Genomic DNA, 57548 nt, shown 5'->3' with positions numbered 1-57548 from the left:
GAGCAAGCTCCCTCGCCACAAGGATATGTGTTCAACCTTGCGATTTGGCTCTTCGGGTCTTGAAGAACTCACTCAGCACCGTGCTGCACTCCTCAGCCAGCACCCCGCCCTCGAACAGCACCCGATGGTTCAAGAACCCCTGGCTGAAAAACTGCCCCTGACTCTGCACGATTCCGGCCTTGGGCTCCAATGCGCCGTAGACGACCCGGGCGATGCGTGAATGCACGATCAGCCCGGCGCACATGCTGCACGGCTCCAACGTGACATAAAGGGTGCTACCCGGCAGGCGATAGTTGCTCGCCGCCTGGGCGGCGGCACGGATGGCGACCATTTCGGCATGGGCGCTGGGGTCGTGGCCGCTGATCGGGCAGTTGAAACCACGCCCGATGATTTCGCCATCCTGCACCAACACCGCGCCCACCGGCACTTCGCCCAAGGCGGCGCCCTGTGCGGCGAGGGCCAGGGCTTCGCGCATGAAATCCTGGTCACGGCTACGATCAATGATCTTGGCGGGACGAATCTGGCGCATCACGCCACCTCGATGGCGGCCATCAGGCCGGTTTCCATGTGGTCGATCACATGGCAGTGGAACATCCATACGCCCGGATTATCTGCCACCAACGCCACCTGCGCCCGCTCGTTCTTGCCCAGCAGGTAGGTGTCGGTGAAGTACGGGATGACCTTGTGCCGGTTCGACGCGATCACTTTGAAGCTCATGCCGTGCAGGTGGATCGGATGTTGGTACTGAGTCATGTTCTTCAATTCAAAAATGTAACTCTGGCCTTTTTTCAGCGTGGCGATCGGCCGGTCGGAACAGGTCTTGTCAGTGATGTCCCAGGCCTTGCCGTTGATCTGCCACAGGCTCGGCGGCTTGCCATTGTCGACATTGACCGACACCGAACCGACCCATTCGAAATTGAAGTTGAGCTTCTCGGCATTGGCCAGGTCCGGCTCAGCCACCGGGTTGGGCGGCAATGCCGGCGGCCATGGGGTCGGCGCCTCATTGTTTGGCACCGAACGCAGGGTCCCCAAGCGCACCGGGCCATTGCGCAGCGACAATTCTTCACCGGCCGGCGGGGCCTTGATCGCCAGGCAAATGCGCATGCCTGGCCCCAGCCAGTATTCCTTGCCCAGCGGACGCGGCTCGATGGGGTTGCCATCCAACGCATAGATCTGCGCCTCTACGCCTGGAATGTTGATGCGATAGGTAAGCGTGTTGTCGAGGTTGAGCAAACGCACCCGGGTAATCTGCCCTGCCGGCAGATCGATTACCGCCTGCGGCACGCCGTTGATGGTCGACAACCGTCCAGCCGTACCACCACGCGCAGCCTCGCGGGGAATGCTGAATTCGACGAACTGGCCCTGCTCGTCCACGTGCCAGCTCTTGAGGCTCAGGGTCTGTTCGTATTTGAAACCGGTGGGCTCGCGCTCTTCGACGATCAGCGGCCCCACCAGCCCGCGCCCGAGTTCTTCACTGCTATTGACGTGGGGGTGGTACCAATAGCTGCCGGCGTCCGGCACGCGGAATTTGTAGTCGAAGTACTCACCCGGCAGCACCGGCAGTTGCGAGACATAAGGTACGCCGTCCATCTCCAGCGGCAAACGGATACCGTGCCAGTGAATGGTCGTCGCGACCGGCAAATGGTTGATAAAGCGAACCCGCAACCACTCGCCCTGACGCACCCGCAACTCCGTCCCCGGTGCCGAGGGGCCAAACGCCCAGGCCTGGGTCTTGTGCCCGGCCACCAGCTCCACGTCCAAAGGCGCCGCGATCAGCTCGTAGTCGTGACCGGCCTCGGCATCGGCCATTTTCCCCAGCCAGTACCGCGACGCGCCTCCCGCCCCCACACCAACGACAACAAGACCGGCCAGGCCACCGAGTATTTGGCGACGGGTGAAAGACATGAACGCAACTACCTCTGGATCTGCGACGGACCGGTGGGCCCGCAAAAGGCGAATACGATACACCTGCAATTGAGAAATATTAAGTGAAGGATTGTCGCTGTACCGTACCGAGCCTCTAATCGAGCTCGTTCAGCCAGGTAATCGTCCATATTGACGCAGGCCCAAGCAAAGCCCCCCAAACGCAGTCACTCCACCAGAGCTTCCAACTCTTTAACCATGCCAGGTAACCGTCGGCCCTCTTTCGCAACGTTGACCTGCAAGGCCACCCGGGCCACATCCAGCACGCTCTCGGCAAGCGAATAGCTGCCCTTGGCCTGGAGCCAGCTCAGAACATCCGCCAAATGCCAAATGGATGTACTCCCCTCATGCACGGGTGTCGGGAAGCTGCCTGGATGAGCCAACATCAATTTGCGCATGTTCTGCCGAGATACGCCTACGATCTCCGCTACGTCGGTCAGCCCGACCCAATCAGGCGCAACCTCGATCAATTTAGCCGACGGCACCGCGCGCTGGACATCGGCCAGAGCGCTAAGCACGGCCTTGAGCGCATCAGGCGCATCGCGAGTGAACTCAAGCGCCATCCGCCCCGGCTGCCCGATACCGACCAGGGCATCGTCGCAGCCCGCTTCACCCAGCCGCTCGACCAGTTCATCCATGGCACAGCCGTCATCAACAAGCTGATATTTCAAGGTAAAGATATATTCCATCGTTCTATTCCTCAGCATCCTGATCCGCATCGCGCTGATTGCGATGCGTCGAGCAATTCTCCACGACGCGTCTCAACGCTCGCGCGTGGTTGCCTGGGTTCTTCGGCGTGCTCCATATCGACGTGATGCAGAACTCACCGCAGCGGCATTCCACGTCTTTGAACGGGCAATAAAACCGCCCCCAAGCGTGGCTGCCGCCGACTTCTACGCGCCAGCCCTGCCCTTCGGCATGCCTTAACGCTTCCTCAATCTCTTTTTTCGGGTGCGTTGGACGAGTCATCCGTGGTCTCCAGTATTCGCATGATCAGCCAGGTTGTCAAATGACAACCTGACTCTTTCTTTCAAACGACGCTCTGCCCAGCGGGATCACGTTTGCCCGGCCGGAGCATGGACACAGGGGGCACGAGGCGCATTACTTGACACGCGACAGCGTTTCGCGAGGCGTGCCGGCGAAATTCCCGCGGGGCTTCGCCGTCCGATGATAAGCATTTCTCGGTGCCCGTTGAGGCAAGGAATCGTAGCGAAAGGTGACCGAACCGCCAGGCGACATTCCCTAACAGGGAGCGAAGGACAAACGTGGGCAAGCCAGGGACAACGATAGGAAATTTGGCATGGATGGGCACAAACAGCTTGGAATCGCCTCTACCCCTGTGGCGAGGGAGCTTGCTCCCGCTGGGCAGCGCAGCAGCCCCAAACCCTCATCGCGGCGTGTCGGGTTGCTCCTACCCGCTTGGATTGGGGGCGCTTCGCACCCCAGCGGGAGTAAGCTCCCTCGCCACGGTTTTGGGTTTGGCGGGCAATGACGCGAGCCTTTCAAGTCTCATCACGTCAGTGACAAAGTGCTGATCCAGCAATAGAAGGATCTGGAAGCCGACCGCGTGCTGGCGCGGACCGACTACAAGGAGGTGCCGAACCCCCAAATGCCAAAAGCCCGCAATCAAGTGGACTTCAGGATGTTTCTCGCTCCAGGGTGCCGGTCAGTGCCGGACGCCCATCACTCCCACTCTATTATAAACTACCAGCTAGAGCCCCATATTTTAGGCACCTAAAAATCCAGACTTCATTTAATACCATGAAAAATGCCATGACTATGACTTTTCAATTCTGTTGGTACAAGCATTCCGCTAAAGCCCTAACAATGCGCCCGCGATTGGCCAAGTGAAACGAAGCCCGTACGAAATTCAACTCAATATTTCATCCCACACGCCCAAGAAAGTAGAGCCACCAACTCGCCACAACCATGGCTGCTAGATAAGAAATATGAATCCATCAATTATTACTCTAAGGCTTACAAGCAAAGCTAACAAAGTAAGGAGTTACCACAAAGGCAACACCAATCAAACCTACTGCTAAAAAGGACAGCCTGAAGCACTTCCCGTATGTCCATACAGACTCACTCCCAAGACCAGCAGCATTGTTTTTTTCCTTAGTAAATATAGACACTTCTGAAGAAAGCCCGACACCCTCCAAATAGCACAACGTCGCTTCCGCATGCTTTATTATAAAAGACACCCGCTGATCAAGCTTCCAGAATATAAAAGCCACCAAACTTAAAAAACAACCTAAAAGTGAAACCAGAGCTGAAAACTTTCCACCCTGCTGCAAGCCAACTCCTATCCCTGCTGCAACAAGACCAGCGATCGCCAAAAAGAAATTGAAGACTGTCATTCGCTGTTGCGCATGCAGTTCAAAATACTTCCAAGCGTGCTCCATCGAGCGCTCAAACTTTACAGCATCATCCATATCCATATCCACCTTCTCAATTAAACCGTCTCTAAATCAAGTATCAGAACATACTACTTGATAGTTAAAAGCAACTCAGAAACAGTTTGCAATACTAATATCATTTTGGCATTATGGCAAGAAAAACCGCTTTTGTGCCAAAAAGGATCACAGCATGAAAATGAGAAAAACGACGAACACAAACTTAGTCGATGTCCAAAATCTTGTTCGAGGAGCTCTTGCAAAACTTAAAGAGCCCAGCACACCAGAACGAGCACGTGATGCAGGAAAACAGGCTCAATACTGTCAAAAACAAATTAACAAAGCCATATCAATGGCCAAAGCTAAGCTCAGTCAAAATTTACTCAACGAGTTTTTTGAATGGCTGGCTCTACAATTGGGTGCCACGGGAGCGGTTCAGTCGTCTCTCGGAGTCGAACTTAGTTCAATAGGTATATTCCCTGCAGAGATTGACTCCCTCGATCTTGCTTCAGAAATAGATACTGCGCTTTCTAAAATAGCGCGTTTTGCGGAAAAATTAGAAGCGTTCGCTGATGTAGCCTGTAAAATTTCATCCGCCATACGGGACTCAGACTGGGTAAATGCTGCTACCTACCTAGAAGACTTTGAGAGCACGGAAGGCGTGTCTTACTGGTCGCTGGAGACGGGCCTTGCTTTGCTCCAAAAGACAGATGGCCTAGAGCCTATGAAAACTCGAAGCGCAGAGCTCTCAGTATCAGCGTATGGCTTGACTAGATTTTATCTATATTTTTTTGGCGTACGTAATGAACCTGCTCAAAATTCAGCTCGCTATCGATCCAATACAACTAGAAGAGTTGATGACGCAGACCTGAGCGAAGCACTTAGAGTTTATTCAAAATATAGACTCCACGGAAATCTGGGTTCATCCGACCAAGACATGAGACTAATTCTTGCCGCTGAGCAATTCACCACTCCTATTGATCTTTTATTTACGCTAATAAAAGCATGTAAAAAAATACTTTGCAATCAGAAGAATTACACGCTAGCAGTACGCAACAGGGCCGCCGGAGCACTAGACGCGCTAAGTCCAATATTATGCAGGCTTAACATTTCACCTGCAGGCGACGAAAACTCAGAAAAGATTAATTCTAAAACTGCTGAACATGCAAAATCCGCAATACAAATTTCCTTCGGTGCCGAGCCAGCAACACCTCTTTCTTTATTTGATGATATATTTGCACGCGGACTAGCCTCACAAATATCATCGCAAAACAATGACCTACACGCTGAGGAACTAGCAAAATTCTGCATGAATTACAGCTGGATATCCGAATGCATCGAAGTAGGAGATTTAGTGTCGCTTCCGACACTCCCCAAAATATTTGAAAGCTGTATATCACCTATATCATCGCCTCCCTCCACAATGTCGTTCGCACTTCAGCGCGAAGCCAAGTATTTAATGCAGAATCACGATAAACTTGGAGCGAAACTTCAACAAATTTATGATGCACTGTACACAGACGTCAAGCCAGAAATTTCGAGAATTCACAATCGTCTTATACAGGATTGTGTCGGCGTTATAGCAAGTAACCGCTATTTCGCTAGTGGGGATCATGCTACAGCCGTTGAAATTTGCGCCAAGTTGGGAATATATAACCCCAAGATAATTACAGCACTCCCAATAGTCGATATGTATTACGGCTACAAATGGTCGACCGTTAAAAGGAGTGGCGAACTTCTACACGTCGCGATTACACTCGACCACTTGTTAAAAATCGTAGACGAGCGCACATACAAAACTTACAAAAGATATGCAATTGAAGATCTGATGAAAGCTTATAGCTGTAAAACAATCATCGATCTGCCACAACGCCTGCTAGAGTCAGATCACTCTATCGAACTAATCGCCCATCTGTGTGCAAGCACTTGCAACCTGGTAACAATCGAGCTATTACCTGGCATGACAAGCTCCAAGAAGTCGAGACAGACTAGGAGCGATCTACTCAAAGCATTGGCAAAGCTGAAACCGCCAATGGAAGAACTATATATCCAAGAAGCCATTCATATTGAAGATAGCCTTCACGTTGATGACGGGCTAGAAGTGCTTGATGACAGTAAAGTTTATGTAGACGAGCAGTCAATTATGAATGCGCTTAGCGCCGAAGTCTCCGCAGACTTCCAGCGCTATAAAAAACTAGTTGAGAGCGGGGTCGGCGAATCCGAAGATCTTCAAGAGGTTATAAAAAGTTTTCGCTCGCCATCTGCCAAAAATTTTCAAGTCCCAAAGAATGAGGCAGATGATCTTTTAGGGGAACTAGTAGGTTCTATAAGAGAGAAATTTTTGTGGCACCCAGTTTCCGGCCTAGATGTATTAATCGGAAGGCGCATAAGGCACGGTACAATTGCAAGCGAACTACGCGGTGTACTTGAGCCTGTGGAGCTAATATGCCAACGCCCAAAGCCAGGAGCAGACTATCAGCTCTCTGCTAGACTGGACGCATTAGCCGCAAAGCTTGACCCAAAAAGAAGAAAGATCCTGAAAGCAGCTTTTTCGCGCTTTTCGGAATCGATCGACTCTGTAATTGGCGTCCTGCGCGATGAATACTTTTATGTAAAATCCAAAAACAAGCCTCGGGGAGTATTCGATTTAGTTATTCCCACCTCATTTCTAATGCTACTCCGAGCTGTTGCGCAAGCATGCAGCTCCGCCGACCAGTTCCTTAAAGAATGCATCGGAATGTTTTGGTACGATATAACCGGGAGATGCGAGATAGCACGTCCCGCCATCGATAATGAAATCAAAAAAAATCTCCAATCGGCCTTTTCAAAACTAACCAATGAGCTCAGAAGCAATGGCATTGACGATGTAGAACTATTATCTAGTATTGTCCACCAGTCGGAGGAGCTACATCGTAGGGCCTCAGTTATTGCAAGCTGGATCAGAGTCCCCAACGTAGAGCTAGATGAAAGTTACACACTAAAATATATAGTAGATGTAGCAGTAGCCTTTGTGAGTGGTCAACATACCAAATTCAATCCAAAAATTGATGCAAGCGTACCAGAGGACCTATTTTTAGACCTTCATGGATTCTCTATTATACAAGATGCGCTTTACCTGGCATTGGTTAACATATACGAGCACTCAGGCGTAAAAACGGGTAACCAAGTATCAATCAAAGTCGACCTTGATACTTCGAACTCACTTCTTCACTTTACCATTACTAATGACATTGCCGAAAACACAATCACACCAGAAAAAGAGGCCAAACTAAACTCACTGAGACAAGATATTAAAAAGCGAGCTTACGGCGAAAGAGCTAAGCAGAATCGAGATTCTGGAATCAGTAAGCTTGCGACGATAGTAATGCAGTACAAGGATACCAACATATCTTTTGACTTCGAGGGAAAAAATTTATTTCGCTTGGAGTTTCAGCTTCTATACTTAGGTAGCCCACCCTCTCGGGCCGCAGAGCCTGCATCTCGCGAAGCTTCGAAGATAATCGAGGTAGAACATAGTGCCTAACTTCAATGTTTTGATAGTAGAGGACAGTGAATCCAAGCTTACTAGCATACAAGGGGTCGTGGAGCGAATAATTCCAGATGTCACACTTCGCAAAGCATATTCGGTTAGATCTGCGATAGATGCACTGGAAGAATATGTACCCGATTTCATAATTGCTGATATGTCTTTACCCACGTATGACATCGAATCGAGAGAACGTGGTGGTACTCCTAGACCTTTTGGAGGTATTGAGGTCTTCGAGACTCTTGAACGCTATGAAATGGGGATTCCCACTCTAGTAGTGACATCATATCCAGTATTCAGCGAGGGCTCGAAAAGCTTGGGGCTAACGGAGCTATCAAAACAGTTGAAAAAGGACTTCCCCAATAACTTTTTAGACACCGTGTATTTCGATTCAGCATTCTCTGACTGGGAGCTTCGCATCGAATCTAATCTAAGATCAATTTTAGAGAAAAAAAATGCCTCTTGACATCCTTTTGTTAGAAGACGATCCCGCAAAAAAAGGAAAGCTCCTTGCCCTGCTCAAAGACAAGGGGCTATTTGGGCGTCTGGACGTTGCTATTTGCACGAGCCAAGCGCTAGGGTTAATTGAAGATCGCCCCCGCTATGATTTGTTAATAGCAGACGTGGTCGTGCCCGGCGAATTAGGTGATCAAAAGGACGAGAGAAATTGTATAGATTTTTTCAACAGCATTGACGACATCATACCTGCGGAAAAAAGACCGCTTTATTCTCTACCTATAAGTGCTGCTACGGACCTAACCGATGCAGCACATGATTTTTTCAGCTGTAGGCCTTGGGGCATCCTTCCCTATTCGGAGAACGATGAGGACTGCCTAAATGCATTACACCGTATAGCCGTTTGGATTCTAAACGACAAAACGCAGCGCGAGCAACGCAACACCTGCGATGTTTTTATAATAACGGCACTTCCTCATCCTGAGTACAGTGCCATTGAAAACCTTGAATTAGATTGGGGCCCCTTTGAACCGCTGGACCGTACACACCTAATACGCTATGCATCCCTGAGCGTTGCGGGGAATATTATAAAAATCGGGGCAGCTTTTTGTGCGAGAATGGGCGCCGTTGCAGCTTCAACGTTGACTACTAAAGCATCATTGATTCTTAATCCTAAGATTGTGATTATGGCTGGCATCTGCGCCGGAATTGCAAGTAAAGCCGGGATAGGTGATGTGGTTGCGGCAGAAGTATCGTGGGACTGGCAGAGCGGTAAATACATAGACAAAAATGGTGAAGAAGCATTTGAATCTTCCCCTCACCACCTCAACATAGATGATGAATTAAGAAACAAGCTATTTATGTTGAAGAGAGACGAGCCTTTTTGGAAATCTTTTTCCGACCATGCTAAAGAGCAAAAAATGCAGCTTCCAAAGCTCGTATTAGGACCCATGGCTACAGGCTCATCTGTACTTGCAGATATCCGAGTATCGGAGCGGATACGCACAATCCAACATCGTAATGTTACAGGGCTAGACATGGAAACTTATGGGGTTTATGCCGCCGTTTCATCAACCCTAACACGTGCAGACTTCATTTCATTGAAATCAGTTTGCGATAATGGCGACAAGAAAAAAGATGATCAGTATCAACAATACGCAGCTACAATCTCTGCGAAAGCTGTAGAGCAATTTATTCACCACTACTTTCGGGAATAAATCGGTACATCTTGAACGCCTAATGGTGGCGAGAAAGGGTAGACTTTCGGACCACCTTCATGGCCTTGACTAAACAAGCATCTCCTCAACTGCAGACGTAGATGGGAAGAACTGGATGCAACGATTTACGGAGGTTAGGTGTGCTAGTTCTACTCGTGCGCTCCAAACGCGAGGGTTAGCTGTTGTAACAAAATAGCCAGCTCTGCTGGGTTGCCTTCTCGTAGCACGTCGGCAAGTAGTTCAGCCGCATATGCTGGGTCAGCACGCAGCTGCTCGGACATTGCTTCACTGTGCGGTCGATCTTTCATCTGGTCCCCCCTATCGCCCTGTGACCTGCGAGCTCAAGCCCACCAATAGCACACCTTGCGCAATTGAGCGACGACATCGATTCACGACCAGCAGCCCCCCTTTTTTCCGGCCCTTGCTTCTGAAGAAAAACGGCCGCCTAGTTATTTTTGCGTCCACACTCAACGCGTCATGGCGGTCTCTTACAAATCCGGAACTATACAGGCCATCTTAGACATCACAATACAAACCACCTAAATTACACAGAGCGGTTATTACATGGAAAGTGCTACAGAACTCAACGCAAATTCAGGCTACACAGCAGCGATAGAAGACTTGAAAAGGAGAGCCAAGCGATCTAGGACAGCAAGACTCTATATAGCTTTGGGCTTGTTAATTTTAATGAGCCTTGCAGTGGCGGCTGTGTTTAGCTCGAGTCAAACCAAGACATATTCACTCCGAGAACTTGGCGAGAAAATCTCTTTTAACAAAGTGCGTGATCCTGGATTATTTTTACGCAAATCCAACGATCTTCTCGAGAAAATTTATCCTGACAGCATCATTAACATGGGAAGGCGGATGGATGGCGAAGACGTCAAGGAAGAAAATTTTACAATGGATGAGCGCACCGCCTACATGAGCGAGCTTGAGCAACTGGTGAATTTCTATGAGCGCACCCAGACAGCGTATTCGAAACAGCCATTCGTACAAGAAACACCGGAATGGACAAGCTCCGTATCGTCTATGGCCTTTACATTTGGTGCTATAGCTGTTTCAATTCTATTATTCCAGACAGCAGTTTCCTTTATAAGATATTACTCACAGCTAGCGGAGCTTTATGACTCGCAAGCTAGCGCGCTGTTGGCTGCAAATAACGACCCAGAAAAATTTGTAAAATACTCAGAGATGCTCTCCCCATCAGTCGTTAGTTTCGGAAAGCCTCCTGTGAGTGTTTATGAGCGAGCATTTGAAGCAATAGCGTCAATTAGAGGAAAATAGACGAAGTAAAGACTGAACACAGAAGTCAGAAGAACCCGCCTCTGGCGGGTTCCTTTTGCTACTCATTTGTTTGACGAGGTTTCTTAAGCGTCCATTCATCAACCATATCAGCCAATCCTGCAACATCGCACGGCGCTGGTCGCGATATTCAGCCTTGTTGTAAACGGCTCGCACGCCCCTCTGTTCGTGCGCCAAACACTTCTCGATCCAGTCAGAGTTGTAACCCGCCTCAAACAACAGCGTGCTAGCCGTGCGGCGTTCGTGGGGGCCGAATTTTCCTAGCGGCACCCCCTTCTTTTGAGCAAGACGATAGGCCAGCGTCAGTACCTGGTTGATCCTGGCTGCACTCATTGGCAAATCGGAGTCGTAGCGTGACGGCAGAACGTACTCCGAACCTCCGGCCAAAGTTTTCAATGCGATGAAGAAATCCAAAGCTTGCCGGGATAGAAACACCAGATGGGGACTTCGGCGCTTCATCCGTTCTTTGGGAATTGTCCATAGCGCTTCACTGAAGTTGATCTCACTCCAAGTCGCGTTAGTCAGCTCGCTCTTGCGCACCATCGTCAGCAGGAGGAGTTTGGCCGCTGCGCGGACCGAAGTCGCGGTACCGATCCTATCCATGTACTGGTACATCAGGGCGATTTCATCAGGCGTCAACGCCCGGTCGCGTGGCTCGAATTTAGCGATGCTGGCAGACCTTACTAGATCCGCGGGGTTTTCAACCTTCTGACCACGCTCAATGGCCCAACGAAAGACCTGCAGCGATTTCACGCGAATGGACGGCGGTTGCAGGCGCACCTCGCTCCACTATCGCGTCAGTTAGTGCTCGCAGGTCCTCATGAGTGATTTCAGCCAGCTTCTGATTGCCCAACTTCGGCTTCAATTCGCGCTCGTAGACTGAACGGCGCATATCCCGTGTCGAGTCCGCCATCTGATAGCTGCGCAGCCATTTTTCAGCCCAATAGCCAAAGGTCTCAGCACCTTTGGTGCGCGCCTTCACACACGCCTTCTCCTTAGCAGGCGACTTGCCTGCTGCAATCATTCTCTTCGCCTCCCCTAGCCGCTCGCGCGCCTCTGCCAGGGTGATCCCGCCTAAGCCATAACGACCGAAGGTGACGGTCTCCTGCCGGCCATTGATGGAGTAGTTGTAGCGAAATGAGATAGAGCCAGCCGTGGTGACGGCGACGTACAAGCCGTCACTATTAATCACCTTGTAGAGCTTGTCTTGCGGCTTGAGGTTTCTGAGCTTGGTATCAGTGAGCATGGCTTCCATTTATTCCATGAAAAAATACCATGCTCTGAAAAGCGCGGAAAAATGCGGCTTAACCCCAGTAAAATCGGGCCTCTTGGCTATCTCGATACCATGCCCATCCTGAAACAAGGCACATTGTATCAAGCGTCATGCATGGCATCGGATGCTGTTGGTACCCTGTACCATGCCATAAAAAGAACTATGCTTGGCGATGCAGAACGCTATCTGAACTTGCCAGACCCAAAAAGCCAAAAGCCCGCAGTTACGCGGGCTCCAGGGCATTTTCTTGCTAGATCGTGCCAGGCAATGCCGGACGAGGGCTCACTCCCACTCAATCGTCGCCGGCGGCTTGCTCGACACGTCATACGTCACGCGAGAGATACCTTCGATTTCATTGATGATCCGCCCGGAAACGGTTTCCAGCAGCTCGTACGGCAGGTGTGCCCAGCGAGCGGTCATGAAGTCGATGGTTTCCACGGCGCGCAGAGCCACGACCCAGGCGTAGCGACGGCCATCGCCGACCACGCCGACCGATTTCACCGGTTGGAACACCACGAATGCCTGGCTGACCTTGTGGTACCAGTCGGCCTTGCGCAGTTCTTCGATGAAGATGTGGTCGGCGCGACGCAGCAGGTCGGCGTATTCCTTCTTCACTTCGCCGAGGATCCGCACGCCCAGGCCTGGGCCCGGGAATGGGTGGCGGTAGACCATGTCATACGGCAAGCCCAGCTCCAGGCCGAGGCGACGCACTTCGTCCTTGAACAGTTCGCGCAGCGGCTCGACCAGCTTCAGGTTCATCTCTTCCGGCAAGCCACCAACGTTGTGGTGGGACTTGATCACGTGGGCCTTGCCGCTCTTGGCGCCGGCCGACTCGATCACGTCAGGGTAGATGGTGCCCTGGGCGAGGTACTTGATGTTGTCCAGCTTGCAGGATTCGGCATCGAACACGTCGATGAAGGTACGACCGATGATCTTGCGTTTCTTCTCCGGGTCGGACTCGCCGGCCAGGTTGTTCAAGAACTGCTCTTCGGCATTGGCGCGAATCACCTTGACGCCCATGTTCTCGGCGAACATGGCCATCACTTGCTCGCCTTCGTGCAGGCGCAGCAGGCCGTTGTCGACGAAGACGCAGGTCAGCTGGTCGCCGATGGCCTTGTGCAGCAGTGCGGCAACCACCGAGGAATCAACGCCGCCAGACAAGCCCAGCAATACGTTATCGGTGCCGACCTGGGCGCGGACCTGGGCGATGGCGTCTTCAGCGATCTTCGACGGAGTCCACAAGGCTTCGCATTCGCAGATGTCGAGGATGAAGCGCGACAGAATGCGGCCGCCCTGCTTGGTGTGGGTCACTTCCGGGTGGAACTGCACGCCGTAGTAGCGACGCTCGTCGCTGAACATGCCAGCGATCGGGCAGCTAGGGGTGCTGGCCAGGATGTGGAAGTCTTCAGGCATCTTGGTGACTTTGTCACCATGGCTCATCCACACGTCGAGGCCGAACAGGCCGTCGGCGTCGATATGATCCTCGATGCCGTCCAGCAGGCGGCTCTTGCCGACCACGTCGACGCGAGCGTAACCGAACTCACGCAGGTCGGAACCCTCGACCTTGCCGCCCAGCTGTTCAGCCATGGTCTGCATGCCGTAGCAGATGCCGAACACCGGTACCCCCAGGTCGAACACCGCTTGCGGGCAACGCGGGCTGTTGGCTTCGTGCACGGACTCGGGGCCGCCGGCGAGGATGACGCCTTTCGGAGCGAATTCGCGAATCGCTTCGTCATCCATGTCGAACGGATGCAGTTCGCAGTACACGCCGATCTCACGCACGCGGCGGGCAATCAGCTGGGTGTACTGGGAACCGAAGTCGAGGATCAGGATGCGGTGAGCGTGAATGTCGAGGGCCATGACTCATTCTCATGTAGTGAATCAGAAACAACTCGGGGCTGAATGAACAGCCCCGGTGATTAACGTTTTGCTGGAAGCCTTAACCTACGCGGTAGTTCGGCGCTTCCTTGGTGATCTGCACGTCGTGTACATGGGACTCGGCCATGCCGGCGCCGGTGATGCGCACGAATTCCGGCTTGGTGCGCATCTCTTCGATGTCAGCGCTGCCGGTGTAGCCCATCGAGGAACGCAGGCCGCCCATCAGTTGATGGATGATGGCGCTCAGGGTGCCCTTATACGGCACGCGACCTTCGATGCCTTCCGGCACCAGCTTCTCGGCACCCGCGGAGGAGTCCTGGAAGTAACGGTCGGAAGAGCCCTGGGCCTGGGACATGGCGCCCAGCGAACCCATGCCGCGATAAGCCTTGTAGCTACGGCCCTGGAACAGTTCGATCTCGCCCGGCGCTTCTTCGGTACCGGCGAACATCGAACCCATCATCACGCAGTAGGCACCGGCGACGATGGCCTTGGACAGGTCACCCGAGAAACGGATACCGCCGTCGGCGATCAACGGCACGCCGGTGCCTTCAAGGGCAGCGGCGACGTTGGCGATGGCACTGATCTGCGGCACGCCGACACCGGCGACGATACGGGTAGTACAGATCGAGCCTGGGCCGATACCGACCTTGACCGCGTCGGCGCCCGCTTCGGCCAGGGCCTTGGCGGCAGCGCCGGTGGCGATGTTGCCGCCGATCACCTGTACGTCGGGGAAGTTCTGCTTGACCCAGCGCACGCGGTCGATCACGCCTTTGGAGTGACCGTGGGCGGTGTCGACCACCACCACGTCAACGCCAGCGTTGACCAGGGCGGCGACGCGGTCACCAGTGTCCTTGCCGGTGCCGACAGCGGCGCCGACGCGCAGACGACCCTGGTCGTCCTTGCTGGCCAGCGGGTAGGCCTTGGCTTTCTCGATGTCGTTGACGGTCATCATGCCCTTGAGGGCGAATTTGTCATCAACGATCAGCACGCGCTCGATGCGGTGCTTGTGCAGCAATTCGCGGACGTCGTCCTTGCTGGTGCCTTCCTTGACCGTGACCAGGCGCTCTTTAGGCGTCATCACCTGGCGAACAGAGGCGTCCAGGCGGCTTTCGAAGCGCACGTCACGGGAAGTAACGATGCCGACGAGGTCGCCATCGTGCAGCACCGGAACACCGGAGATGTTGTGCATGCGGGTCAGTTCGAACAGATCCCGGACCGTGGCGTCAGCCTCGATGGTGATCGGATCCTTGACCACGCCAGCCTCGAACCGCTTGACCTTGCGCACTTCGGCGGCCTGCTGTTCGATGGTCATGTTCTTGTGGATGATACCGATACCGCCTTCCTGGGCCATGGCAATGGCCAGACGGGCTTCGGTCACGGTGTCCATGGCGGCGGAAACCAGGGGGATATTCAGTTCGATGCCACGGGTGAGACGGGTTTTGAGACTGACTTCGTTAGGCAGCACCTCGGAATAACCGGGCACTAGGAGAATGTCGTCGAAGGTCAGAGCTTCTTGGCTGATACGCAGCATCGCGGGGGCTCCCGAGCGGGAAAATGGAAGCGCGCCATTATACTCATGCACCCCGTCTGGCTCAATGTAAAACTCTGTCTATTATTGGCGGGGTGATTGACGGGCTAAAACCACTGTCCTTGTGGTACACCAAACCCTGTGGCGAGGGGATTTATCGAAACGTCGCACCGCCCCGCTGGGGCGCGAAGCGGCCCTAAACCCAGGCCCTGCGGTACATCGGACAGATTGAGTCGACTGCTTTGGGACTGCTGCGCAGTCCAGCGGGGCGGTGCGACGTTTCGCTAAATCCCCTCGCCACAAAAGCATCCTGTGATGTACCTATCTACAACTCCACCTTCACCCAACTCACCGGCTGATCCAGCCAGTCGGCGAATTCATCAAGAAACCCCTGCTTGAACCCCGCCTCCAGCCAGTTATTGAAGATGAACCCCAGGTTGGAGAACGCGCAGGGTTGCAGGAACAGGAAGCCATTGATGTCGTCCTCATGCCCGCACTCAGGACAAGTGAAATTGTCGGTACGCCCCGGCATCCAGTCTTCCAGGCTTTCGAACAGCGCTTCGCCGACTTCCTTGCGGCACTCGGCGCAACCGGCCTCCTCCAGAAAACCCTTGGCCGGCGTATAGATGCAACGCTTGGTGATGATCTCCAGGCCGTTGATCGGCTCGCCGAACGGCAAGGCTTCGGGGTGCATGACCACGTCGCGCGCGCCGGGAGCGATGGCGTGGGCCATGCGATTGCCGGTGCGGCCGCAAGTGGTCAATTGCTCTTCGATAATGTTCTTGCGCACCAGCCAGCGCACGATTGCCCGGGCCCGAGGCTCGTGGACCGGCAGTGTGGAGATTTTCGGGACGATAATGCTTTGCGAATTCATGGCGAGGCCTGGCTGTTTCCCTGGCAGGATCAGATAAAAGGCCGGCAGCTTAATCCCTGGCCGTGTCAGGTCAAGCACTCAGGTAACGGCCGATCAACGCCAGGCCGCTGGCGAGCACCAGCCAGGTGACCAACCGCACGAACGCTTCGCGCGACATCTTCAGGGTCAGGCGACGCCCCACCCACAACCCCAGCGCCATGGCCGGCAATAAACACAGCGCCAGTACCAGCAAGGGTAGCTCGGCATACACGCCCGCGATGACAAACAAACTCAAGCGCACCACAGTGCTGCAACTGATCAGCGCACTCTGGGTCGCTCGCGCCGCCTCCTTGGGCAAACGGCTGTTCAGGTAGATGGCATATAAAAAGCCGCCACTGCCAAACAACGCGCCGAACATCCCGCCCACCGTGCCCATCGGCAACGCCCACAATGAAGATAACTGCTTGGGCCTGGTTTTTATCAACAGGCTGTAGATCGCATAGGCGCTAATAAACAGCCCCATCAACAGCAGCAAAAAATCTGACTTGAGGTTGAGCAGGAAAATCACACCCAAGGTGCAGCCCACAGCCATGCAGGGCAGCAACCGCAGCAGCTCCGGCCGGGACACGTCCCGCCGCGACGGCAACAAGTTGCCAAAGGCGGCGACAAAATCCAGCAAGACCAATAGCGGGACAATCTTCGACAGCGGCATGAACAACAGCAGGATCGGCGCGGCCACCAGGGCGGTGCCGAACCCGGCGATGCCGAACACGATGTAGGCCAGGACAATGGCCGAGGCGATTACCAGCCATTCCATCGGGGCAAATGCCCACTGGCCCAACCATGGGAGAAGATTCATCCGGCACTTCCTTGATGAGGAGAGCGGGGACTTTAGCCAGATGTGTCGGGGCATATCCAGTATTTGTGGTGACTGGGCTACTGCTATCGCGAGCAAGCTCCCACACTGGATCTTCGGTGCGACATGGATCCCCTGTGGGAGCGAGCTTGCTCGCGATGCAGACAACCCGGTCTAATTGTCTGCACACCATTGGCGAATCCCCTTATCATGCCGCCCATGATTAAAGATCCCTTTGCCCGACTGGGCCTGGACCGCGAGGTCCTGACTGTCAGCCAACTCAACGGCCGTGCACGGGTGTTGCTGGAAGACGTGTTCAGCAACATCTGGGTCGAGGGCGAGATCTCCAACCTCGCCCGCCCGGCTTCCGGCCACGTGTATTTCACCCTCAAGGACAGCGGCGCCCAGGTGCGCTGCGCGCTGTTCCGGCAGAACGCCGCACGGGTGCGCCAGGCCTTGAAGGATGGGTTGGCGGTGAAGGTGCGCGGCAAGGTCTCGCTGTTCGAGGGCCGTGGCGACTATCAACTGATCCTCGACACCGTGGAACCGGCCGGCGATGGTGCCCTGCGCCTGGCCTTCGATGCCCTGAAGGAAAAGCTCGCCGCCGAAGGGCTGTTCAGCGCCGAACGCAAAGTGCCGCTGCCGGCCCATCCGCAACGCATCGGCATCATCAGTTCGCCCACCGGCGCGGTGATCCGCGACATCATCAGCGTCTTCCGCCGCCGCGCGCCGCAGATTTCCCTGACCTTGATTCCCACCGCAGTGCAAGGCCGAGAAGCCACCGGGCAAATTGTTCGCGCCCTGAAACTGGCCGATGCCCGCGGCTTCGACGCGCTGATCCTGGCCCGGGGCGGCGGTTCGCTGGAAGATTTGTGGTGCTTCAACGAAGAAGCCGTGGCCCGGGCGGTGGATGCCTGCGTCACGCCGATCGTCAGCGCCGTCGGCCATGAGACCGACGTATCCATCAGCGATTTCGTCGCCGATGTGCGCGCCCCGACCCCGTCCGCCGCCGCCGAACTGCTGGCACCGGATGCCGGCGACCTGGTCCGCCGGGTTGAAAGTCTGCACCGCCGGTTGGTGATGCGCATGCGTGACCGGCTGATGCGCGACCAACTGCGCCTCGAAGGTCTTACGCGGCGCCTGCGTCATCCCGGCGAACGGCTGCGCCAACAGGCCCAGCGTCTCGACGATCTGGACATGCGCATGCGCCGGGCCTTCGAGCGCAGCCTCAACACCCGCCGCGAAAGGCTGATCCGCCTGGAAACCCGTCTGGCCGGACAGCATCCGGGCCGGCAATTGGCCATGTTGCGTCATCGCCTCGACAGCCTTGCCGAACGCTTGCCCCGGGCCATGCGCGAAGGGCTCAAAACGCGACGCGTGCAGTTGCAAAACCAGATGCAGACGCTGCACATCGTCAGCCCGCTGGCGACCCTTGGTCGTGGCTACAGCATCCTGCTCGACGAGCGCGGCCATGCCATCCGCAACGCCGGGCAAACCCAGATGGGCCAGCGCCTGACCGCCAAGCTCGGCGAAGGCGAACTCCTGGTGCGGGTCGAAGACAACCACCTGACGCCAGTCACCCTTTCTTTATTGGATTGATTCATGCCGCGATTCCTCGCTCCGCTGCTGTTGCTGTGCCTGACCTTCAACGCCCACGCCGACAGCTACATCACCCGCCTGTTGAACAAACCGGTGCCCGGCGGTGTGGCCGTGGTGGATCTGGGCAGCGCGGCCCAGGCGCCAAAAGCCACCTACCAGGGCAAACCGGTGCTGGTGGTCAAGGAGCAACAGAACTGGCTGGCGATTGTCGGCATTCCGTTGACGGTACAACCCGGCACGCAGCAGATCAGCAGCGGCGGCAGCACTCAGCCCTTCGTGGTCGGTTACAAGAAGTATCCCGAGCAGCACATCACCCTGAAGAACAAGCGTCAGGTCAACCCTAACCCGGCGGACCTCAAGCGCATCGACGCCGAGCTGGCGGTGCAGTTGAAGGCCTACCGCAGCTTCAGCCCGAACATCCCCAGCAATCTGTTGCTGGATAAACCGGTCAACGGCCCGCTGTCGAGCAAGTTCGGTGTGCGCCGTTTCTTCAACGGCGAAGAACGCAACCCCCACGCAGGCCTGGACTTCGCCGTGCCCGCCGGCACACCGATCAAGACCCCGGCCGCCGGCAAGGTGATCCTCACCGGCAACTATTTCTTCAATGGCAACACGGTATTCGTCGACCATGGCCAGGGCTTCATCAGCATGTTCTGCCACATGTCGAAAATAGACGTGAAGGTCGGCCAGCAGTTGGCCCGTGGCACAGTGGTCGGCAAGGTCGGCGCCACCGGCCGGGCGACCGGGCCGCATATGCACTGGAACATCAGCCTGAACGATGCTCGTGTGGATCCGGCGATTTTTATCGGGGCGTTTCAGCCCTGAGCATTTCGGTCAGGCTACTGGTCTCTTCGCGAGCAGGCTCGCTCCCACATTGGGATCTGCGTAGACCACAACATTGCAACCACAAAGATCCCTTGTGGGAGCGAGCCTGCTCGCGAAGACGCAGGCCCTGGCACCACCATCCTTGGAATTGCCGAGCCCTAAATATCAGCGCAATCCTTTGAGCCTATTCTGACCGCTTACGCGATTAAATCTCGCAAACCCATCCAAAAACAGAACTTCTCCCAATTTTTTCCGACTGCTTGCAACCCCCCGTCCACGCGGTTAGGGTTGAGGGCATGAAAACCTCTCACACCCTCATTCAGCTTCGTCAGCACCGCAGCCTGTGCCTCGTCAGCGCACGACTGCCGGGCTGAATCGCGGCAACTCGTCCCGGCTGACAAGCCACCCCATTCGAACCACCGGCAGGCCGCCTTTTTCCGGCCACGACAATAAGGATTTCCTCATGAGCATGCTCAAAGACCCGTCTTCGAAATACCGCGCCTTCCCGACCATCAACCTGCCGGATCGCACCTGGCCGTCGAAGACCATCACTGCCGCGCCGATCTGGTGCAGTTCCGACCTGCGTGATGGCAACCAGTCGCTGATCGAACCCATGGACGCGGCCAAGAAGCTGCGCTTCTGGAAAACCTTGGTGGCGGTGGGCGTGAAAGAAATCGAAGCGTCGTTCCCGGCCGCTTCCCAGACTGACTTCGACTTCGTGCGCACCCTCATCGAAGAAGGCCACATCCCGGACGACACCACCATCCAGGTGCTGACCCAGGCCCGCGAAGACCTTATCGCCCGTACCTTCGAATCCCTGCGTGGCGCGAAGAAAGCCATCGTCCACCTCTACAACGCCACCTGTCCGTCGTTCCGCCGCATCGTGTTCAACCAGGACAAGGAAGGCGTGAAGGAAATTGCAGTGAACGCGGCCAAGCTGTTCGTCAAATACGCCGCCCAGCAGCCGGAAACCCAGTGGCAATTCGAATATTCCCCAGAAACCTTCAGCGCCACCGAGCTGGAGTTCGCCAAGGAAGTCTGCGACGCCGTGATCGAAGTGTGGAACCCGACCCCGGAGCGCAAGGTGATCCTTAACCTGCCCGCCACCGTGGAAGTCGCCACGCCGAACATCTACGCCGACCAGATCGAGTGGTTCCACCGCAACATCAGCCGTCGTGACAGCGTGCTCATCAGCCTGCACACCCACAACGACCGTGGCACCGGCGTGGCCGCTACCGAGCTGGGCCTGATGGCCGGCGCCGACCGTGTCGAAGGCTGCCTGTTCGGCAACGGCGAGCGCACCGGCAACGTCGACCTGGTGACCGTCGCGCTGAACCTCTACACCCAGGGTATCGACCCTGAGCTGGATTTCTCCGACATCGACGGCGTACGCAAAGTGGTCGAAGAGTGCAACCAGATCGCGGTGCACCCGCGCCATCCATATGTAGGCGACCTGGTCCACACTGCATTTTCCGGCTCGCACCAGGACGCGATCCGCAAGGGCTTCGCCCAGCAGAAACCCGACACCCTGTGGGAAGTGCCGTACCTGCCAATCGACCCGGCTGACATCGGCCGCAGCTACGAGGCGGTGATCCGCGTGAACAGCCAGTCGGGCAAGGGCGGCATCGCCTACCTGCTGGAGCAGGAATACGGCATCAGCCTGCCGCGTCGCATGCAGATCGAATTCAGCCAAGTGGTGCAGCGCGAAACCGATCGCCTGGGTCTGGAAATGACTGCCCAGCAGATCCATGCCCTGTTGCAGCGTGAATACCTGCAAGCCAACACCCCGTATGCGCTGGTCAGCCATCGCCTGCAGGAAGAAAACGGCAACAGCGCCGTGGAAGTGGAAGTCGCCAGCAAAGGCCAGGGCGAAACCAACCTGCACTGGCGTGGCAAAGGCAACGGCGCGCTGGAAGCGCTGGTGGCCGGCCTGCCGATTCCGGTGGAAATCATGGACTACAACGAACACGCCATCGGCGCCGGCACCAACGCCAAGGCGGCGGCTTACATCGAGCTGCGGGTCAACGGTGAGCGTGCGGTGCATGGCGTGGGCATCGATGAAAACATCACCACCGCCAGCTTCAAGGCGCTGTTCAGTGCACTGAACCGCTCGCTGAGCCAGCCGGAAGCCAAGGCGGCCTGACCAAGGCTGAAATGCAAAAAGGCCCTGGGGTGTGAACCTCAGGGCCTTTTTGTTTGGCTGATGATTTGAATTGGCTGCTCGGGCCTGTTCGCGAGTCAGCCAATAAAAATCTCAGGCATGGGTATCGATCGAAATCGTCATCGCCTGCAACAGCGCAGCCTGCAGGGTCTGCAAGGTTGCCTGGGTCGCCATGATCTGGGTCTGGATCGCCATGGCTTGCTGGGACTTCTGCGCCTGGTCGGCCTGGCTTTTCTGGACGCGGGCCAGTTGGGCTTGCTGGTCGGCCAGCAATTTTTCGGTTCGTTCGATCTGCTTCTTCAACTGTTCGATGACATCGCTGCTGCCGCTGCTGCCGCCGGCACCTGCGATGTTCGCGCCGCTGGTGTCGACTTTCAGTGGCTTGTCTTTGTCTTCGGCGGTTTCGGTCGGTGTCACTGGACTGACCGCCCTGTCTTCCTCAGCCCCGCGGATGGTGACTGTGGGAGCAGACAATGGATAAGGGTTTACGGTCGTTGCGCTGATGCTGGTCATAGGGGATTCCTCCTTGGCTGACCGGTTATCGGCGCGCAACACCGTTCCTTGAGGCTGAATCGTTTCAATAGATGAATTCGAAACGATCGGCATCCAGGTTCGCTGGAAAGCGTTTGCGATACTCAGCCAGGTCCGCGGCACTCAGGCAAACCGTGAACACACCGTCGGCTTCGCCGGCGCCGAGCAGGGTCTCGCCCTGGAAGTCCAGTACCTGGCTGTCGCCGGTGTAGGCGAAGCCCTTGCCGTCGGTGCCGATCCGATTCACCGCCGCCACATAGCACAGGTTTTCGATGGCCCGTGCCGGCAGCAAACGGTTCCAATGCTGACGCCGAGCGCCCGGCCAGTTGGCGGTGTACAGCAACAGGTCGGTGTCCTCGGCGTCGCGGCTCCACGCCGGAAAGCGCAGGTCATAGCAGATCAACGGGCGAATCCGCCAACCCTTGAGCTCGAACAGTACCTGCTGATCACCCGGCGTGTAGTGGTTGTGCTCGCCGGCCATGCGGAACAGATGGCGTTTGTCGTAATGCAGCACCTCGCCGTCGGGCCGTGCCCACAGCAAGCGATTACGATGGCTGCCATCGCCGGCCTGGACGATCACGCTGCCGGTGATCACTGCATCCAGTTTCGCCGCTTGGTCCTTGAGCCATTGGCGCGTCGGACCATTCTCGGGCTCCGCCAACGTCTCGGACTCCATGGAAAAGCCCGTGGTGAACATTTCCGGCAGGATGATAAGGTCCGCCCCCCGCGCCTGTTCAAGCAGCGCGTCGAAATGCTCAAGGTTGGCTCGACGGTCATGCCAGGCCAGGGTTGTCTGGATCAAGGCAACGTTCAGGTTGGGCAAGGTGCTCAAATCACGCATAGCTTTTGCGCCGCTTCACGCAGCGTCTCCTCGCGCTTGGCAAAGCACAGGCGCACCAGGCGCTGGCCTTGCGGTGGGTTCTGGTAGAAGACCGAGATCGGAATGGTCGCCACGCCATGTTCGCGGGTCATCCACACCGCCATGTCGACGTCGTTGAGGTCTGGGCGGATCTGCGAGTAATCCACCAGCTGGAAATAGGTGCCGGTGACGCGCTTGAAGCTGAAGCGCGACGGTGCCAGCAGGTCGCAGAACAGATCGCGCTTGGCCTGGTAGAAGTCCGGCAGTTCGTCGACGTGCTCCGGATGCGCGGCCATGTAGTCGGCCAAGGCATACTGCAACGGTGTGACGCCGCAGAAACTGACGTACTGATGCACCTTGCGCAACTCCGCCGTCAGGGCCGGTGGCGCGACGACATAACCGGTCTTCCAGCCGGTGACGTGGTAGGTCTTGCCAAACGAACTGACCACGAAGGCACGGCGATACAGTTCTTCATGGGCAAGCACGCTGACATGAGCCACGCCGTCGAACACCAGGTGCTCATACACCTCGTCGCTGATCAGATAGATGTCACGGTCGCGGATCAACGCCGCCAATTGGTCCAGCTCGGCGCGGCTGATCAACGCACCGCTGGGGTTGTGCGGCGTGTTGAGGATGATCATGCGCGTGCGCGGGCTCAGGGCTTCGCCGAGCTTTTCAAAGTCGATGGCGAAATCGCCCAGGCTCAATGGCACATGCACGCAACGCCCGCCGGCCAGTTGCACGGACGGCTCGTAGCTATCGTAGGCGGGGTCGAAGACGATGACTTCATCGCCGCTGTTAACCACCGCCGCGATGGCGCAGAAAATCGCCTGGGTCGCGCCAGGGGTCACGGTGACTTCCTGATCGGCATCGACGGTAGCGCCATAGCTGCGGGCAACTTTGGCCGCAATCTGCTGGCGCAGCGCCGGCAGGCCGGTCATGGGGGAATATTGGTTGTGGCCTTGGGCGATGTGCCGGCCGACCGCATCGCGCAGGGCTTGCGGGCCATCGAAATCGGGAAACCCCTGGGACAGGTTCAGCGCGCCGGTCTGTGCGGCGAGTTGGGACATCTGAGTGAAAATCGTGATGCCGACGTTCGGCAACTTGCTGGTGATCATCGAGGGTTCCCTGGGTCTGCACCCGGCTCTGGTGCGGCGCGGGAGAGGTCGAGGATAGCCCAATCGCCGGGCATGAAAAAGGGTGCCCGTGGGCACCCTCTTCAATTGTCGCCGAACCACCGTGGCGAGGGAGCTTGCTCCCGCTGGGGTGCGAAGCAGCCCCTGTGTTTCATCTGATGCACTGCGGTGGCAGGTACATCTTTGGGGCTGCTGCGCAGCCCAGCGGGAGCAAGCTCCCTCGCCACAGAGCGGTCCTGAGCAAACCTGATTCAGCGCTTGTCGCGGCGCTTCTTGTCGGCCTTCTTGTGGTGCGACATCAAGCGGCGCTTCTTGTTGACCTGGCGGTCGGTGAGCGTGTTCTTGTTGCCTTCGTACGGGTTCTCACCGCCCTTGAACTCGATGCGGATCGGCGTGCCGACCAGCTTCAGGACTCGGCGATAGGTGTTCTCCAAGTATCGAACGTACGACTTGGGCACCTTTTCGATCTGGTTACCGTGGATCACGATAATCGGCGGGTTGGCACCGCCCAAGTGGGCGTAGCGCAGCTTGATCCGACGGTTGTTGACCATCGGTGGCGCGTGCTCGCCGACCGCATCTTCGAGGATCTGGGTCAGGCGGTTGGTCGGCCAGCGGGTAACCGCCGACTTGAACGAGTTCTGCACCGAAGCGTAGAGGTTGCCCACGCCCGTGCCGTGCAGGGCCGAGATGAAGTGGATGTCGGCGAAGTCGACGAAGAACAACCGACGCTGGAGTTCGACTTTCACAAAGTCGCGCTCGCTCGGCGTCATGCCGTCCCACTTGTTGATCGCGATGACCAGCGCACGACCGGCTTCGAGGGCAAAGCCCAGCAGGTTCAAGTCGTGATCCACCACGCCTTCGCGGGCGTCCATCACGAAGATCACCACGTTGGCGTCCTTGATCGCCTGCAGCGTCTTGACCACGGAGAACTTCTCGACTTCCTCGTGGATCTTGCCGCGCTTGCGCACACCGGCGGTGTCGATCAGCGTGTATTTCTCTTCGTTACGCTCGAAGGGAATATAGATGCTGTCGCGGGTGGTGCCGGGCTGGTCGTACACAATGACCCGGTCTTCGCCGAGCATGCGGTTGACCAGGGTCGACTTGCCCACGTTCGGGCGGCCGATGATTGCGATCTTGATCCCGTCTTTTTCGCTCGGGCCCGGAATGCGCTTGGCTTCCTCGCCTTCGGCAACGACTTCTTCCTCGCCTTCTTCCGGCTCGTCTTCATCGTCCTTGGGGAAACTCTCAAGGGCGATTTCCAGCATCTGGGTGATGCCACGGCCGTGAGCGCCGGCGATCGGGATCGCCTGGCCCATGCCCAACGGTGCAAACTCGGCGCGGGCCATGTCCGGGTCGATGTTGTCGACCTTGTTGGCGACCACGTAAGAACGCTTGTTACGCTTGCGCAAATGCTCGGCGATCATCTGGTCGGCGGCGGTAAAACCGGCCTTGGCGTCTACCAGGAACAGCACCACATCCGCTTCTTCGATGGCGAGCAGCGACTGCTCGGCCATTTTTTCATCCATGCCGTGTTCATCACCGGAGATGCCGCCGGTGTCGACCAGAATATAGGTACGCCCTTGCCACTTGGCCTCACCGTATTGGCGATCACGGGTCAGACCGGACAAGTCGCCAACGATGGCGTCGCGAGTCCTGGTCAGGCGGTTGAACAAGGTGGACTTGCCGACGTTCGGTCGGCCCACCAGGGCGATTACGGGAACCATGCGGCTCTCCACTTCGTTATTTCCAGAAAATACAAAAGCCGCTGCGAGGCAGCGGCTGGTGCTCGGGGCAGCCTGTGCAAGCACTGCAAGCCTCGCGAACAAGGCCGCTTGGGGGATAAGCCCCAAGCATAGTCTTACTTGATGGTCAGGGCTTCCAGTTTGCCGCTGTTGCCATACACATAGATCATGCTGCCCACCACCAGCGGACGGGCACGCAGGCCGTCGCTGTCGATGCGCTCACGGCCGACGAAACGACCGTCCACCTGGCTGAGCAGGTGCAGGTAACCTTCCAGGTCACCCACTGCAACGTAGCTGGAGAAAACTTCCGGGGCCGACAGTTGACGACGGGCCAGGGAATCGTTGCTCCACAATGCGGTGGTGGAACGCTCGTCGACGCCTTCGACGGTGCCCGAGGACAGGCTTACGTAGACGCTGCCAAAGCCTTGGGCGACACCGGCGTAGCTGGACGCATCGCGCTGCCACAACGGACGACCGGTTTCCAGGTCGAGCGCCGCGACGCGGCCCTGGTAGCTGGCGACGTACAGCGTACCGCCGGACAGCAGCAAGCCGCCATCGATGTCGACCACGCGTTCCAGTTCCGAACGGCCTTGAGGGATCGCTACACGCTGCTCCCAGACCGGCACGCCATTGGAAATGTCCAGGGCCACGACTTTACCGGTCGACAGGCCAGCCACCGCGAGGCGGTTGGTAACGATCGGTGCGCTGGTGCCGCGCAGGGTCAGGACCGCCGGGGTACTGTCATACAACCAGCGCTGGTCGCCGGTGGCGGCGTCCAGGCCGATCAGACGGTCGTCCTGGGTCTGGACCACGACCACATCACCGTTGGTGGCAGGCGGCGCGAGGACTTCACTGGTCACGCGGGCGCGCCATTTCTCTTCGCCGCTGCTCGCGTCAAGGGCGACGATCTCGCCCTTGAGCGTGCCGATCATGACCAGCCCGTAACCCACGCCAACGGCGCCGGACACAGGCAGCTCGAGATCTTTTTCCCACTTCACGTCGCCGTTCGTGCGATCCATGGCCATGACGACGCCAGTAACGTCGCCGGCATAGATGGTGTCGCCGTCGATGGCCGGCACCAGCATATTGTAGGTTTCACCCTGGCCGTCACCGATGGAGCGGCTCCATTGCTTCTGCAGCACGACTTCTTCTTTGAAGTCGGTCAGTTCGGCCGGAGGCAGTTCTTTCTTGCTGTTGCTGCTGCAACCCGCGGCCAGAATGGCCAGGGTCAGCAATGCTGCATGTTTCCAACGGATCACGTCACGCATCCCCTTTGGCCAGGTCGTCCAGCTTGATTTGCAGGCCACCGACCGCGGCTTCATCCGACAGCGCAGCCTTGGCTTTTTGGTAGGCCGCATGGGCCTCATCGGCACGACCCAGCTGTACCAGCAGGTCGCCCTTGAGTTCTTCGCGAGTCGCCAGGAACGCCTTGTCGGCGTCGCCGTCGAGCAGCTTCAATGCATCTTCAGCCTTGTTCTGTGCCGCCAGCACCTGTGCCAGGCGCTGACGCGCCACTTCGCCCAGGGTCGGGTTGGCCGGCTTGTCGACGATCGCTTTCAGCTCGGTGGCCGCATCGTCCAGCTTGCCACTGTCCACCGCGACCTTGGCCACGAAGAGGCTGCCGTACTGGGCATAGGCGGTGCCGCCGAACTCTTTGTTGAGCTTGCCGGCCAGGTCCGCCACGCGGGCCGCGTCAGGCTTGCCGTCCGGGGTCAGGGTGGTTTCCAGCAATTGCTGGTAGAGCATCGAGGCGCCTTGCGACTGGTTGCTCTGGTATTTCTGGTAGGCCTGCCAGCCGAACACGATGACCAGCGCCAACAGGCCGCCAGTGACCAGCGGCTTGCCATTGCGCGTCCACCAGTCCTTCAAATCCGCCAGCTGTTCATCTTCGGTACTCGACACCCCAATACTCCTTAATCGCTAAATCGGCTGTTTGACAGCTTCAACCCTGCACGACGCAGGTGGCCAGGTGCGCGGCAAGCGCATCCCAGGCAATGCTTTGTTGTTCGCCCTGGCCACGCAGGGGTTTGAAACCTACCACTTGTTGGGCCAGTTCGTCGTCGCCGAGGATCAATGCGTACAGCGCACCGCTCTTGTCGGCCTTCTTGAATTGGCTCTTGAAGCTGCCGGCGCCGGCATTGATCTGCAAGCGCAGGTTGGGTAGCTGGTCACGGATCCGCTCGCTCAACGACAAGGCGGCCAGTTCGGCGGCCTCGCCAAAGGCGCACAGGTATACGTCGACCTGGCGGGAAAGCTCTTCAGGCACTTTATCCAGAGCTTCAAGCATCAGTACCAAACGTTCGATGCCCATGGCAAAGCCCACGCCCGGGGTCGGCTTGCCGCCCATCTGCTCCACCAGCCCGTCGTAGCGACCACCGGCACACACGGTGCCCTGGGCGCCGAGCTTGTCGGTGACCCACTCGAAGACGGTCTTGCTGTAGTAATCCAGGCCCCGGACCAACTTGGGGTTGATCACATAAGGAATGCCAACGGCGTCCAGGCGTGCCTTCAGCCCTTCGAAATGCGCCCGGGACTCGTCGTCGAGGTAGTCGGCCATTTTCGGCGCGTCCACCAGGATCGCTTGGGTTTCCGGGTTCTTGGTGTCCAGCACGCGCAGCGGGTTGGTCTTGAGGCGGCGCTGGCTGTCTTCGTCGAGCTTGTCGATGTGCGCGGACAGAAACTCCACCAGCGCTTCGCGATAGCGGCCACGGGACTCGCTGGTGCCCAGACTGTTGAGCTCAAGCTTGACTGCGTCGCGCAGCCCCAGCTCGCCCCACAGGCGCCAGGTCATGACGATCAATTCGGCGTCGATGTCCGGCCCTTCGAGGTTGAACACCTCAAGACCAATCTGGTGGAACTGGCGGTACCGGCCTTTCTGCGGACGCTCGTGGCGGAACATCGGGCCGACGTACCAGAGTTTCTGCACTTGGCCGCCGCCGGTGATGCCATGCTCGAGCACTGCACGCACGCATGCCGCCGTGCCTTCGGGCCGCAAGGTCAGGGAGTCGCCGTTGCGGTCGTCGAAGGTGTACATCTCTTTTTCGACGATGTCGGTCACTTCACCGATGGAGCGCTTGAACAGCTCGGTGAACTCGACGATCGGCATGCGGATCTGCCGATAACCGTAGTTATCCAGCAAACGCGCCACGGTGCCCTCGAAATAGCGCCACAGGGGCGTCTGTTCGGGCAGGATGTCGTTCATGCCACGAATGGCTTGCAGAGACTTGCTCACATGTATTCCTTAATCTTGCGACTTAACCGCGCGCGATGACCGCTGCGTCGGCTTCGACCTTTTCGGCCGCTTTCTGGCGGATCAGCTTTTCCAGCTCATCCACCAGATTGTCATTCGTCAGTTTCTGCGACGGCTTGCCATCGATGTAAATCAGGTTCGGTGTACCGCCAGTGAGGCCGATATGGGCCTCCTTGGCTTCGCCAGGCCCGTTGACCACGCAGCCGATCACCGCGACATCCAGCGGCACCAGCAAATCTTCAAGGCGCCCTTCCAGCTCGTTCATGGTCTTGACCACATCGAAGTTCTGCCGCGAGCAGCTCGGGCAGGCGATGAAGTTGATGCCGCGCGAACGCAGGTGCAGGGACTTGAGGATGTCGTAGCCGACTTTCACTTCCTCGACCGGGTCAGCCGCCAGCGAGATGCGGATGGTATCGCCAATCCCTTCGGCGAGCAGCATACCGAGGCCGACGGCGGATTTCACCGTACCCGAACGCAACCCACCGGCTTCGGTGATGCCCAGGTGCAGCGGCTGGACGATTTCCTTGGCCAGCAGGCGGTAGGCTTCGACGGCCATGAACACGTCGGACGCCTTTACGCTGACCTTGAAGTCCTGGAAATTCAGGCGTTCGAGGTGCTCCACATGGCGCAGGGCCGACTCCACCAGCGCGGCTGGGGTCGGTTCGCCGTATTTTTTCTGCAGGTCTTTTTCCAGGGAGCCAGCGTTGACGCCGATGCGGATCGGAATGCCGCGATCACGGGCGGCATCCACCACGGCCCGCACACGGTCTTCGCGACCGATGTTGCCGGGGTTGATGCGCAGGCAATCGACGCCCAATTCGGCCACGCGCAGGGCGATGCGGTAGTCGAAGTGGATATCGGCCACCAAGGGGACCTTGACCAGTTGCTTGATCTTGCCGAATGCCTCGGCGGCGTCCATATCCGGCACGGACACGCGCACGATGTCGACGCCGGCGGCTTCCAAGCGGTTGATCTGCGCGACCGTGGCGGCCACGTCATTGGTGTCGCTGTTGGTCATGCTCTGCACAGCGATTGGCGCATCGCCGCCCACGGGCACGTTACCGACCCAGATTTTCCGGGACTCGCGACGCTTGATTGGAGATTCGCCGTGCATGACTTATTGACCCAATTTCAGGCGAGCGGTCTCGCCACTGGTGAACGGAGCCACATCGACCGGCTGGCCGTTGTAGCTGACCTGCGCGCCACGGGCATAACCCAGGCGTACGGCAAACGGTGGCTTGCCGTTGACTGAGGTGCTGTCGCCCTTGCGCTTGAGGCCACTGAACAACACCTTGCCGTTGCCGTCGGTGATCTGCGTCCAGCAATCGGCGGTGAACTGGATCTGTACCTGGCCGTCGCCCGGTGCGGGGGCCGGAGCGGTTGGAGCAACCGGCGCCGCCGGCACCGTTGGAGCCGCCATGGTCGGCGCGGGCGTGACAGGGGCCGGAGCTGCCGGGGCTGCTGGCGCCGCCGGAGCGCTGCCAGCCTGGACCGGCGCGGTCGGTGCGGGCGCAGTTGCTGGAGCCGTTGGAGCGGCTGACTCGGTACCCGCGGCGGCACCGGTCTCGCCATTGTCAGGGCCTTGCGGCAGGGCCAGGGCGGTTTCGCCTTCGGCCTGGCCTTCGACGACGGCCTGGTCTTCCGGTTCGTCCAGCGGATGGATCTGGGTCGTGCCGTCGGCGCCTTCGACTTCGACGTGCTCGGGGTTCATGGCAACCGGCTCCTTGCCACGCAAGGAAGCCTGGTCTTGCCACCAGACAAAACCACCACCAATCACCGCAATCAGCAGCAACAGACTGACGATTCGCAAAATGGTGTGGGAAACGCGAACCGGCTCCTCGATACGACCGAGGCTGTGCACGCTGCTGCCCTGGGCATCGGAACCGGTGTATTGATCGAATTGCTGGACCAGCGTGGTCTGGTCCATGCCAAGCAGTTTGGCATAGGCGCGGATATAGCCCCGGGCAAAGGTATGCCCTGGCAATTTGTCGAACGCGCCTGCTTCCAGGTTGCTCAGGGAAGTCACGGTGAGATTGAGCTTGAGGGCCACTTCGGCCAGCGACCAACCATTGCTTTCGCGGGCTTGACGCAGGGTCTCACCGGGATTTACGCGAGTCGCTGCTACAACTTCGGGATGCGCCGCTTTCATCATTGCTCCGACAGGTATTGCTGATATTCCGGCGTACCGGGATAAAGTCTTTTGAGTTGCAGGCCGTAGCTTGCGGCCTTGTCGCGATCTTCAAACACATGTGCCAGCCGAACGCCGAGCAATAGACTACGTGCATTTTGCTCGCTGAGCAGGCTAAAACGCTCGTAATAGTCGCGCGCGGGCACATAATGCCTGTCTTCGTAGGACAACTCAGCCATTTCCAGCAACGCACGGGGTTGTTGGCGGTTGAGCCGCAGCGCTTTTTCCAACTGCTGGCGGGCCAGGTCGCGCTGGCCGAGTTTCGCGGCGGTCATGCCGAGGTTCTCGAAGACCCGTGAGCGCTCGGGGTAAAGGGTATCGGCGGCCGCTTGCTCGAAGCGTTCGTAGGCGTCCTTGTAGCGGGCCTGTTCGTAGAGAAAACTGCCGTAATTGTTCAGGATCCGGGCATCTTGCGGCTGGGCCGACAGCGCCTTGCGAAAATGCTCGTCAGCCAGTTCCGGCTCCAGCTCCGCCTGGAACACCAACGCCAGCGCCGCGTTGGCATCGGCGTCAGAGCTGTCCAGTTCCAGGGCTTTCTTGAGGGGCACCTTGGCCCGCTCGGTCATGCCCTGCTGCAAGTAGCCAATGCCCAACTGCACATAGGCTTCGCGCGCCTCGTCGCGCCCTTTGCTGGTCTTCATCGGGTTGTAGTCACCCGACAGGACACAACCGGAGCAGAGTCCGGCGAACAGCAACAGCAGCGCGAAGCGCAGGGACATAGAGTTCCTCTCTTAGTGACTGTTCGCAGCGTTCTGCGCGACTTCGTCGGCGGCGTTCAATTCGCGCACGGCGATGTAGCGTTCGCTGCGACGGGTGCGATCCAGCACCTGTCCAACCAATTGGCCACACGCGGCGTCGATGTCTTCGCCGCGGGTGGTGCGCACGGTGACGTTGAAGCCAGCGTGGTGGAGCTGATCCTGGAAGCGACGAATCGCGTTGTTGCTCGGACGCTCGTAACCGGAATGCGGGAACGGGTTGAAGGGGATCAGGTTGATCTTGCACGGAATGTTCTTGAGCAGCTCGATCATCTCGACCGCGTGTTCAACCTTGTCGTTCACGTCCTTGAGCAGGGTGTACTCGATGGTCAGCACGCGTTTTTCGCCCAGGGACGACATGTAGCGCTGGCACGACTCGAGCAGCATCTTAAGCGGATATTTCTTGTTGATCGGCACCAATTGGTTACGCAATGCGTCATTGGGTGCGTGCAGCGACAACGCCAGGGAGACGTCGATGTGCTTGGCCAGCTCATCGATCATCGGCACCACACCGGAGGTGGACAGGGTCACGCGGCGCTTGGAAATGCCGTAGCCCAGGTCATCCATCATCAGGTGCATGGCGGAGACGACGTTGTCGAAGTTCAGCAGCGGCTCACCCATGCCCATCATCACCACGTTGGTGATGGCACGGTCGACGGTCGCCGGGACGCTGCCAAAGGATTTGTTGGCAATCCACACCTGGCCGATCACTTCGGCGGCGGTGAGGTTGCTGTTGAAGCCTTGCTTGCCGGTGGAGCAGAAACTGCAATCCAGGGCACAGCCTGCCTGGGACGAAACGCACAAGGTGCCGCGCTTGCCCTGGGGAATGTAGACGGTCTCGACGCAGCTGCCGGAAGCCACGCGCACTACCCATTTACGGGTGCCGTCGCTGGAGATGTCCTGGCTGACCACTTCGGGACCGCGAATCTCGGCAACAGCCTTGAGCTTTTCGCGCAGGGCCTTGCCGACATTCGTCATGGCGTCGAAATCGTCGACGCCAAAGTGGTGAATCCATTTCATCACCTGGCCGGCACGGAAACGCTTCTCCCCGATCGAGTCGAAGAATTTCTCCATTTCCGGCTGGGTCAGGCCCAACAGGTTGGTTTTGCCGTTCGATGTAGTCATGGATTCACCTTCACTCAAAAGCCTGGGCTTAGCGAGTGGTTACTTCAGTAGCGGAGAAAAAGTAAGCGATTTCGCGAGCAGCGGCAGCTTCGGAGTCCGAACCGTGGACGGCGTTGGCGTCGATGGATTCAGCGAAGTCAGCACGGATGGTGCCGGCAGCAGCTTCTTTAGGGTTGGTAGCGCCCATCAGCTCACGGTTGCGAGCGATGGCGTTTTCGCCTTCCAGCACCTGAACGACAACCGGACCGGAAGTCATGAAAGCAACCAGCTCACCGAAGAAACCGCGCTCGCTGTGCTCAGCGTAGAAGCCTTCGGCTTCGGCTTTGGACAGTTGCTTCATTTTCGAAGCTACAACGCGCAGGCCAGCGTCTTCGAAGCGGGTAACGATCTTGCCGATCACGTTTTTAGCAACGGCGTCAGGCTTGATGATGGAGAAAGTACGTTGAACAGCCATGGTGTAACTCCAGAAACGGTAATTTACGAAAAATTAAACCCGCGAATTATACGCGGGTTCTTAGGTATTGCCTAACCTGCGAAGCGATCAGTCCAATTCGGCGGCCCAGAGCTCCTGAACCGCTTCCAACACCTTCTCGCCGACTCGGCCAGAGGTGGCATCGAAGCCAGGCAGCTCCAGGATCATCTGCTGCAGACGGACGAAACCTACAGAGTACGGATCGAGGCCCTCATGGGCTTCAGCCAATTCTTCTGCGATGCGCTGTACATCATTCCAACCATAGCTCATGACAGTGTCACCATCAGTGCGGCGCTTCGGCCGCATGGTTAAGCGAATATTTCGGGATTTCGACGGTCAGGTCTTCGGTGCCGACGATAACCTGGCAACCCAGGCGCGATTGCGCTTCCAGTCCCCAGGCCCGATCAAGGAAGTCTTCCTCCAGTTCGTCCGCCTCTTCCAGCGAGTCGAAGCCTTCGCGAATGATGCAATGGCAGGTCGTGCAAGCACAGACGCCGCCACAGGCACTTTCCATCTCGATATGGTGCTCATGGGCCAGCTCGAGAATGGAGATTCCGGGCTCAGCCTCTACGACCATGCCCTCCGGACAGAACTTCTCGTGGGGCAGAAAAATCACCTGCGGCATCAGTTATTCCTCGATTTCATTCAGGTTGCGCCCCGCCAGGGCGGCTTTCACCGTCGAGTCCAGGCGGCGGGCAGCAAAGGCATCGGTGACTTGCGACAGACGCTTGGTCTGCTGCTCGATGGCATAACCATCGGTGCCCTTGAGCAATTCGGACAATTCCTGCACTTGCAGCTCGATGACCATGCGTTCCTCGGCGTCGAGCAAACGGTCGCCATCCGCTTCAAGGGCCGCTTGCACGGCTTCGATCAGACGCTGGCCGTCGACTTGCTGTTCACGCAACACACGGGCGACCTTGTCGTCGCTGGCGTGCTGGAACGAGTCCTTGAGCATCTTGGCGATTTCACCGTCGGTCAGGCCATAGGACGGCTTGACCTGGATGCTCGCCTCCACGCCCGAACCCAACTCGCGGGCGGAGACGTTGAGCAGACCGTCGGCGTCGACCTGGAAGGTCACCCGGATCTTCGCTGCACCGGCAACCATGGCCGGGATGCCGCGCAATTCGAAGCGGGCCAAGGAACGGCAGTCGCTGATCAGCTCACGCTCGCCTTGCAGCACGTGGATCATCATGGCCGACTGGCCGTCTTTATAAGTGGTGAAGTCCTGGGCGCGGGCAACCGGGATGGTGGTGTTGCGCGGAATTACCTTCTCCATCAGGCCACCCATGGTTTCCAGCCCCAGGGACAGCGGGATTACGTCGAGCAACAGCAGCTCGCCACCGTCGCGCTTGTTGCCGGCCAGGGTGTCGGCCTGGATCGCGGCGCCGATGGCGACTACCTGGTCCGGGTCGATTTCGGTCAGCGGCTGGCGGCCGAAGGCCTCGGCAACGGCTTCACGAACCCGCGGCACTCGGGTCGAACCACCGACCATGACCACCGCTTTCACATCCTCAAGCTCCACGCCGGAATCACGCACGGCACGGCGGCAGGCCTTGAGGCTGCGGGCAACCATGGGTTCGATCAGTGCGTTGAAGGCTTCGCGGGTAAGGGCGGCGCTCCAGTCGCCATAAGCGACTTCAACGGAGGCAGCGTCGGTCAAGGCTTCCTTGGCCGCGCAGGCGGTTTGCAGCAGATGGCGCTGGGCACCTGGGTCGAGGTCGGCAGAGAGGCCGGCCTGCTCGATGATCCAGCCAGCGATCGCGTGGTCGAAATCGTCGCCGCCCAGGGCGCTGTCGCCACCGGTAGCGAGGACTTCGAAGACACCGCCGGTCAGGCGCAGGATCGAAATATCGAAAGTACCGCCACCCAGGTCGTAAATCGCGACCAGGCCTTCGGCGTGCTGGTCCAGGCCGTAGGCAACGGCAGCGGCGGTCGGCTCATTGAGCAGGCGCAACACGTTGAGGCCGGCGAGCTTGGCGGCGTCCTTGGTGGCTTGGCGCTGAGCGTCGTCGAAATACGCCGGGACGGTAATCACTGCGCCCACCAGCTCGCCACCCAACGCCGCTTCGGCGCGCTGACGCAGGACTTTGAGGATGTCGGCGGACACTTCTACCGGGCTTTTCGGCCCCTGCACGGTCTCGATGAACGGCATGTGGGACTCGCCGCCAACGAAGCGGTACGGCAGCTGCTCGCCCAATTGCTTGACGTCGGACAGACCACGACCCATCAAGCGCTTGACCGACACAATGGTGTTCAGGGGATCGCTGGCGGCGGCCAGCCTGGCCGAATCGCCTACTTCGACGCGATCGGCGTGGTAGCGCACGGCGGACGGCAGGATGACCCGCCCCTGCTCGTCGGCCAGCGGTTCGGAAAGACCGCTGCGCAAGGCAGCGACCAGGGAATTGGTGGTACCCAAGTCGATCCCGACAGCCAGGCGACGCTGGTGCGGTTGTGGACTTTGGCCGGGTTCGGCGATCTGCAGTAGGGCCATCGTAATCAGGACTTATCTGTAATCAGGCGTGCGACCGGAGCGGCACTGGGTTAATCGTCGAGGCGCTCTTCTAACTGGCGCACTTCGTGGGTGAGCTTGTCGAGGAACTGCATGCGCCGCATCAGGCGCTCGGCCTGTTCGCGTTGCGCGGCATCGTTCCAGCAGGCTGCGAAGTCTTCGTTCAGTTCTTGCTGGGCGTCTTTCAAGCGACGCTTGAATACCGCGACACCGGCCAGATCCGCGCTGTCCTGCAGGTCTTCGAGCTCTTCGCGCCATTGCATCTGCTGCAAAAGAAACTCGGGATCATGGACCGTGACCTCCAGCGGCAACTCATGGCCGCTGATAGCCAGCAGGTAGCGCGCGCGCTTGGCCGGGTTCTTGAGCGTCTGGTAAGCCTCGTTGAGGTTCGCCGACTGTTCGAGCGCCCGCCGCTGCTCCGCCTCGGAGGCATCGGCAAAGCGGTCGGGATGAACACCACGGGCCAGTTCCAGGTAACGCGCGGACAACTGATCGAGGTCCAGCTGGAAAGCAGGCTGCAACTGGAACAACGCAAAATGACAAGGAGTACCCACGAGCAGCCTCAGATGTTGAAGCTTTCGCCGCAGCCACACTCACCGCGCACGTTGGGGTTGTTGAACTTGAAGCCTTCGTTCAACCCTTCCTTGACGAAATCCAGCTCGGTGCCGTCCAGGTACGTCAGGCTCTTCGGGTCAATGATCACTTTCTGACCATGACTTTCGAATACCTGGTCCTCTTCGCCCACTTCGTCGACGAATTCCAGCACGTAGGCGAGGCCAGAGCAGCCCGTGGTGCGAACACCCAGCCGGATACCCTCGCCTTTGCCGCGCCCTGCAAGAGAACGCTGCACATGCTTAGCTGCTGCTTCTGTCATCTGGATAGCCATGGAAACTCCTTACCGTAACGCGGATCAGATCAAGCCTTTTTTCTGCTTGTAGTCGCGAACGGCGGCCTTGATGGCGTCTTCAGCGAGTACCGAGCAGTGGATCTTCACTGGCGGCAGGGCCAGTTCTTCGGCCAGCTGGGTGTTCTTGATGGTTTCGGCTTCGTCGAGGGTCTTGCCCTTCATCCACTCAGTAGCCAGGGAGCTGGACGCGATGGCCGAGCCGCAGCCATAGGTCTTGAACTTGGCATCTTCGATGATGCCTTGCTCGTTGACCTTGATCTGCAGGCGCATCACGTCGCCGCACGCCGGGGCACCGACCATGCCGGTGCCGACGTCAGGATCCTGCGCGTCCATCTTGCCGACGTTGCGCGGGTTCTCGTAGTGGTCGATGACCTTTTCGCTATATGCCATTTGCTTCAATCCTCATCAGTGGAGCCGCTCTGGTGGCGACTTCTCAGTGCGCTGCCCATTCGATTTTCGAAATGTCGACGCCGTCTTTGTACATGTCCCACAGCGGCGACAGTGCGCGCAGCTTGGTCACTGCCTCGCAGACTTTCTGCGCGGCATAATCGATTTCTTCTTCGGTGGTGAAGCGGCCGAAGGTGAAGCGGATGGAGCTGTGGGCCAGTTCGTCGTTGCGGCCCAGGGCGCGCAGTACGTACGAAGGCTCCAGCGACGCCGAGGTGCACGCCGAACCGGACGACACGGCCAGATCCTTGAGCGCCATGATCAGCGACTCACCTTCAACGTAGTTGAAGCTCAGGTTCAGGTTGTGCGGGACGCGGGCGGTCATGCTGCCATTGACGTACAGCTCTTCGAGGTGCTCGACCTGCTTGAAGAAACGATCGCTCAAGGCCTTGATGCGCACGTTTTCGGCAGCCATGTCTTCCTTGGCAACTCGGAACGCTTCGCCCATGCCGACGATCTGGTGGGTCGCCAGGGTACCGGAACGCATGCCGCGCTCGTGACCACCGCCGTGCATGGTCGCTTCGAGGCGAACACGCGGCTTGCGGCTGACGTACAGGGCGCCGATGCCTTTAGGACCGTAGGTCTTGTGGGCCGAGAACGACATCAGGTCGACTTTCAGCTTCGACAGGTCGATGTCGACCTTGCCAGTGGATTGCGCCGCGTCGACGTGGAACAGGACGCCCTTGGAACGGGTCAGCTCGCCGATGGCGGCGATGTCGTTGACGGTGCCGATTTCGTTGTTCACGTGCATGATCGAAACCAGGATGGTGTCGTCGCGCAGGGCGGCTTCGACCATGGCCGGGGTGATCAGGCCGTCTTCACCAGGCTCGATGTAGGTGACTTCGAAGCCTTCACGCTCCAGTTGACGCGTGGTGTCCAGGACAGCCTTGTGCTCGATCTTGGAGGTGATCAAGTGCTTGCCCTTGGTGTGGTAGAAATGCGCGACACCCTTGATTGCCAGGTTGTCGGATTCGGTGGCACCGGAGGTCCAGACGATCTCGCGCGGGTCGGCGTTGACCAGGTCGGCGACCTGGCGACGAGCGTTTTCGACCGATTCTTCGGCTTTCCAGCCAAACACGTGGGAGCGCGAAGCCGGGTTACCGAAGTTTCCGTCGACCAGCAGGCATTCACTCATCTTTTGCGCGACACGCGGATCAACCGGGGTGGTCGCAGAGTAATCAAGGTAAATCGGCAATTTCATGGACTCTCTCCTAAATCAGGCTGGCTGGCGTTCCGCTTGCTCTGCGGCGGTCATTCGACGGCGGACGCTTCGATCTTGTCCAGGTGCGGCGCCTTGCCATTGCAACGGCGCTGGTCCTGACGCTGGGCGACTTCTTGCACCTCACGGCGAGTTACAAGGTCGGCCAAGCTGATACCGCTCAGAAACTCGTGGATCTGCAGGCTCAAGTCACACCACAGATGGTGGGTCAGGCATGTATCGCCGCCATGGCAATCGCCCAGCCCCTGGCATTTGGTCGCATCGACCGATTCGTTCACGGCATCGATCACCTGGGCGACCTGGATGCCTTGCATCTCGCGTGACAGCTGGTAGCCGCCACCGGGACCACGAACGCTGGAAACCAGGTTGCTGCGGCGCAGCTTGGCGAACAGCTGTTCGAGGTAAGACAGGGAGATGCCCTGGCGCTCGGAGATATCGGCCAGGGACACCGGCCCGTGCTGCGCATGCAATGCCAGATCCAGCATTGCGGTCACGGCGTATCGGCCTTTTGTAGTCAGTCGCATGGACAATTACCACGGAGTTCGGAATGGGGGCGAGTATGCAATTCCCGAGTATTTAAGTCAAGTATAAGACCTAGTGCTTTACTCGGGATTACCCGCAAAAGAGCGCGCGCATGATAGCAAAGGTAGGCGGCTAACGACCAGCTATACCGCGTTACCGTTCTCCGCGAACAGGCTCGCTCCCACAGGAGATCACCGCTGTAGGCGTGGGAGCGAGCCTGCTCGCGATGAGGCCAGCAGGGTTTCAGCCAGCCTGGGTCTCATCCTTGTCCTTCACACACGCGAAGTCTTCTTCGCGCAGCTCAGGCAGGTCCTTGGCACAATAATTACTGCCCAGGTCCTTGAGGGCTCCGCACATCCCCTCCAGGCGTCCATCGACGGCCTGCAAATGGTCCAGCAGCTGGTTGATGGCACGGGCGACCGGGTCAGGCATGTCTTCGCCGACACCGTAGGCGTCGAAGCCGATCTTTTCGGCCATGGCTTTGCGCCGTGCGTCCTGCTCTTCATCCGATTTGACGATGATCCGCCCCGGAATACCCACCACGGTCGCGCCAGGCGGCACGGCCTTGGTAACCACGGCGTTGGAACCGACCTTCGCCCCCGCCCCTACCGTGAACGGCCCGAGCACCTTGGCGCCGGCACCGACGACGACGCCGTCCTCCAGCGTTGGGTGGCGCTTGCCTTTGTTCCAGCTGGTGCCGCCGAGGGTCACACCCTGGTACAGCGTCACGTCGTCGCCGATCTCGGCGGTCTCGCCAATGACGATGCCCATGCCATGATCGATGAAGAACCGGCGACCGACCTTGGCGCCCGGATGGATCTCGATCCCGGTCAGCCAGCGGCCGAAGTTCGAGACCAGCCGCGCCAGCCATTTCCAGCCCATGTTCCACAAGGCGCCGGACAGGCGATGGATCCAGATGGCGTGCATCCCCGGGTAGCAGGTCAACACTTCAAAGGCATTGCGCGCCGCCGGGTCACGATGAAAGACGCTCTGGATATCTTCACGCAAACGTTCGAACATTTTATTCCTTCCGCTTAATCAGCTCGCCACGGGCCGCTTTCTGGGTTTCCGTGAGGATGCCGCGCAATATATTCATTTCCGCCCGGCTCACCGAGCTTCGTCCGTACAACCGACGCAGGCGCGCCATCAAGTGTCGAGGCTTGTCCGGGTCGAGGAATTCGATGGCCACCAGGGTTTGTTCCAGGTGCTCATAGAATCGCTCCAGTTCGTCCATGGTCGCCAGTGTCTCACTGCGCGGCGACGTCGCCTCGAATTTTTCCACCTTGCTGGGCTGGCCTTCGGCTTGCAGCCAGGCCATGCGCACTTCATAGCTCAACACCTGCACCGCCGCCCCAAGGTTCAGCGAGCTGAATCCAGGGTCGGAAGGGATATGCACGTGATAATGACATCGCTGCAGTTCTTCGTTGGTGAGGCCGGAATCTTCTCGGCCGAACACCAAAGCGATCTGCACGCCCTGCCCCGCCTCCTCGACCACTTTGGTGCCGCATTCGCGGGGATCGAGCAGCGGCCACGGGATACGGCGATCGCGGGCGCTGGTGCCGAGCACCAGGTTGCAACCCACCAGGGCGTCTTCCAACGTGGCGACGACCTCGGCGTTGGCCAGGATGTCGTTGGCGCCGGATGCCCGGGCATCGGCTTCGTGATGGGGAAACGAACGGGGCTCGACCAGCACCAGCCGCGACAGGCCCATGTTCTTCATGGCCCGCGCAGCTCCGCCGATATTTCCCGGATGGCTGGTATTGACCAGGACGACACGAATGTTCTGCAACAAGGGAGGCGCTCTCGAACACATAAAAGGGAGCAAATCTTACCTAAGCACCTACCGTTAAGCTATGAAAGCGAACACCAACCTTCTCCTGAGAAAACTTTCTGATAGAATGCGCGGCTTTCTTTAACAACCTTAGGTGACACATCCATGCAGCCCATGCTGAATATCGCGCTGCGCGCCGCCCGCAGCGCCAGTGAACTGATCTTCCGCTCCATCGAGCGCCTGGATACCATCAAGGTCGATGAAAAAGACGCCAAGGACTACGTGTCCGAGGTCGATCGCGCCGCCGAACAGAAAATCGTCGACGCCCTGCGCAAGGCTTACCCGAACCACTCTATCCGCGGTGAAGAGACCGGCATGCACGCCGGTACCGGCATCGAAGGCGAAGAGTACCTGTGGATCATCGATCCGCTGGACGGCACCACCAACTTCCTGCGCGGCATCCCCCACTTCGCTGTCAGCATCGCCTGCAAATACCGTGGCCGCCTGGAACACGCCGTCGTGCTGGACCCGGTTCGCCAGGAAGAATTCACCGCCAGCCGTGGCCGTGGCGCCCAGTTGAACGGTCGTCGCCTGCGCGTCAGCGGCCGCACCAGCCTGGACGGCGCCCTGCTGGGTACCGGCTTCCCGTTCCGTGACGACCAGATGGACAACCTGGACAACTACCTGGGCATGTTCCGTGCCCTGGTCGGCCAGACCGCCGGCATCCGCCGCGCCGGTGCCGCCAGCCTGGACCTCGCTTATGTCGCGGCCGGTCGTTTCGATGCGTTCTGGGAGTCGGGCCTGTCAGAGTGGGACATGGCAGCAGGCGCTCTGCTGATCCAGGAAGCGGGTGGCTTGGTGAGCGACTTCACTGGCGGCCATGACTTCCTTGAAAAAGGCCACATCGTTGCTGGCAACACCAAATGCTTCAAGGCTGTGCTGACGGCGATCCAGCCACACCTGCCGGCCTCGCTGAAGCGCTAAGCCGCTTGGCTCAAGAGAAGCACCCTTCGGGGTGCTTTTTTTTGCCTGTTCAAACCACTCTGTTCAGATGTGAACACTCCGTGGCGAGGGAGCTTGCTCCCGCTCGGCCGGGCTGGCGCTCCAGTGCGCAGCGACCGCAAGATCTTGGGCCTGCTGCGCAGCCCAGCGGGAGCAAGCTCCCTCGCCACAGGTTTATCTGGAATATGAATATAGCTTTCGCGAGCAGGCTCGCTCTCACAGAGGATCTGGGATGGGCATAAAATGTGGGCATGAAAAAAGCACCCCAAAGGGTGCTTTTTCATAGCGGTTGGATCACTGGGCCGGTTCGTTCTGGCCCAGGATCAGTTGGCCTTCCTTGCTAACCGGGATCTGGTTGCCCGGGTCGCGGTCCATGCGGACCTTGCCTTCCTTGCCGTCGAGCATGTAGCGGACGTCGTAGCCGACCACCTTGTCGCTGATGTCATTGACCGTGTTGCAGCGAGTTTGGGTGGTAGTGTACGTGTCGCGTTCTTGCATGCCTTCCTGGATCTTGTTACCGGCATAACCACCGCCGGCCGCACCCGCCACCGTGGCGATTTTCTTGCCGGTGCCGCCGCCGATCTGGTTGCCCAACAGGCCACCGGCCACAGCACCGAGCACGGTGCCAGCGATCTGGTGTTGGTCCTGGACGGGCTTCTGCCGAGTCACGGTGACGTCCTTGCACACTTCACGCGGAGTCTTGATCTGGGTCTTGACCGGTTCCACGGCCAGTACTTGCGCGTACTCAGGGCCACTTTTTACCAAGCTGTAGGTGGCGACCGCACCACCGGCTGTTACACCGACAGCACCCAATACCGCACCAACCAGCATCGATTTGTTCACTTGAACCTCCTGACCATCACAAGCGGAATAATCCGCGCTTCTCCCAGCCTTGGAGCATAAAAAAAGGCGCGAGTTCAACTCGCGCCTTCTCAGCGGTGACGGACGGAAAACCGAGCCTTACGGGCGGTCGTCCACCTCGGTCTCCGTAGCGGCCGGAGGAATCAGATCCTCGGTGCTCAGGTTCAGCCAGATCAACACCACGTTGGCGATGTAGATCGAGGAGTAGGTACCCGCCATCACACCGATGAACAACGCGATGGAGAAACCGAACAGGTTGTCGCCACCAAAGAACAGCAGCGCGGCAATCGCCAACAAGGTGGAGATCGACGTCGCCATGGTCCGCAACAGGGTCTGGGTGGTCGAGATGTTGATATTTTCGACCAAGGACGCCTTGCGCAGTACACGGAAGTTCTCACGCACCCGGTCGAACACCACGATGGTGTCGTTGAGCGAGTAACCGATGATCGCCAGCACTGCCGCCAGCACCGTCAAGTCGAAGGTGATCTGGAAGAACGACAGGATGCCCACGGTCACGATCACGTCGTGGATCAGCGAGACAATGGCGCCTACCGCGAACTTCCACTGGAAGCGGAAAGCCAGGTAGAGCATCACGCCGCCCAACGCCAACAGCATGCCGAGGCCGCCCTGGTCGCGCAGTTCTTCACCCACTTGCGGGCCGACGAACTCGACGCGCTTGACCACCGCCGGGTTGTCGCCACCGGCCTTCTGCAAGGCATCCGCTACGCGCTGGCCCAGTTGCGGGTCTTCACCCGGCATGCGCACCAGCAAATCAGTGGTGGCGCCAAAGCTCTGCACCACGGCGTCGCTGTAGCCCGAGGTCGCCAGCTGCTCACGCACCTTGGTGACATCGGCCGGACGTTCGTAGGTCAGCTCAATGAGCGTACCGCCGGTGAAGTCCAAGCCGTAGTTCAGGCCCTTGGTGGCCCAGCTGAACAACGCCAGGGCCGTAAGGAACAATGTGACGCCGAACGCAATGTTGCGGACGCCCATGAAGTTGATTGTACGTAACATGTCAGCCCCTTAAATCCACAACTTCTTGACGTCACGGCCACCATAAATCAGGTTGACCATTGCACGGGTTACCAGAATGGCTGTGAACATCGAGGTAAAGATCCCGAGGGACATGGTCACTGCGAAGCCTTTGACCGGGCCGGTGCCCATGGCAAAGAGAATCCCGCCGACCAGCAACGTGGTCAGGTTGGAGTCGATAATCGCAGTGAATGCGCGGCCGAAGCCTTCGTTGATTGCCCGCTGGATCGACATGCCCGCGGCGATCTCTTCACGTATCCGCGAGAAGATCAGCACGTTGGCGTCCACCGCCATGCCCATGGTCAAGACGATACCGGCGATACCCGGCAGGGTCAGCGTGGCGCCCAGCAAGGACATCAGGGCCAGCAGCAGCACCATGTTCACCGCCAGCGCAACCGTGGCGATCAAGCCGAAGAAGCGGTAGATGGCGATGATGAACAGCGACACGAACAGCATGCCCCACAGGGATGCATCGACACCCTTGGTGATGTTGTCGGCGCCCAGGCTCGGGCCGATGGTGCGTTCTTCAGCGAAGTACATCGGCGCGGCCAGGCCACCGGCACGCAGCAGCAGGGCCAGTTCCGAGGACTCGCCCTGGCCGTTCAGGCCGGTGATGCGGAATTGGCTGCCCAGCGGCGACTGGATGGTCGCCAGGCTGATGATCTTCTTCTCTTCCTTGAAGGTCTGGACCGGTACGTCTTTCTCGACACCGTTGACCACTTGCTTGGTGTAGGTGGTGGTCGGCTTCTGCTCGATGAAGATCACCGCCATGCTGCGACCGACGTTGCTGCGCGTGGCGCGGCTCATCAGTTCGCCGCCGTGGCCGTCGAGGCGAATGTTCACCTGCGGACGACCTTGCTCGTCGAAGCCCGCCTGGGCATCGGTCACCTGGTCACCGGTGATGATCAGGCCACGCTCGATCTGCGCCGCCGGACGACCGCCCTCACGGAACTCGAAGCTCTCGGAAGTGGCCTTGGATGCACCCGGCTCAGCGGCCAGGCGGAATTCCAGGTTGGCGGTCTTGCCGAGGATACGCTTGGCTTCGGCCGTGTCCTGCACGCCCGGCAGCTCGACCACGATGCGGTTGGCGCCCTGGCGCTGCACTATCGGCTCAGCCACACCCAGCTCGTTGACGCGGTTACGGACCGTGGTCAAGTTCTGCTTGATGGAGTATTCGCGGATTTCCGCCAGCTTGGCCGGGGTCATCGCCAGACGCAGCACCGGTTGGCCATTGAGGTCGGCCGGCACAATGTCGAAATCGTTGAAATTCTTGCGGACCAGCGCACGGGCCTGTTCGCGGGTATCTTCATCACTGAAGCCCAGCTGAATGGCACCTTCGAACTGCGGCAGGCTGCGATAGCGCACGCGCTCTTTGCGCAACAGGCTCTTGACGTCGCCTTCGTAGACTTTCAGGCGTGCGTCGAGGGCCTTTTCCATGTCCACTTCCAGCAGGAAGTGCACACCACCGGACAAGTCCAGGCCCAGCTTCATTGGGTGGGCGCCGAGATTGCGCAGCCATTGTGGGGTGGTCTGGGCCAAGTTCAGGGCTACAACGTAATCGTCGCCCAACGCCTTGCGCACCACGTCCTTGGCCGGCAACTGGTCTTCAGACTTGACCAGGCGCAACAGGCCGCCCTTGCCGTTTTCGGCGATGGACGCAGCCTTGACCTCGATATTGGACGCCTTGAGCGCAGCGCTCGCGCGGTCCAGATCGGCCTGGGTGACCTGCAGCGCAGTGCTTGCGCCACTGACCTGAATGGCCGGGTCATCCGGGTAAAGATTGGGAGCGGAATAAATCAGACCGACCGCCAGCACCGCCAGGATCAGTAGGTATTTCCACAGAGGGTATTTGTTCAGCATCACGCCGCCCGCTTATGACGCGGGGCGCCTTGCGCGCCCCGTCGATTGAAGAGAAGTTGTTACTTAGATCGCTTTCAGCGTGCCTTTTGGCAGCGTGGCCGCGATGGCGCCCTTCTGGAACTTCATTTCAACCGTGTCGGACACTTCCAGTACCACGAAGTCATCGGCCACTTTGGTGATCTTGCCGGCGATGCCGCCGGTGGTGACCACTTCATCACCTTTTTGCAGGCTGCTGAGCAGGTTCTTCTGCTCTTTGGCGCGCTTGGCCTGTGGACGCCAAATCATCAGGTAGAAGATGACCAGGAAGCCGACCAGGAAAATCCACTCGAAACCGCCACCCATTGGCGCAGCTGCAGGTGCAGCGGCATCGGCCATGGCGTTAGAGATAAAAAAGCTCATTTAGCACTCCAGTTGCAAGTATTGAATCTAGGGATCGGAAAACTCAGTCCAAAGGCGGAACAGGCAACCCGCGCTTGGCATAGAAGGCCTCGACAAAGGCGGCCAATGTACCCTGTTGGATAGCCTCGCGCAAACCAGCCATAAGCACCTGATAATGGCGCAAATTGTGGATGGTATTGAGCATGCTGCCGAGCATTTCGCCGCACTTGTCCAAATGATGCAGATAAGCGCGGGAGAAGTTCTGGCAGGTATAGCAATCGCACGTCGGATCCAGCGGCGAATCATCATGGCGATGGAACGCGTTACGGATCTTCAGCACACCGGTGTCGATGAACAGATGCCCATTGCGGGCATTACGGGTTGGCATCACGCAATCGAACATGTCCACCCCGCGGCGCACACCCTCAACCAGATCTTCCGGTTTGCCAACGCCCATAAGGTAACGAGGTTTGTCAGCGGGCATTTCCCCCGGCAGGTAATCGAGCACCTTGATCATCTCGTGCTTCGGTTCACCCACCGACAGACCGCCAATCGCCAGGCCGTCGAAGCCGATCTTGTCCAGGCCTTCCAGCGAGCGCATGCGCAGGTCGCGGTGCATGCCGCCCTGGACGATGCCGAACAGCGCCGCGGTGTTTTCGCCGTGGGCATTCTTCGAACGCTGGGCCCAGCGCAACGATAGCTCCATGGACACCCGCGCCACGTCTTCATCGGCCGGGTACGGCGTGCATTCGTCGAAGATCATCACGATGTCCGAGCCCAAGTCGCGCTGCACCTGCATCGACTCTTCCGGCCCCATGAACACCTTGGAACCGTCCACCGGAGAAGCGAAGGTCACGCCCTCCTCTTTGATCTTGCGCATCGCGCCCAAGCTGAACACCTGGAAACCGCCAGAGTCGGTCAGAATCGGGCCTTTCCATTGCATGAAATCGTGCAGGTCGCCGTGGGCCTTGATCACTTCCATGCCCGGGCGCAGCCACAGGTGGAAGGTGTTGCCGAGAATGATCTCCGCGCCAATCGCCTCGATGTCACGCGGCAGCATGCCCTTGACCGTGCCGTAGGTGCCCACCGGCATGAATGCCGGGGTTTCCACGGTACCGCGGGGGAAGGTCAGGCGTCCGCGGCGAGCCTTGCCATCGGTGGCAAGCAACTCGAAGGACATGCGACAGGTGCGACTCATACGGTTTCCTCGGGCCCGCGTGGCGCGGGGTTACGGGTGATGAACATCGCATCACCGTAGCTGAAAAAGCGGTACCCATGCTCGACGGCGGCCTTGTAGGCGGCCATGGCTTCGGGGTAACCGGCGAAGGCCGAAACCAGCATCAACAGCGTGGATTCGGGCAAATGAAAGTTGGTGACCAGGGCATCGACCACATGAAACGGCCGGCCCGGGTAGATAAAGATATCGGTGTCGCCACTGAACGGCTTGAGCACGCCATCGCGCGCAGCGCTCTCCAGAGACCGCACGCTGGTGGTCCCCACCGCCACCACCCGCCCACCGCGCGCGCGACAGGCCGCCACGGCATCGACCACTTCCTGGCTCACTTCGAGCCATTCGTTGTGCATGTGGTGGTCTTCGATGCGCTCCACGCGCACCGGCTGGAACGTGCCGGCGCCGACGTGCAGCGTCACGAACGCCGTCTCCACGCCCTTGGCCGCAATCGCCTCCAGCAACGGCTGATCAAAATGCAGCCCCGCCGTCGGCGCCGCCACCGCCCCCAGGCGCTCGGCGTATACGGTCTGATAGCGCTCGCGGTCCGAACCTTCGTCCGGGCGGTCTATATAAGGAGGCAACGGCATGTGCCCGACACGGTCGAGCAGCGGCAACACCTCTTCGGCAAATTCCAGCTCGAACAACGCATCGTGCCGCGCCACCATCACCGCCTCACCGCCGCCGTCGATCAAAATCGACGAGCCCGGCTTGGGCGACTTGCTCGACCGCACATGGGCCAGCACGCGATGACTGTCCAGCACCCGCTCCACCAGAATCTCCAGCTTGCCACCGGAGGCCTTCTGGCCGAACAACCGCGCCGGAATCACCCGGGTATTGTTGAACACCATCAAATCGCCCGGACGCAAATGCTCGAGCAAATCAGTGAATTGACGGTGAGCCATGGCACCGCTGACCCCGTCCAGGGTCAACAGTCGACTGGCGCGCCGCTCGGCCAGCGGGTGGCGAGCGATCAGCGAATCCGGGAGTTCGAAGGTAAAGTCAGCAACACGCATGATGGGGTTCGTCTAGCAGGGCCGGAAAGTCTAGCGGAAATATTAAAAATTCACCATGAAACGTGATTGACCAACGGTAGGCACCTCTCTATACTTCGCCGCCATTGAGCCCTGATGGCGGAATTGGTAGACGCGGCGGATTCAAAATCCGTTTTCGAAAGGAGTGGGAGTTCGAGTCTCCCTCGGGGCACCATCTTAAAGAAAGACCTTGAAATTCAAGGTCTTTTTTTTCGTCTGCAAGAAAGTGGTTTGGCCCATGATCGATGCGAAATCTCACCCAGGGCGCCCGCTGTTGTGGCGAGGGGATTTATCCCCGCTGGGCTGCAAAGCAGCCCCAAATACCAGCCCAGTGGCGAGAAAGAACCCTGCAATAAGGAAGACAGGAAACAGGGAAAAACCCGTGGCGAGGGAGCTTGCTCCCGCTTGAGCGCAAAGCGCTCACAAAATAGTCACTCCCCCACACCGATACTCCGACTAGCACTCGCCAAGCCATGAACCTTCACCCCCACCCCTCCTCACCCAGTCACAAAGGATTTCACCCCATGGAATTGCTGCTGGAAACGGTCGCTCTTTACTCCCTCAAGCTGGCTTATGAGACGGAAGGCCACAGCCCGATCCTGCGGGATGATCCGTTGATGGGGGATTGTGATCGGGAGGTTTTTGGGTTGTTGGTGCGGCGGGGCGATGTGGCCGGGATTCAGGGCGAAATCAGTCGATGCCTGGATTTGGCGTTGGGGGCGATTGGTGGGGTGGATACAGTGCTGGGCCGAGAGCTGCACCGTTTGGCTACGGATTTCAGCTCAGCGCAAAAGATAGACGACCTTCACGGTCCGCTCATCGCGCTTAACGCTTATGTGAAAGATATTGTATAAACCCCAGCGCTCGTTCCCACGCTCCGCGTGGTAACGCATCCGGCGGATGGTGAGCAACCTGGCAATGCTCTTCTGGATCTCCGCTGCGATTGTGAGCGCGCTCGCTCGTGGGGCTTGCGGGCTCTGTGAGCCAGGACTGTCAGACCTTTCAAAAGAAGCGTTTTCCGGCTCATCCCTCCATCCGATCAAACGCCTGGGCCAGATCCGCACACAGATCCGGCGCATGCTCGAGCCCAATGTGTAAACGAACCAGCCGCCCCTCGTCAGGGAGCGTCTTGATCGAGCGCAGTTCGTGTGAAATGGCGGGCATGACCAAACTTTCATACCCGCCCCAACTGGTGCCTAGGCCAAACAATTTCAACGCGTTGATGAAGCGTTCAAATGCGGCTTCATTGCAAGGTTGCAGTTCGAAGGTAAAGGGCCCGGCGCCACCGGAAAACTGTCTTTTCCAGAGGGCGTGCCCGGGATCGGAGGCCAATACTGGAAACATCACGCGTTTGACCTTCGAATGTGCACTTAACCATTTAGCCACTTCGATTGCACTGGCTTGATGCCGGGGCATGCGCACGGCGAGTGTTCTCAATCCGCGCAGGGTGAGCCAGCACGCATCCGGGGAGGCATGCGAGCCGTGGCGGTCACACCATTTGCGCGTCGTGTCCAACGTTGAGTAAGCGCCGGTCACCAGGCCGAGAATGACGTCTGAGTGGCCGTTGATGAACTTGGTAGCCGCATGAATCGAAATATCGATCCCCAGCGCATGGGCGTTGAAGTACATCGGTGAGCCCCACGTTGAGTCGCAGGCAACCGGTATGCCCCGTTCACGGGCCGCCGCGCACACTTGCGTGATGTCCAGCATCTGCATCGTCAACGATGAAGGCACTTCGATGAAGACTAGGCTCGTCTTGTCGTCGATCAGTTGGCCGACTTCGGCGCTGTCGTTGAAGAAGCTGATCTTCGTGCCAAGTGCTGTCAGCGATTGCTCGCAAAATACTCGGGTCGGACCATACACGCCGTTGTAGACCAGGATATGTTTTCCCGGTCCCGCATGTGCGCCTAACACTGCGGCGATAGCGCTCAAACCGCTGGAGGTGGCGATGCAGGTTTCGGCATTTTCAAGACGTGCCATGGCCTCTTGTAACTCAAACGTGGTGACCGTGCCCGAGCGCCCATAACGTGACGATTCGAAAACCCTGCCCTGGTACGAATGCCGATATTCCTCCAGGGTTTCAAACACTACTGTTGAGGCGCGTACCAAGGGTGGGTTCACCGCATGAACCGCTGCGGCGCTGGTGCGGCCCAGGTGAACAAGAGCAGAGTCACGGTGCATGATGGCCTCGATTCGAGTGGTCAGAGTCCTATAGTATGTTTGGCATGTCAGACTCCATCAGCCAAAAAATATCGCTGACGCGCCATCCCGAGCCCGCCGAGTTTCGCCTGTTAGCGAAGCGGCATGAGCGCGGCGCTGTGTTGCCTTCGCACGAGCACCAGACCGGGCAATTGGTGTTTGCGTTGCGCGGCACGATGTTGGTTGAAACACAGCAAAGTCGCTGGACGGTTCCACCGCAACGGGCGTTGTGGATACCGCCGCATCAACCCCATGCCATTCAAATCCTGTCGGATGTTGAGATGCGAACGGTGTATTTTCACCCGGCATTGTTCACCGAAGTCGCCGGCTTCGCGCGTTGCAACGAGTGCACGCGGTCGTGGCATCCAGCCTGATCAGGGAACTGGTACTGGGCTTGTTCGAACAGCCGCGCCAGGGTGAGATGCGCGAATTGATGGTGCAGTTATTACTGCATGCATTGGGTGAAGCGGCCTGCCTACCGACACACTTGCCGATGCCGACTAACGAGCGGCTGCGCGCGGCATTGATGGAGCTGATTTCAGGCAATCAGTGGCACTGGTCGATATCTGAAATTGCGTATCGTGCGGCCATGTCCGAACGCACCTTTACGCGGCGCTTTAGCGCGGAAGTGGGCTTGAACTATCGCACATGGCACCAACGGGCGCGCATCGTTGCCTCGCTGGATCTGCTGGCATCGAATCGGTCCGTCAAATGGGTTGCACATACTTTGCAGTTTGCGAGTGCAGCAGCCTATGTGGCGGCCTTTCGAAAAATAACAGGCAGTACGCCACGGGCCTTTCAGTCCACTCATTTAATGCAAAGCGCGCCTCAGTGATTCTTCGTTACATCATCGCCCAGATCAAAACGACTCTGGTCTTTCCACACACACTGCAGGTCTTAAGTGTGCTTTGATGCTCCCGTCAGGCGGCAGGAAAGGTCTGCTGCGCAAGACCTTTCCTGCCGAGGCGAACGCCTCGGCTACCTCACCTCAACAATATCCAACGCCCGATTCGCCAACAGCTCACTTACCTCAATCACCTGCAAAATCCCCAACGCAACACGTCGCCGCGATCCATCCAGATCAAACGCCAAGTCACTGATCATCGCGTTCGCCGAAGCCAAATTCTCACTGAGATTCGCCAGCAAACACTCAGAATCCACATTCGGATCAATCCGTAAAATGGAGTCGGTCTTGTCCGATGTTTCGCTCTTAGGCTTGGGTTTCAGATAACAATCCAACGCTCGCGTGGCAGCGTCGTCGATTTTCTTGTTGCGGGCAGACTGAGCACGGGAGACGTGTTCATCGGTAACTGGGGGGTTCGGTGTAATTTTGACCATGGTCCTAGCTCTCTTTTGGTTGAGGCTACGACCCGTTCGCGACTAAACGATTGGGAGGCAGCTATGCGCAGGTTAGTCGACCGACGAGCTAAGAAATCGGCGCGCCCGGAGGCGCCCTGCGCACAGCCACCATCGAGTGCAGGGATGGGGATACCTGACTGATGGACGCTTGAGCGACTTAGCAACGACGGGCGACTAAACCCGATCACTGATGAGCAGTGACAGATCCCAAACTACCGACGCAACCCCAGGCGCACAAGCCGGCGGATTCTGGCGTAGTTGTAGGCAAAGGCGCAAGGCGCTGTGGGCTGGCGGGGCTTCGTGGCGGTTTCTGTCGGGCTTTACTGACAGGGCTTCATTTGGCTGGGGTGAGCGGCTGGCCGATGGATGAAGAGGGGCTGCTGCGCAGCCCAGCGGGAGCAAGCTCCCTCGCCACGGGGTTCGGCGTTTAATCAACTGAGCAGCGTAATAAATAGATCTGTCCCCTTTCGGACACTTTAGTCTTTAAGGAGAGGGATAGGCCTCGTTAAACGCCGAAGCAAAATCTTCCGCCTTTGAAAAGAGCAGCATCTCAACGTCTCCTATCTCGACCTTGAGTTTTCGGGAGACGCTCATCAGTAAACCAATATAGGTCGAGTAGACATCGGTCGTTGCGATTCGAAGCCAACCCTGTTGCCGCGCCTGGCTCTTCAAGCGTGGCCAGCAGGCGTTAAGCTGCGTGTTTCGACCCGCCAAGTGCGGAAACCACCAGCGTTGCTCATCACCGTGAAGCATCTGAAGAACATTCAGGGAAAACGAAACCCGCGCATCGAAGATGGCATGCTCGTTTGGATTCGAGAACGCCGCCACCTTCGACCATGAGGCGATTCCCTTGTGATTTATCGGCACTTGGCCCTGCGACACGATCTGAACGTAGCCCTGCATCGTCGCAGGTGCATTTCTTTTGACACCGCCCCAAACTCGCACCGCGTAGTCCGCAAGTGCCATCCGTTGCTCGGGTGACGAACCCCATTGCAGGGAGGCATGCCGCTTCAGTGCGCACGTTTTTTCGTACCAGTTCGAGCCACCAATCTCCCATTCAAACGAATGCTGGACGAGCGCGATATCAAACTTCCAAGTGTAGATATGGGGAAGTCCTGGCAGGTGCTGTGTGGCGTAAGAAAGCAGCGTATTTTCGAGAGACTGCATAAAGGGAAACCAAGTATTGAACGAGGCCGCCATGTTAATTGACTCCGTTTCGTGCAGCTAACTCTCCGTGCCTGTCTGACCAGCAACCGCAGCCAAAACCAAGCCCTCAGCTAAATAATGGCACTAAGACATCAATCTCAGTATCCTGCCTTCACTTCAATCTGATCGATCAAGGACGAATCACCATGAAAGTTCCCGAGCTGTTTGATCTTGAGGCGCATGGGGCAGGCTGGTACCCCTGGGCAGAAATCAGTAATTGCTTCTGGCCCGGGGTCGGCAAGAAATCCACCGGTGTGGACCCCGTTCTCGCACAGATGGTTGCTGCGAAGGGCGTCTACTGCATTGCCTGGAGAGCGACCGGGAAGGCCTCTCCTGACAATCCAACCGTCCAATACATTGGGCAAACGAGCAGTTTCAAGTTTCGCATGGGCCAATTTGCCTGGTCCGCAGGGCTTTGGGGAGCCCGGGCTCGTGGCCATTCGGCTGGCTGGCGCTGGCATGAACAAAAAGAAGACCAATTGTCCATCGCGTTCTTTCCGCTGCGTAATTCAAACATCCCCAAACACATGTTGAATGGCTATCTGCATTGGTATGAGGCACTGGCCCTTGAAGCCCATCATCAGCGATGCAGCGCGTTGCCGTTCGTGAACGTTCCCCAGAATGGCATTGTTGTACTGGACTAATGAAACGTCGCGCGCAGCGACTCCCCTTAGCTTGATCGCTGCGCGCATCCTTACCTCCAAGAAAATCTTCCCCATCCATCCCCTCCCGCAAAGCCCCCATCCCCTCCAGCAAACACCCCACCGCCCCCCCACCTCAATAATCCCCCGCTTCACCCACCCCAAGCGCTACAACCGAGCACCGCGTCCCTCCCATGAACCTACACACCTTCATTCGCAGCTATTGCCTGAACTCCAGGCTCGCCACGAATGCCCTGACCCGCCTGCACAAATCGCTCTCTTCCCTGGTCCGCTACTTGGCCCTGCAAGGCTTCGATTCCAATACATGGCCCGCCACCCGCGACGAAGCCGCCCTGGACCGTCACCTCAACACCCTGTGCCCAGAGCTGGCCACCACCGTGTTCTGCCATGCCCGCGAAGGCATCATCCTCGTTGATCCCTTCGGCCGCGTCATCGCCGTGAACGAGGCCTTCACGCGGCTCACCGGTTATGGTCAGGAAGAGATTCAGGGCCATGAGCTGAACTCCCATCGCATGGTCCGTCGCCTCACCGCGTTTTACGCGCCGATGAAGAACGCGCTGGATTTCCACGGGCATTGGTCCGGTGAGATTCAGACCAACCATAAAGATGGCCGGGAGATGACGTCGAGGATCAGCATCAGTGCGGTGCATGACCGTCACGGCAATGTTCAGCACTACGTGGCGCTGTTCAGCGACATGACGCAGATGAAGCAGCGCTTGCAGCTGCTGGAACGGGATGCGCGGTATGACGCGCTCACGCAGTTGCCCAATCGGTTGTTGTTGGCCGAGCGGATGCGGCAGGCGTTGGGCAAGGCGCGGGTTCATCAGCAGAAGGTGGCGATTGCGTTTATCGACCTGGATGGGTTCAAGGCGCTGAACGACAGTTATGGGCATGACTGGGGGGATCGGGTGTTGCAGATTGTCGCGGCGCGGATCAATGCGACGTTGCGCGAGGGCGATACGTTGGCGCGGCTTGGGGGGGATGAGTTTGTGGCCGGGTTGGTGGGGCTACAGGAAGTGGAGGATTGCGAGCCGATGCTCAAGCGGATGCTGGCGGCGGCCAATGCGCCGATCCTGATTGGCGCGCAGACGGTGGAGATTGCCGCGAGTATCGGGGTGGCGTTTTTTCCGGAGCATGGGCTTGAGGTGGATGGGCTGATCAGCAAGGCGGATCAGGCCATGTACCTGTCGAAAAAGGCCGGCGGTAATCGCCTGGCGTTTTGTCCGACCCGCTGCCTTTCGGTCAATAACGAAACCTGACGGTGGTGCCGACGGTGCGTTCGCTGCCGGTCATGACGCCGTAGTCGCCGGCACCGAGCAGTGAGTAGACGGCGGTGATGTAGTTGCGATCGAACACGTTGCGCACCCAGCCTTCGACTTCCCAGGCGCGATCCTGGCTGCGCATGCCCAGGCGCAGGTTGGTGAGACCGTAGCTGGGTTGATAGCTGCCTTCGCCGCCTTCGAGGGTGCCGTAGTAACCGGTGCGGAAGCTGTAGTCGACGCCGCTGTAGAGTTCCAGGCCATAGGGCAGCGGGTGGGTGTGGTCGAGGCCGCTGCTCAGGTTCCATTCCGGCGCGTTGTAGAGGCGCTCGCCGCTGAGGTCGCAGGTCCATTGACCCGAGGCCGGTGGGCACGGGGCGTTGGGGAAGCTGCGGTAGCGCGCGTCGCTCCAGGCCACGCCCAGGCGCCCGGTGAGTTGGGAGGTGAGTTGCCACGCGGAATCGAATTCGATGCCGCGCAAGCGGACTTTGCCGACGTTGATCAGGTTGTCCCGCAGCGGCGGCGCGAACAGCGATGTCGGCGGGCTGTAGGTGAGCGCTTGGTAGTCATCGACGTCGGTCTGGTAGACGGCAAGATTGAGCAATGCGCGCTGATCCCAGAACTGCGTCTTCATGCCCACCTCCAGGGACGTGGCGCGTTCCGGCTCGAAGGTGGGCTCGGTGAACGGGCCGATCACGTCGAAGTTGATGCCGCCGGCCTTGTAGCCCCGCGACCAACTGACGTAGCCCATCACGGCATCGCTGAAGCGATAGCTCGCGCTGAGCAGGCCGGAGACGTTGTTTTCTTTTATGGAGTCTTCACGGTAATAAGTACCGCCGAGGGCGATGTCCCGCAGCAATTGCCCGCCCACCTGGAACACCGGGGGTAAGCCGTTCAGCGGGGCAAGGTTGCTGACGTCGCGGGAGATCCAGCCGTCCTTGCGCTCCTGGCTGTAGCGCAGGCCGCCGGTGAGTTCCAACGGGTCGATCGGACGCCAGGAAAGTTGACCGAACACCGCGCGGCTGTCGCCCTTCTGCTCGCCGTCATAACGCTGCCGAGCGCCATCGAGCAGCACGGAAGGCACCTGACTCGGATCGGTAAACGTGATGCCGAAGATTTTTTGCAGTGCCTCCAGTTGATCGCCAACGAACCAGGGCGCGGCGTCCGGGCCGAATTCGGCGTCGATCTGGCGGTCGAGCTGTTGGCGCAGGTAATAGAGCCCGGCGACATAATCGACGGACGAGCCGGCCGTGCCAGACAGCCGCCATTCCTGGCTGAACTGCCGATGGCCCAACTCGGTTTCGGATTGGGCCACCGCCAGCGCGGTGCTGTCACCGTCGCGGCCGGCGCGGTAGTCCCAGTCGCGGTAGGCGGTGATGCTGGTGAAGCGCATCGCCTCGTCCAAGTCCCAATTCAATTCCAGTGACACGCCGTTCTGCAGGGTTCGCGGGCGACCCGGCGCGTCGATGCGGTTCTCCCGTTGGTAAGGGTCGGGCTCCGCCAGCGGATAGCCAAGGAATTTGGCGCGCTTGCGGGTTTGCTCGCTGTAGTGATTGACCAACAGGACATTGCCGGCTTCGTTCTGCTCGGCGTAGTCGGCGATCAGGCGGGCGCTGAAGTCGCTGTTCGGCGTCCACAGCAACTGGCCGCGCAGGCCTTGGCTGTCGGCGTCGCCGAGGCGGCTGCCGTCGTGCAGGTTTTCCACGGCGCCCTCGCTGGAGCCGTCGAAGACATTGAGCCGCCCGGCGAGAACGCCGTCTTGCAGCGGCCCGGAGACGGTGCCGCGATATTCCCGCAGACCGCGCTCGGCGTAACTGGCTTCGAGGTTGGCTTCGGGCTGGAAAGTCGGCTGGCGCGTGACGATGTTCAGCGCGCCCGCGGTGGTGTTCTTGCCGAACAAGGTGCCTTGCGGCCCGCGCAACACTTCGATGCGTTCGATGTCCATCAACTCGGTGAAGGCCATGCCCTGACGTGCCTGGTAAACGCCATCGACGTAGGTGCCGACGCTGCCTTCCAGACCATCGTTGTAGGCGGTCGCGCCGAAGCCGCGCAGGCCGAAACCGGCATAACGGGCATCGTGGCCGGACACCACCAGGCCCGGCACCCGTTGTTGAATGTCTTGCAGACGATGCAGGCCGGCTTCGTCCAGCTGATCGCCGTAGAGGACGTTGATCGGGATCGGCACGTCTTGCGGGTCTTCTTCGCGGCGGCGAGCGGTGACGGTGGTTGCGTCGAGCGTGAGGGC

54 protein-coding genes, 1 tRNA gene and 1 pseudogene (1 of these 56 cut by a window edge) are annotated in these 57548 nt (G+C 58.6%); 14 read left to right on the top strand and 42 right to left on the bottom strand.

Features of this window, described 5'->3' with window-relative positions:
• Nucleotides 1–31: 31 nt before the first annotated feature.
• The 5 genes from tadA to J3P81_RS05045 form a co-directional block, all read right to left on the bottom strand.
• Entirely contained in the window at nt 32–529 is a 498-nt protein-coding gene (gene tadA, locus J3P81_RS05065; RefSeq protein ID WP_434562459.1) for a tRNA adenosine(34) deaminase TadA, read from the bottom strand.
• The gene (locus J3P81_RS05060; RefSeq protein ID WP_434562457.1) at nt 529–1905 is read right to left on the bottom strand and encodes a multicopper oxidase family protein; all 1377 of its coding nucleotides are present in this window, start codon (nt 1903–1905) and stop codon (nt 529–531) included. The genes tadA and J3P81_RS05060 overlap by 1 nt, the downstream gene beginning before the upstream one ends.
• A 185-nt stretch (nt 1906–2090) precedes the next feature.
• Nucleotides 2091–2612, bottom strand: coding sequence for a helix-turn-helix transcriptional regulator (locus J3P81_RS05055; protein ID WP_434562455.1), 522 nt, complete (start codon nt 2610–2612; stop codon nt 2091–2093).
• 4 nt (nt 2613–2616) lie between these two features.
• Complete coding sequence (locus J3P81_RS05050) at nt 2617–2892, bottom strand: hypothetical protein (protein ID WP_434562453.1); 276 nt, start codon at nt 2890–2892, stop codon at nt 2617–2619.
• Nucleotides 2893–3893: 1001 nt separating this feature from the next.
• On the bottom strand, nt 3894–4355 hold the full coding sequence (locus J3P81_RS05045) for a hypothetical protein (RefSeq protein WP_434562451.1): 462 nt from the start codon (nt 4353–4355) through the stop codon (nt 3894–3896).
• A gap of 154 nt (nt 4356–4509) precedes the next feature.
• Here J3P81_RS05045 and J3P81_RS05040 point away from each other — a divergent pair, with 154 nt between their 5' ends.
• The 4 genes from J3P81_RS05040 to J3P81_RS05025 all read left to right on the top strand — a co-directional run bounded on the left by J3P81_RS05040 (nt 4510) and on the right by J3P81_RS05025 (nt 10799).
• Nucleotides 4510–7839: a hypothetical protein gene (locus J3P81_RS05040; RefSeq protein ID WP_434562449.1), complete on the top strand. Its 3330-nt coding sequence runs from the start codon at nt 4510–4512 to the stop codon at nt 7837–7839.
• A complete protein-coding gene (locus J3P81_RS05035; RefSeq protein WP_434562447.1) occupies nt 7832–8308 on the top strand; it encodes a response regulator in 477 nt (158 codons plus the stop codon). Before J3P81_RS05040 ends, J3P81_RS05035 begins: the two co-directional genes overlap by 8 nt.
• Nucleotides 8298–9515, top strand: coding sequence for a hypothetical protein (locus tag J3P81_RS05030; RefSeq protein ID WP_434562445.1), 1218 nt, complete (start codon nt 8298–8300; stop codon nt 9513–9515). The genes J3P81_RS05035 and J3P81_RS05030 overlap by 11 nt, the downstream gene beginning before the upstream one ends.
• 564 nt (nt 9516–10079) lie before the next feature.
• The gene (locus tag J3P81_RS05025) at nt 10080–10799 is read left to right on the top strand and encodes a hypothetical protein (protein WP_434562443.1); all 720 of its coding nucleotides are present in this window, start codon (nt 10080–10082) and stop codon (nt 10797–10799) included.
• A 58-nt stretch (nt 10800–10857) separates the two neighbouring features.
• On the opposite strand, the pseudogene J3P81_RS05020 reads toward J3P81_RS05025, so the two are convergent.
• The 5 genes and pseudogenes from J3P81_RS05020 to J3P81_RS05000 form a co-directional block, all read right to left on the bottom strand.
• Nucleotides 10858–12063, bottom strand: a pseudogene (locus J3P81_RS05020) (tyrosine-type recombinase/integrase).
• A gap of 309 nt (nt 12064–12372) precedes the next feature.
• Nucleotides 12373–13950, bottom strand: a complete 1578-nt coding sequence (guaA, locus tag J3P81_RS05015) for a glutamine-hydrolyzing GMP synthase (protein WP_420764167.1) — start codon at nt 13948–13950, stop codon at nt 12373–12375.
• 79 nt (nt 13951–14029) lie between these two features.
• Entirely contained in the window at nt 14030–15499 is a 1470-nt protein-coding gene (gene guaB, locus J3P81_RS05010; protein ID WP_420764166.1) for an IMP dehydrogenase, read from the bottom strand.
• Between the two features lie 322 nt (nt 15500–15821).
• Nucleotides 15822–16370: a sugar ABC transporter ATPase gene (locus J3P81_RS05005; RefSeq protein ID WP_420764165.1), complete on the bottom strand. Its 549-nt coding sequence runs from the start codon at nt 16368–16370 to the stop codon at nt 15822–15824.
• Nucleotides 16371–16440: 70 nt separating this feature from the next.
• Nucleotides 16441–17208 (bottom strand): sulfite exporter TauE/SafE family protein, encoded by a 768-nt coding sequence (locus J3P81_RS05000; protein WP_434562441.1) that lies wholly within the window; start codon nt 17206–17208, stop codon nt 16441–16443.
• A 216-nt stretch (nt 17209–17424) separates the two neighbouring features.
• Here J3P81_RS05000 and xseA point away from each other — a divergent pair, with 216 nt between their 5' ends.
• The 3 genes from xseA (at nt 17425) to leuA (ending at nt 21772) form a co-directional block, all read left to right on the top strand.
• The gene (xseA, locus tag J3P81_RS04995; RefSeq protein WP_434562439.1) at nt 17425–18804 is read left to right on the top strand and encodes an exodeoxyribonuclease VII large subunit; all 1380 of its coding nucleotides are present in this window, start codon (nt 17425–17427) and stop codon (nt 18802–18804) included.
• A gap of 3 nt (nt 18805–18807) precedes the next feature.
• Nucleotides 18808–19629, top strand: coding sequence for a peptidoglycan DD-metalloendopeptidase family protein (locus tag J3P81_RS04990; RefSeq protein ID WP_039592103.1), 822 nt, complete (start codon nt 18808–18810; stop codon nt 19627–19629).
• A gap of 463 nt (nt 19630–20092) precedes the next feature.
• Nucleotides 20093–21772 carry a 2-isopropylmalate synthase gene (gene leuA / locus J3P81_RS04985; RefSeq protein WP_420764161.1) on the top strand — a complete coding sequence of 560 codons (1680 nt, stop codon included), beginning with the start codon at nt 20093–20095 and terminating at the stop codon, nt 21770–21772.
• Nucleotides 21773–21883: 111 nt separating this feature from the next.
• Here the strand turns inward: leuA and J3P81_RS04980 are convergent, their stop codons facing one another.
• The 22 genes from J3P81_RS04980 to trmJ all read right to left on the bottom strand — a co-directional run bounded on the left by J3P81_RS04980 (nt 21884) and on the right by trmJ (nt 41244).
• Nucleotides 21884–22303, bottom strand: coding sequence for a hypothetical protein (locus tag J3P81_RS04980; RefSeq protein ID WP_420764160.1), 420 nt, complete (start codon nt 22301–22303; stop codon nt 21884–21886).
• A 64-nt stretch (nt 22304–22367) separates the two neighbouring features.
• A complete protein-coding gene (locus J3P81_RS04975) occupies nt 22368–23162 on the bottom strand; it encodes an amidohydrolase (protein ID WP_420764159.1) in 795 nt (264 codons plus the stop codon).
• Nucleotides 23150–24298, bottom strand: a complete 1149-nt coding sequence (locus J3P81_RS04970; protein ID WP_434562437.1) for a pyridoxal phosphate-dependent aminotransferase — start codon at nt 24296–24298, stop codon at nt 23150–23152. The genes J3P81_RS04975 and J3P81_RS04970 overlap by 13 nt, the downstream gene beginning before the upstream one ends.
• Nucleotides 24299–24567: 269 nt before the next feature.
• The gene (gene der / locus J3P81_RS04965; protein WP_045155133.1) at nt 24568–26040 is read right to left on the bottom strand and encodes a ribosome biogenesis GTPase Der; all 1473 of its coding nucleotides are present in this window, start codon (nt 26038–26040) and stop codon (nt 24568–24570) included.
• Nucleotides 26041–26174: 134 nt separating this feature from the next.
• Nucleotides 26175–27326 carry an outer membrane protein assembly factor BamB gene (gene bamB, locus J3P81_RS04960; RefSeq protein WP_420764157.1) on the bottom strand — a complete coding sequence of 384 codons (1152 nt, stop codon included), beginning with the start codon at nt 27324–27326 and terminating at the stop codon, nt 26175–26177.
• Nucleotides 27319–27960 (bottom strand): tetratricopeptide repeat protein, encoded by a 642-nt coding sequence (locus J3P81_RS04955; RefSeq protein ID WP_039592112.1) that lies wholly within the window; start codon nt 27958–27960, stop codon nt 27319–27321. The genes bamB and J3P81_RS04955 overlap by 8 nt, the downstream gene beginning before the upstream one ends.
• A gap of 40 nt (nt 27961–28000) precedes the next feature.
• Entirely contained in the window at nt 28001–29290 is a 1290-nt protein-coding gene (gene hisS / locus J3P81_RS04950; RefSeq protein ID WP_434562435.1) for a histidine--tRNA ligase, read from the bottom strand.
• Nucleotides 29291–29312: 22 nt separating this feature from the next.
• On the bottom strand, nt 29313–30422 hold the full coding sequence (gene ispG, locus J3P81_RS04945; protein ID WP_325717643.1) for a flavodoxin-dependent (E)-4-hydroxy-3-methylbut-2-enyl-diphosphate synthase: 1110 nt from the start codon (nt 30420–30422) through the stop codon (nt 29313–29315).
• 3 nt (nt 30423–30425) lie between these two features.
• On the bottom strand, nt 30426–31457 hold the full coding sequence (locus tag J3P81_RS04940) for a RodZ domain-containing protein (protein WP_434562433.1): 1032 nt from the start codon (nt 31455–31457) through the stop codon (nt 30426–30428).
• The gene (pilW, locus tag J3P81_RS04935) at nt 31457–32215 is read right to left on the bottom strand and encodes a type IV pilus biogenesis/stability protein PilW (RefSeq protein WP_434562431.1); all 759 of its coding nucleotides are present in this window, start codon (nt 32213–32215) and stop codon (nt 31457–31459) included. The genes J3P81_RS04940 and pilW overlap by 1 nt, the downstream gene beginning before the upstream one ends.
• Before the next feature lie 12 nt (nt 32216–32227).
• Nucleotides 32228–33376: a 23S rRNA (adenine(2503)-C(2))-methyltransferase RlmN gene (rlmN, locus tag J3P81_RS04930; protein ID WP_420764153.1), complete on the bottom strand. Its 1149-nt coding sequence runs from the start codon at nt 33374–33376 to the stop codon at nt 32228–32230.
• A 28-nt stretch (nt 33377–33404) separates the two neighbouring features.
• On the bottom strand, nt 33405–33830 hold the full coding sequence (ndk, locus tag J3P81_RS04925) for a nucleoside-diphosphate kinase (protein WP_042727994.1): 426 nt from the start codon (nt 33828–33830) through the stop codon (nt 33405–33407).
• 87 nt (nt 33831–33917) lie between these two features.
• On the bottom strand, nt 33918–34118 hold the full coding sequence (iscX, locus tag J3P81_RS04920) for a Fe-S cluster assembly protein IscX (protein ID WP_305498989.1): 201 nt from the start codon (nt 34116–34118) through the stop codon (nt 33918–33920).
• Between the two features lie 13 nt (nt 34119–34131).
• The gene (gene fdx / locus J3P81_RS04915) at nt 34132–34473 is read right to left on the bottom strand and encodes an ISC system 2Fe-2S type ferredoxin (protein WP_420764152.1); all 342 of its coding nucleotides are present in this window, start codon (nt 34471–34473) and stop codon (nt 34132–34134) included.
• 3 nt (nt 34474–34476) lie between these two features.
• Nucleotides 34477–36339, bottom strand: a complete 1863-nt coding sequence (hscA, locus tag J3P81_RS04910; protein WP_434562429.1) for a Fe-S protein assembly chaperone HscA — start codon at nt 36337–36339, stop codon at nt 34477–34479.
• A 50-nt stretch (nt 36340–36389) separates the two neighbouring features.
• Nucleotides 36390–36911, bottom strand: coding sequence for a co-chaperone HscB (gene hscB, locus J3P81_RS04905; protein ID WP_420764150.1), 522 nt, complete (start codon nt 36909–36911; stop codon nt 36390–36392).
• An 8-nt stretch (nt 36912–36919) separates the two neighbouring features.
• Complete coding sequence (gene iscA, locus J3P81_RS04900) at nt 36920–37243, bottom strand: iron-sulfur cluster assembly protein IscA (RefSeq protein WP_420764149.1); 324 nt, start codon at nt 37241–37243, stop codon at nt 36920–36922.
• Between the two features lie 24 nt (nt 37244–37267).
• On the bottom strand, nt 37268–37654 hold the full coding sequence (iscU, locus tag J3P81_RS04895) for a Fe-S cluster assembly scaffold IscU (protein ID WP_003185157.1): 387 nt from the start codon (nt 37652–37654) through the stop codon (nt 37268–37270).
• A gap of 43 nt (nt 37655–37697) precedes the next feature.
• Nucleotides 37698–38912, bottom strand: coding sequence for an IscS subfamily cysteine desulfurase (locus J3P81_RS04890; RefSeq protein ID WP_030139598.1), 1215 nt, complete (start codon nt 38910–38912; stop codon nt 37698–37700).
• Nucleotides 38913–38962: 50 nt separating this feature from the next.
• Nucleotides 38963–39454 (bottom strand): Fe-S cluster assembly transcriptional regulator IscR, encoded by a 492-nt coding sequence (gene iscR, locus J3P81_RS04885; RefSeq protein ID WP_030139599.1) that lies wholly within the window; start codon nt 39452–39454, stop codon nt 38963–38965.
• 241 nt (nt 39455–39695) lie between these two features.
• Nucleotides 39696–40472 (bottom strand): serine O-acetyltransferase, encoded by a 777-nt coding sequence (cysE, locus tag J3P81_RS04880; protein ID WP_434562427.1) that lies wholly within the window; start codon nt 40470–40472, stop codon nt 39696–39698.
• Between the two features lies 1 nt (nt 40473).
• Nucleotides 40474–41244: a tRNA (cytosine(32)/uridine(32)-2'-O)-methyltransferase TrmJ gene (gene trmJ, locus J3P81_RS04875; RefSeq protein WP_420764147.1), complete on the bottom strand. Its 771-nt coding sequence runs from the start codon at nt 41242–41244 to the stop codon at nt 40474–40476.
• Between the two features lie 144 nt (nt 41245–41388).
• On the opposite strand from trmJ, the gene suhB reads away from it, so the two are divergent.
• The gene (suhB, locus tag J3P81_RS04870; RefSeq protein ID WP_039592127.1) at nt 41389–42207 is read left to right on the top strand and encodes a type III secretion system regulator SuhB; all 819 of its coding nucleotides are present in this window, start codon (nt 41389–41391) and stop codon (nt 42205–42207) included.
• Between the two features lie 312 nt (nt 42208–42519).
• On the opposite strand, the gene J3P81_RS04865 is transcribed toward suhB, so the two are convergent.
• The 6 genes from J3P81_RS04865 to queA form a co-directional block, all read right to left on the bottom strand.
• On the bottom strand, nt 42520–43068 hold the full coding sequence (locus tag J3P81_RS04865; RefSeq protein ID WP_014336691.1) for a glycine zipper 2TM domain-containing protein: 549 nt from the start codon (nt 43066–43068) through the stop codon (nt 42520–42522).
• A gap of 117 nt (nt 43069–43185) precedes the next feature.
• Entirely contained in the window at nt 43186–44100 is a 915-nt protein-coding gene (gene secF, locus J3P81_RS04860; protein ID WP_420764145.1) for a protein translocase subunit SecF, read from the bottom strand.
• Between the two features lie 9 nt (nt 44101–44109).
• Nucleotides 44110–45978 carry a protein translocase subunit SecD gene (secD, locus tag J3P81_RS04855; protein WP_420764144.1) on the bottom strand — a complete coding sequence of 623 codons (1869 nt, stop codon included), beginning with the start codon at nt 45976–45978 and terminating at the stop codon, nt 44110–44112.
• 63 nt (nt 45979–46041) lie between these two features.
• A complete protein-coding gene (yajC, locus tag J3P81_RS04850; RefSeq protein WP_007956696.1) occupies nt 46042–46377 on the bottom strand; it encodes a preprotein translocase subunit YajC in 336 nt (111 codons plus the stop codon).
• Nucleotides 46378–46420: 43 nt separating this feature from the next.
• Nucleotides 46421–47536 carry a tRNA guanosine(34) transglycosylase Tgt gene (gene tgt / locus J3P81_RS04845; RefSeq protein WP_161951757.1) on the bottom strand — a complete coding sequence of 372 codons (1116 nt, stop codon included), beginning with the start codon at nt 47534–47536 and terminating at the stop codon, nt 46421–46423.
• A gap of 14 nt (nt 47537–47550) precedes the next feature.
• Complete coding sequence (queA, locus tag J3P81_RS04840) at nt 47551–48600, bottom strand: tRNA preQ1(34) S-adenosylmethionine ribosyltransferase-isomerase QueA (RefSeq protein ID WP_025211994.1); 1050 nt, start codon at nt 48598–48600, stop codon at nt 47551–47553.
• Between the two features lie 108 nt (nt 48601–48708).
• Between queA and J3P81_RS04835 the strand changes: the two genes are divergently transcribed.
• Together J3P81_RS04835 and J3P81_RS04830 are read left to right on the top strand one after the other, a co-directional pair.
• Nucleotides 48709–48793 (top strand) — tRNA-Leu (locus J3P81_RS04835).
• Nucleotides 48794–49142: 349 nt separating this feature from the next.
• A complete protein-coding gene (locus J3P81_RS04830) occupies nt 49143–49472 on the top strand; it encodes a hypothetical protein (RefSeq protein WP_434562425.1) in 330 nt (109 codons plus the stop codon).
• 169 nt (nt 49473–49641) lie between these two features.
• Here J3P81_RS04830 and J3P81_RS04825 read toward each other — a convergent pair whose 3' ends face one another.
• On the bottom strand, nt 49642–50799 hold the full coding sequence (locus J3P81_RS04825; RefSeq protein WP_434562423.1) for a trans-sulfuration enzyme family protein: 1158 nt from the start codon (nt 50797–50799) through the stop codon (nt 49642–49644).
• A 44-nt stretch (nt 50800–50843) separates the two neighbouring features.
• Between J3P81_RS04825 and J3P81_RS04820 the strand changes: the two genes are divergently transcribed.
• Together J3P81_RS04820 and J3P81_RS04815 are read left to right on the top strand one after the other, a co-directional pair.
• Nucleotides 50844–51191 carry an AraC family ligand binding domain-containing protein gene (locus tag J3P81_RS04820; protein ID WP_434562421.1) on the top strand — a complete coding sequence of 116 codons (348 nt, stop codon included), beginning with the start codon at nt 50844–50846 and terminating at the stop codon, nt 51189–51191.
• Entirely contained in the window at nt 51176–51652 is a 477-nt protein-coding gene (locus J3P81_RS04815; protein ID WP_434562419.1) for a helix-turn-helix domain-containing protein, read from the top strand. The genes J3P81_RS04820 and J3P81_RS04815 overlap by 16 nt, the downstream gene beginning before the upstream one ends.
• Nucleotides 51653–51795: 143 nt before the next feature.
• On the opposite strand, the gene J3P81_RS04810 is transcribed toward J3P81_RS04815, so the two are convergent.
• Together J3P81_RS04810 and J3P81_RS04805 are read right to left on the bottom strand one after the other, a co-directional pair.
• On the bottom strand, nt 51796–52155 hold the full coding sequence (locus tag J3P81_RS04810; RefSeq protein WP_434562417.1) for a DUF6124 family protein: 360 nt from the start codon (nt 52153–52155) through the stop codon (nt 51796–51798).
• A gap of 504 nt (nt 52156–52659) precedes the next feature.
• Nucleotides 52660–53376: a hypothetical protein gene (locus J3P81_RS04805; RefSeq protein ID WP_434562415.1), complete on the bottom strand. Its 717-nt coding sequence runs from the start codon at nt 53374–53376 to the stop codon at nt 52660–52662.
• A gap of 152 nt (nt 53377–53528) precedes the next feature.
• Here J3P81_RS04805 and J3P81_RS04800 point away from each other — a divergent pair, with 152 nt between their 5' ends.
• Both J3P81_RS04800 and J3P81_RS04795 read left to right on the top strand, forming a co-directional pair.
• Nucleotides 53529–54026: a hypothetical protein gene (locus J3P81_RS04800; protein WP_434562413.1), complete on the top strand. Its 498-nt coding sequence runs from the start codon at nt 53529–53531 to the stop codon at nt 54024–54026.
• Between the two features lie 191 nt (nt 54027–54217).
• The gene (locus J3P81_RS04795) at nt 54218–55303 is read left to right on the top strand and encodes a diguanylate cyclase domain-containing protein (RefSeq protein ID WP_434562411.1); all 1086 of its coding nucleotides are present in this window, start codon (nt 54218–54220) and stop codon (nt 55301–55303) included.
• Here J3P81_RS04795 and J3P81_RS04790 read toward each other — a convergent pair.
• Nucleotides 55287–57548 carry the 3' portion of a TonB-dependent receptor gene (locus J3P81_RS04790; protein ID WP_434562409.1) on the bottom strand. It continues 90 nt past the right edge of the window, so 2262 of the gene's 2352 nt are visible here — the last part of the coding sequence; its start codon lies off the right edge, out of view; its stop codon occupies nt 55287–55289. The two genes, J3P81_RS04795 and J3P81_RS04790, sit on opposite strands and share 17 nt — an antisense overlap.

The organism is Pseudomonas sp. R1-6, from assembly GCF_051132115.1.
Classification (GTDB): domain Bacteria; phylum Pseudomonadota; class Gammaproteobacteria; order Pseudomonadales; family Pseudomonadaceae; genus Aquipseudomonas.
Note: the sequence above shows the minus strand (reverse complement) of the source record. Positions and strands in the feature narration are given on the sequence as shown.

Coding starts and splice junctions, on each gene's coding strand:
- iscA (WP_420764149.1), bottom strand. CDS start 37,243: ATGGCTATCCAGATGACAGAAGCAGCAGCTAAGCATGTGCAGCGTTCT.
- cysE (WP_434562427.1), bottom strand. CDS start 40,472: ATGTTCGAACGTTTGCGTGAAGATATCCAGAGCGTCTTTCATCGTGAC.
- J3P81_RS05060 (WP_434562457.1), bottom strand. CDS start 1,905: ATGTCTTTCACCCGTCGCCAAATACTCGGTGGCCTGGCCGGTCTTGTT.
- J3P81_RS04975 (WP_420764159.1), bottom strand. CDS start 23,162: ATGCGTGATTTGAGCACCTTGCCCAACCTGAACGTTGCCTTGATCCAG.
- secF (WP_420764145.1), bottom strand. CDS start 44,100: ATGTTACGTACAATCAACTTCATGGGCGTCCGCAACATTGCGTTCGGC.
- guaA (WP_420764167.1), bottom strand. CDS start 13,950: ATGGCCCTCGACATTCACGCTCACCGCATCCTGATCCTCGACTTCGGT.
- J3P81_RS04805 (WP_434562415.1), bottom strand. CDS start 53,376: ATGGCGGCCTCGTTCAATACTTGGTTTCCCTTTATGCAGTCTCTCGAA.
- guaB (WP_420764166.1), bottom strand. CDS start 15,499: ATGCTGCGTATCAGCCAAGAAGCTCTGACCTTCGACGACATTCTCCTA.
- J3P81_RS05055 (WP_434562455.1), bottom strand. CDS start 2,612: ATGGAATATATCTTTACCTTGAAATATCAGCTTGTTGATGACGGCTGT.
- leuA (WP_420764161.1), top strand. CDS start 20,093: ATGAGCATGCTCAAAGACCCGTCTTCGAAATACCGCGCCTTCCCGACC.
- J3P81_RS05000 (WP_434562441.1), bottom strand. CDS start 17,208: ATGAATCTTCTCCCATGGTTGGGCCAGTGGGCATTTGCCCCGATGGAA.
- iscR (WP_030139599.1), bottom strand. CDS start 39,454: ATGCGACTGACTACAAAAGGCCGATACGCCGTGACCGCAATGCTGGAT.
- J3P81_RS04990 (WP_039592103.1), top strand. CDS start 18,808: ATGCCGCGATTCCTCGCTCCGCTGCTGTTGCTGTGCCTGACCTTCAAC.
- J3P81_RS05005 (WP_420764165.1), bottom strand. CDS start 16,370: ATGAATTCGCAAAGCATTATCGTCCCGAAAATCTCCACACTGCCGGTC.
- J3P81_RS04825 (WP_434562423.1), bottom strand. CDS start 50,799: ATGCACCGTGACTCTGCTCTTGTTCACCTGGGCCGCACCAGCGCCGCA.
- J3P81_RS05040 (WP_434562449.1), top strand. CDS start 4,510: ATGAAAATGAGAAAAACGACGAACACAAACTTAGTCGATGTCCAAAAT.
- suhB (WP_039592127.1), top strand. CDS start 41,389: ATGCAGCCCATGCTGAATATCGCGCTGCGCGCCGCCCGCAGCGCCAGT.
- J3P81_RS04795 (WP_434562411.1), top strand. CDS start 54,218: ATGAACCTACACACCTTCATTCGCAGCTATTGCCTGAACTCCAGGCTC.
- fdx (WP_420764152.1), bottom strand. CDS start 34,473: ATGCCGCAGGTGATTTTTCTGCCCCACGAGAAGTTCTGTCCGGAGGGC.
- J3P81_RS04820 (WP_434562421.1), top strand. CDS start 50,844: ATGTCAGACTCCATCAGCCAAAAAATATCGCTGACGCGCCATCCCGAG.
- yajC (WP_007956696.1), bottom strand. CDS start 46,377: ATGAGCTTTTTTATCTCTAACGCCATGGCCGATGCCGCTGCACCTGCA.
- J3P81_RS04970 (WP_434562437.1), bottom strand. CDS start 24,298: ATGATCACCAGCAAGTTGCCGAACGTCGGCATCACGATTTTCACTCAG.
- tadA (WP_434562459.1), bottom strand. CDS start 529: ATGCGCCAGATTCGTCCCGCCAAGATCATTGATCGTAGCCGTGACCAG.
- iscU (WP_003185157.1), bottom strand. CDS start 37,654: ATGGCATATAGCGAAAAGGTCATCGACCACTACGAGAACCCGCGCAAC.
- J3P81_RS04980 (WP_420764160.1), bottom strand. CDS start 22,303: ATGACCAGCATCAGCGCAACGACCGTAAACCCTTATCCATTGTCTGCT.
- J3P81_RS05050 (WP_434562453.1), bottom strand. CDS start 2,892: ATGACTCGTCCAACGCACCCGAAAAAAGAGATTGAGGAAGCGTTAAGG.
- pilW (WP_434562431.1), bottom strand. CDS start 32,215: ATGTCCCTGCGCTTCGCGCTGCTGTTGCTGTTCGCCGGACTCTGCTCC.
- der (WP_045155133.1), bottom strand. CDS start 26,040: ATGGTTCCCGTAATCGCCCTGGTGGGCCGACCGAACGTCGGCAAGTCC.
- J3P81_RS04890 (WP_030139598.1), bottom strand. CDS start 38,912: ATGAAATTGCCGATTTACCTTGATTACTCTGCGACCACCCCGGTTGAT.
- J3P81_RS04940 (WP_434562433.1), bottom strand. CDS start 31,457: ATGAAAGCGGCGCATCCCGAAGTTGTAGCAGCGACTCGCGTAAATCCC.
- hscA (WP_434562429.1), bottom strand. CDS start 36,339: ATGGCCCTACTGCAGATCGCCGAACCCGGCCAAAGTCCACAACCGCAC.
- secD (WP_420764144.1), bottom strand. CDS start 45,978: ATGCTGAACAAATACCCTCTGTGGAAATACCTACTGATCCTGGCGGTG.
- J3P81_RS05030 (WP_434562445.1), top strand. CDS start 8,298: ATGCCTCTTGACATCCTTTTGTTAGAAGACGATCCCGCAAAAAAAGGA.
- J3P81_RS04810 (WP_434562417.1), bottom strand. CDS start 52,155: ATGGTCAAAATTACACCGAACCCCCCAGTTACCGATGAACACGTCTCC.
- xseA (WP_434562439.1), top strand. CDS start 17,425: ATGATTAAAGATCCCTTTGCCCGACTGGGCCTGGACCGCGAGGTCCTG.
- J3P81_RS04800 (WP_434562413.1), top strand. CDS start 53,529: ATGAAAGTTCCCGAGCTGTTTGATCTTGAGGCGCATGGGGCAGGCTGG.
- J3P81_RS05025 (WP_434562443.1), top strand. CDS start 10,080: ATGGAAAGTGCTACAGAACTCAACGCAAATTCAGGCTACACAGCAGCG.
- J3P81_RS04830 (WP_434562425.1), top strand. CDS start 49,143: ATGGAATTGCTGCTGGAAACGGTCGCTCTTTACTCCCTCAAGCTGGCT.
- ispG (WP_325717643.1), bottom strand. CDS start 30,422: ATGCACGGCGAATCTCCAATCAAGCGTCGCGAGTCCCGGAAAATCTGG.
- queA (WP_025211994.1), bottom strand. CDS start 48,600: ATGCGTGTTGCTGACTTTACCTTCGAACTCCCGGATTCGCTGATCGCT.
- bamB (WP_420764157.1), bottom strand. CDS start 27,326: ATGCGTGACGTGATCCGTTGGAAACATGCAGCATTGCTGACCCTGGCC.
- rlmN (WP_420764153.1), bottom strand. CDS start 33,376: ATGACTACATCGAACGGCAAAACCAACCTGTTGGGCCTGACCCAGCCG.
- ndk (WP_042727994.1), bottom strand. CDS start 33,830: ATGGCTGTTCAACGTACTTTCTCCATCATCAAGCCTGACGCCGTTGCT.
- iscX (WP_305498989.1), bottom strand. CDS start 34,118: ATGAGCTATGGTTGGAATGATGTACAGCGCATCGCAGAAGAATTGGCT.
- J3P81_RS05045 (WP_434562451.1), bottom strand. CDS start 4,355: ATGGATGATGCTGTAAAGTTTGAGCGCTCGATGGAGCACGCTTGGAAG.
- tgt (WP_161951757.1), bottom strand. CDS start 47,536: ATGTCCTTCGAGTTGCTTGCCACCGATGGCAAGGCTCGCCGCGGACGC.